General features: G+C 70.8%; 50 protein-coding genes (2 of these 50 running past the window's edge). 13 read left to right on the top strand and 37 right to left on the bottom strand.

The annotated features are described in order from the left end of the window. On the top strand, positions 1 to 687 hold the 3' portion of the coding sequence (locus ACFVXC_RS16145; protein ID WP_389905750.1) for a geranylgeranyl reductase family protein. The gene continues 540 nt to the left of window position 1, outside the view; the window shows 687 of its 1,227 coding nt (coding positions 541-1,227); the start codon falls outside the window, past its left edge; it ends in the stop codon at positions 685 to 687. Positions 688 to 750: 63 nt separating this feature from the next. Here ACFVXC_RS16145 and ACFVXC_RS16150 read toward each other — a convergent pair whose 3' ends face one another. Next, positions 751 to 1,224 (bottom strand): nitroreductase family deazaflavin-dependent oxidoreductase, encoded by a 474-nt coding sequence (locus tag ACFVXC_RS16150; RefSeq protein ID WP_389905752.1) that lies wholly within the window; start codon positions 1,222 to 1,224, stop codon positions 751 to 753. A 212-nt stretch (positions 1,225 to 1,436) separates the two neighbouring features. Here ACFVXC_RS16150 and ACFVXC_RS16155 point away from each other — a divergent pair, with 212 nt between their 5' ends. After that, positions 1,437 to 2,138, top strand: coding sequence for a TetR/AcrR family transcriptional regulator (locus tag ACFVXC_RS16155; protein WP_389905754.1), 702 nt, complete (start codon positions 1,437 to 1,439; stop codon positions 2,136 to 2,138). Positions 2,139 to 2,147: 9 nt separating this feature from the next. On the opposite strand, the gene ACFVXC_RS16160 is transcribed toward ACFVXC_RS16155, so the two are convergent. Further along, complete coding sequence (locus ACFVXC_RS16160; protein WP_389905756.1) at positions 2,148 to 2,540, bottom strand: BTAD domain-containing putative transcriptional regulator; 393 nt, start codon at positions 2,538 to 2,540, stop codon at positions 2,148 to 2,150. A gap of 106 nt (positions 2,541 to 2,646) precedes the next feature. Between ACFVXC_RS16160 and ACFVXC_RS16165 the strand changes: the two genes are divergently transcribed. The 3 genes from ACFVXC_RS16165 (at position 2,647) to ACFVXC_RS16175 (ending at position 5,104) form a co-directional block, all read left to right on the top strand. Next, the gene (locus ACFVXC_RS16165; RefSeq protein ID WP_389905758.1) at positions 2,647 to 3,903 is read left to right on the top strand and encodes a sensor histidine kinase; all 1,257 of its coding nucleotides are present in this window, start codon (positions 2,647 to 2,649) and stop codon (positions 3,901 to 3,903) included. Continuing rightward, positions 3,900 to 4,565, top strand: coding sequence for a response regulator (locus tag ACFVXC_RS16170; protein WP_389905760.1), 666 nt, complete (start codon positions 3,900 to 3,902; stop codon positions 4,563 to 4,565). The genes ACFVXC_RS16165 and ACFVXC_RS16170 overlap by 4 nt, the downstream gene beginning before the upstream one ends. 134 nt (positions 4,566 to 4,699) lie before the next feature. Next, positions 4,700 to 5,104, top strand: coding sequence for a MarR family winged helix-turn-helix transcriptional regulator (locus ACFVXC_RS16175; protein ID WP_389905762.1), 405 nt, complete (start codon positions 4,700 to 4,702; stop codon positions 5,102 to 5,104). Between the two features lie 9 nt (positions 5,105 to 5,113). Here ACFVXC_RS16175 and ACFVXC_RS16180 read toward each other — a convergent pair whose 3' ends face one another. Then, positions 5,114 to 5,842, bottom strand: coding sequence for a maleylpyruvate isomerase family mycothiol-dependent enzyme (locus tag ACFVXC_RS16180; protein ID WP_389905764.1), 729 nt, complete (start codon positions 5,840 to 5,842; stop codon positions 5,114 to 5,116). A gap of 265 nt (positions 5,843 to 6,107) precedes the next feature. On the opposite strand from ACFVXC_RS16180, the gene ACFVXC_RS16185 reads away from it, so the two are divergent. Then, positions 6,108 to 6,770: a phosphatase PAP2 family protein gene (locus tag ACFVXC_RS16185; protein WP_389905765.1), complete on the top strand. Its 663-nt coding sequence runs from the start codon at positions 6,108 to 6,110 to the stop codon at positions 6,768 to 6,770. Between the two features lie 27 nt (positions 6,771 to 6,797). Here ACFVXC_RS16185 and ACFVXC_RS16190 read toward each other — a convergent pair whose 3' ends face one another. The 22 genes from ACFVXC_RS16190 to ACFVXC_RS16295 all read right to left on the bottom strand — a co-directional run bounded on the left by ACFVXC_RS16190 (position 6,798) and on the right by ACFVXC_RS16295 (position 36,732). Beyond that, the gene (locus ACFVXC_RS16190; protein WP_389905766.1) at positions 6,798 to 8,141 is read right to left on the bottom strand and encodes a glutamate-1-semialdehyde 2,1-aminomutase; all 1,344 of its coding nucleotides are present in this window, start codon (positions 8,139 to 8,141) and stop codon (positions 6,798 to 6,800) included. A 7-nt stretch (positions 8,142 to 8,148) separates the two neighbouring features. Continuing rightward, complete coding sequence (gene rfbC / locus ACFVXC_RS16195) at positions 8,149 to 8,700, bottom strand: dTDP-4-dehydrorhamnose 3,5-epimerase (RefSeq protein ID WP_389905767.1); 552 nt, start codon at positions 8,698 to 8,700, stop codon at positions 8,149 to 8,151. Further along, a complete protein-coding gene (locus tag ACFVXC_RS16200; protein ID WP_389905769.1) occupies positions 8,697 to 9,953 on the bottom strand; it encodes a polysaccharide pyruvyl transferase family protein in 1,257 nt (418 codons plus the stop codon). Before ACFVXC_RS16200 ends, rfbC begins: the two co-directional genes overlap by 4 nt. Next, a complete protein-coding gene (locus ACFVXC_RS16205) occupies positions 9,950 to 10,924 on the bottom strand; it encodes a glycosyltransferase family 2 protein (RefSeq protein ID WP_389905770.1) in 975 nt (324 codons plus the stop codon). The genes ACFVXC_RS16200 and ACFVXC_RS16205 overlap by 4 nt, the downstream gene beginning before the upstream one ends. Next, on the bottom strand, positions 10,921 to 12,204 hold the full coding sequence (locus ACFVXC_RS16210) for a hypothetical protein (protein WP_389905771.1): 1,284 nt from the start codon (positions 12,202 to 12,204) through the stop codon (positions 10,921 to 10,923). Before ACFVXC_RS16210 ends, ACFVXC_RS16205 begins: the two co-directional genes overlap by 4 nt. Beyond that, positions 12,201 to 13,484: a DUF4910 domain-containing protein gene (locus ACFVXC_RS16215; RefSeq protein ID WP_389905772.1), complete on the bottom strand. Its 1,284-nt coding sequence runs from the start codon at positions 13,482 to 13,484 to the stop codon at positions 12,201 to 12,203. The genes ACFVXC_RS16210 and ACFVXC_RS16215 overlap by 4 nt, the downstream gene beginning before the upstream one ends. Then, positions 13,472 to 14,497, bottom strand: a complete 1,026-nt coding sequence (locus tag ACFVXC_RS16220; protein ID WP_389905774.1) for an NAD-dependent epimerase/dehydratase family protein — start codon at positions 14,495 to 14,497, stop codon at positions 13,472 to 13,474. The genes ACFVXC_RS16215 and ACFVXC_RS16220 overlap by 13 nt, the downstream gene beginning before the upstream one ends. A 3-nt stretch (positions 14,498 to 14,500) precedes the next feature. Further along, positions 14,501 to 15,163, bottom strand: a complete 663-nt coding sequence (locus ACFVXC_RS16225) for a PIG-L deacetylase family protein (RefSeq protein WP_389905775.1) — start codon at positions 15,161 to 15,163, stop codon at positions 14,501 to 14,503. Beyond that, complete coding sequence (locus tag ACFVXC_RS16230; protein ID WP_389905776.1) at positions 15,160 to 15,954, bottom strand: sugar phosphate nucleotidyltransferase; 795 nt, start codon at positions 15,952 to 15,954, stop codon at positions 15,160 to 15,162. Before ACFVXC_RS16230 ends, ACFVXC_RS16225 begins: the two co-directional genes overlap by 4 nt. Next, the gene (locus tag ACFVXC_RS16235) at positions 15,951 to 17,201 is read right to left on the bottom strand and encodes a class I SAM-dependent methyltransferase (RefSeq protein ID WP_389905777.1); all 1,251 of its coding nucleotides are present in this window, start codon (positions 17,199 to 17,201) and stop codon (positions 15,951 to 15,953) included. The genes ACFVXC_RS16230 and ACFVXC_RS16235 overlap by 4 nt, the downstream gene beginning before the upstream one ends. Next, the gene (locus tag ACFVXC_RS16240; protein ID WP_389905779.1) at positions 17,198 to 18,475 is read right to left on the bottom strand and encodes a glycosyltransferase; all 1,278 of its coding nucleotides are present in this window, start codon (positions 18,473 to 18,475) and stop codon (positions 17,198 to 17,200) included. Before ACFVXC_RS16240 ends, ACFVXC_RS16235 begins: the two co-directional genes overlap by 4 nt. 8 nt (positions 18,476 to 18,483) lie before the next feature. Further along, a complete protein-coding gene (locus ACFVXC_RS16245) occupies positions 18,484 to 19,791 on the bottom strand; it encodes an O-antigen ligase family protein (protein ID WP_389905781.1) in 1,308 nt (435 codons plus the stop codon). A 1-nt stretch (position 19,792) separates the two neighbouring features. Beyond that, the gene (locus ACFVXC_RS16250; protein ID WP_389905783.1) at positions 19,793 to 21,316 is read right to left on the bottom strand and encodes a right-handed parallel beta-helix repeat-containing protein; all 1,524 of its coding nucleotides are present in this window, start codon (positions 21,314 to 21,316) and stop codon (positions 19,793 to 19,795) included. An 11-nt stretch (positions 21,317 to 21,327) separates the two neighbouring features. Then, positions 21,328 to 23,298 (bottom strand): alginate lyase family protein, encoded by a 1,971-nt coding sequence (locus tag ACFVXC_RS16255; protein WP_389905785.1) that lies wholly within the window; start codon positions 23,296 to 23,298, stop codon positions 21,328 to 21,330. Then, complete coding sequence (locus tag ACFVXC_RS16260; protein WP_389905787.1) at positions 23,298 to 25,508, bottom strand: bi-domain-containing oxidoreductase; 2,211 nt, start codon at positions 25,506 to 25,508, stop codon at positions 23,298 to 23,300. Before ACFVXC_RS16260 ends, ACFVXC_RS16255 begins: the two co-directional genes overlap by 1 nt. Before the next feature lie 52 nt (positions 25,509 to 25,560). Further along, positions 25,561 to 27,489 carry an asparagine synthase (glutamine-hydrolyzing) gene (gene asnB, locus ACFVXC_RS16265; protein WP_389905789.1) on the bottom strand — a complete coding sequence of 643 codons (1,929 nt, stop codon included), beginning with the start codon at positions 27,487 to 27,489 and terminating at the stop codon, positions 25,561 to 25,563. 3 nt (positions 27,490 to 27,492) lie between these two features. Then, entirely contained in the window at positions 27,493 to 29,019 is a 1,527-nt protein-coding gene (locus tag ACFVXC_RS16270) for a Wzz/FepE/Etk N-terminal domain-containing protein (RefSeq protein ID WP_389905791.1), read from the bottom strand. Then, positions 29,016 to 30,410, bottom strand: coding sequence for a polysaccharide biosynthesis protein (locus ACFVXC_RS16275; RefSeq protein ID WP_389905793.1), 1,395 nt, complete (start codon positions 30,408 to 30,410; stop codon positions 29,016 to 29,018). Before ACFVXC_RS16275 ends, ACFVXC_RS16270 begins: the two co-directional genes overlap by 4 nt. After that, a complete protein-coding gene (locus ACFVXC_RS16280) occupies positions 30,407 to 31,672 on the bottom strand; it encodes a glycosyltransferase family 4 protein (RefSeq protein ID WP_389905795.1) in 1,266 nt (421 codons plus the stop codon). The genes ACFVXC_RS16275 and ACFVXC_RS16280 overlap by 4 nt, the downstream gene beginning before the upstream one ends. Next, positions 31,662 to 32,978, bottom strand: a complete 1,317-nt coding sequence (locus tag ACFVXC_RS16285) for a nucleotide sugar dehydrogenase (protein ID WP_389905797.1) — start codon at positions 32,976 to 32,978, stop codon at positions 31,662 to 31,664. The genes ACFVXC_RS16280 and ACFVXC_RS16285 overlap by 11 nt, the downstream gene beginning before the upstream one ends. Positions 32,979 to 33,052: 74 nt before the next feature. Continuing rightward, positions 33,053 to 34,525: a sugar transferase gene (locus ACFVXC_RS16290; RefSeq protein WP_389905799.1), complete on the bottom strand. Its 1,473-nt coding sequence runs from the start codon at positions 34,523 to 34,525 to the stop codon at positions 33,053 to 33,055. A 677-nt stretch (positions 34,526 to 35,202) separates the two neighbouring features. After that, a complete protein-coding gene (locus ACFVXC_RS16295; protein WP_389905800.1) occupies positions 35,203 to 36,732 on the bottom strand; it encodes a CoA transferase in 1,530 nt (509 codons plus the stop codon). An 806-nt stretch (positions 36,733 to 37,538) separates the two neighbouring features. On the opposite strand from ACFVXC_RS16295, the gene ACFVXC_RS16300 reads away from it, so the two are divergent. Continuing rightward, complete coding sequence (locus ACFVXC_RS16300; RefSeq protein ID WP_389905802.1) at positions 37,539 to 38,603, top strand: LLM class flavin-dependent oxidoreductase; 1,065 nt, start codon at positions 37,539 to 37,541, stop codon at positions 38,601 to 38,603. Between the two features lie 51 nt (positions 38,604 to 38,654). Here ACFVXC_RS16300 and ACFVXC_RS16305 read toward each other — a convergent pair whose 3' ends face one another. After that, positions 38,655 to 39,845, bottom strand: a complete 1,191-nt coding sequence (locus ACFVXC_RS16305) for an MFS transporter (protein ID WP_389905803.1) — start codon at positions 39,843 to 39,845, stop codon at positions 38,655 to 38,657. A 176-nt stretch (positions 39,846 to 40,021) separates the two neighbouring features. Between ACFVXC_RS16305 and ACFVXC_RS16310 the strand changes: the two genes are divergently transcribed. Continuing rightward, positions 40,022 to 41,254 carry an ROK family protein gene (locus tag ACFVXC_RS16310; RefSeq protein WP_389905805.1) on the top strand — a complete coding sequence of 411 codons (1,233 nt, stop codon included), beginning with the start codon at positions 40,022 to 40,024 and terminating at the stop codon, positions 41,252 to 41,254. On the opposite strand, the gene ACFVXC_RS16315 is transcribed toward ACFVXC_RS16310, so the two are convergent. The 6 genes from ACFVXC_RS16315 to ACFVXC_RS16340 all read right to left on the bottom strand — a co-directional run bounded on the left by ACFVXC_RS16315 (position 41,251) and on the right by ACFVXC_RS16340 (position 46,239). Beyond that, entirely contained in the window at positions 41,251 to 42,504 is a 1,254-nt protein-coding gene (locus ACFVXC_RS16315) for an MFS transporter (protein ID WP_389905806.1), read from the bottom strand. The genes ACFVXC_RS16310 and ACFVXC_RS16315 overlap by 4 nt on opposite strands. A gap of 280 nt (positions 42,505 to 42,784) precedes the next feature. Continuing rightward, entirely contained in the window at positions 42,785 to 43,381 is a 597-nt protein-coding gene (locus tag ACFVXC_RS16320) for a TetR/AcrR family transcriptional regulator (protein ID WP_389905808.1), read from the bottom strand. A 248-nt stretch (positions 43,382 to 43,629) separates the two neighbouring features. After that, positions 43,630 to 44,586: a phosphotriesterase gene (locus ACFVXC_RS16325; RefSeq protein ID WP_389905809.1), complete on the bottom strand. Its 957-nt coding sequence runs from the start codon at positions 44,584 to 44,586 to the stop codon at positions 43,630 to 43,632. Then, a complete protein-coding gene (locus ACFVXC_RS16330; RefSeq protein WP_389905811.1) occupies positions 44,583 to 45,185 on the bottom strand; it encodes a DUF4865 family protein in 603 nt (200 codons plus the stop codon). The genes ACFVXC_RS16325 and ACFVXC_RS16330 overlap by 4 nt, the downstream gene beginning before the upstream one ends. 19 nt (positions 45,186 to 45,204) lie before the next feature. After that, entirely contained in the window at positions 45,205 to 45,603 is a 399-nt protein-coding gene (locus ACFVXC_RS16335) for a cupin domain-containing protein (RefSeq protein WP_389905813.1), read from the bottom strand. Between the two features lie 63 nt (positions 45,604 to 45,666). After that, on the bottom strand, positions 45,667 to 46,239 hold the full coding sequence (locus tag ACFVXC_RS16340; protein WP_389905814.1) for a TetR/AcrR family transcriptional regulator: 573 nt from the start codon (positions 46,237 to 46,239) through the stop codon (positions 45,667 to 45,669). Between the two features lie 275 nt (positions 46,240 to 46,514). Between ACFVXC_RS16340 and ACFVXC_RS16345 the strand changes: the two genes are divergently transcribed. The 3 genes from ACFVXC_RS16345 to ACFVXC_RS16355 are packed head-to-tail and all read left to right on the top strand — an operon-like array spanning position 46,515 to position 50,208. Beyond that, the gene (locus tag ACFVXC_RS16345) at positions 46,515 to 46,832 is read left to right on the top strand and encodes an SHOCT domain-containing protein (protein WP_389905816.1); all 318 of its coding nucleotides are present in this window, start codon (positions 46,515 to 46,517) and stop codon (positions 46,830 to 46,832) included. After that, a complete protein-coding gene (locus ACFVXC_RS16350) occupies positions 46,829 to 47,641 on the top strand; it encodes an ABC transporter ATP-binding protein (RefSeq protein ID WP_389905817.1) in 813 nt (270 codons plus the stop codon). The genes ACFVXC_RS16345 and ACFVXC_RS16350 overlap by 4 nt, the downstream gene beginning before the upstream one ends. A gap of 5 nt (positions 47,642 to 47,646) precedes the next feature. Continuing rightward, positions 47,647 to 50,208, top strand: a complete 2,562-nt coding sequence (locus ACFVXC_RS16355; protein WP_389905954.1) for an ABC transporter permease — start codon at positions 47,647 to 47,649, stop codon at positions 50,206 to 50,208. 38 nt (positions 50,209 to 50,246) lie between these two features. Here ACFVXC_RS16355 and ACFVXC_RS16360 read toward each other — a convergent pair whose 3' ends face one another. After that, positions 50,247 to 50,783, bottom strand: a complete 537-nt coding sequence (locus tag ACFVXC_RS16360; RefSeq protein WP_389905819.1) for an ATP-binding protein — start codon at positions 50,781 to 50,783, stop codon at positions 50,247 to 50,249. Positions 50,784 to 50,985: 202 nt separating this feature from the next. Then, positions 50,986 to 51,315 (bottom strand): hypothetical protein, encoded by a 330-nt coding sequence (locus ACFVXC_RS16365; protein ID WP_389905821.1) that lies wholly within the window; start codon positions 51,313 to 51,315, stop codon positions 50,986 to 50,988. 330 nt (positions 51,316 to 51,645) lie between these two features. On the opposite strand from ACFVXC_RS16365, the gene ACFVXC_RS16370 reads away from it, so the two are divergent. Then, positions 51,646 to 52,740, top strand: a complete 1,095-nt coding sequence (locus ACFVXC_RS16370; RefSeq protein WP_389905956.1) for a PLP-dependent cysteine synthase family protein — start codon at positions 51,646 to 51,648, stop codon at positions 52,738 to 52,740. A gap of 48 nt (positions 52,741 to 52,788) precedes the next feature. On the opposite strand, the gene ACFVXC_RS16375 is transcribed toward ACFVXC_RS16370, so the two are convergent. Both ACFVXC_RS16375 and ACFVXC_RS16380 read right to left on the bottom strand, forming a co-directional pair. Continuing rightward, complete coding sequence (locus tag ACFVXC_RS16375; RefSeq protein ID WP_389905823.1) at positions 52,789 to 53,268, bottom strand: SRPBCC family protein; 480 nt, start codon at positions 53,266 to 53,268, stop codon at positions 52,789 to 52,791. 64 nt (positions 53,269 to 53,332) lie between these two features. After that, positions 53,333 to 54,226 (bottom strand): DeoR/GlpR family DNA-binding transcription regulator, encoded by an 894-nt coding sequence (locus ACFVXC_RS16380; protein WP_389905825.1) that lies wholly within the window; start codon positions 54,224 to 54,226, stop codon positions 53,333 to 53,335. Between the two features lie 227 nt (positions 54,227 to 54,453). Between ACFVXC_RS16380 and ACFVXC_RS16385 the strand changes: the two genes are divergently transcribed. Beyond that, complete coding sequence (locus ACFVXC_RS16385; RefSeq protein ID WP_389905827.1) at positions 54,454 to 56,808, top strand: hypothetical protein; 2,355 nt, start codon at positions 54,454 to 54,456, stop codon at positions 56,806 to 56,808. A 3-nt stretch (positions 56,809 to 56,811) separates the two neighbouring features. On the opposite strand, the gene ACFVXC_RS16390 is transcribed toward ACFVXC_RS16385, so the two are convergent. Further along, positions 56,812 to 57,325 carry the end of a right-handed parallel beta-helix repeat-containing protein gene (locus tag ACFVXC_RS16390; RefSeq protein ID WP_389905829.1) on the bottom strand. Its footprint extends 1,904 nt past the window's final position, so the window shows 514 of its 2,418 coding nt (coding positions 1,905-2,418); its start codon lies off the right edge, out of view — the gene reads right to left on this strand; it ends in the stop codon at positions 56,812 to 56,814.

Raw genomic sequence — 57,325 nt, forward strand, 5'->3', positions numbered from 1 at the left:
GTCGGTGTGAAGCTCGACCAGGTGGATCTCGGTCTGGAGGCCGAGATCCCGGTGCCGCAGAGCGTCGCCGAGGACTGGGCGGGCCGGGTGCTCATCGACTGGGGGCCGATGCCCGGCAGTTACGGATGGGTGTTCCCCAAGGGCGACACCCTCACGGTCGGGGTCATCTCCGCGCGCGGCGAAGGCTCGGCCACCAAGCGGTACTTGGAGGACTTCATCGCCCGCCTCGGGCTCGCGGGCTTCGAGCCGAGCATCTCGTCCGGCCATCTGACGCGCTGCCGCAGCGACGACTCGCCGCTCTCGCGCGGCCGGGTCGTGGTGTGCGGTGACGCGGCGGGTCTCCTTGAACCGTGGACCCGCGAAGGCATCTCCTTCGCGCTGCGCTCGGGTCGGCTCGCGGGGGAGTGGGCGGTGCGGATCGGCGAGGCGCACGACGCGGTCGACGCCCGCCGCCAGGCCCTGAACTACGCCTTCGCCATCAAGGCGGGACTCGGCGTCGAGATGAGCGTCGGGCGGCGCATGCTCACGGCCTTCGAGCGCCGTCCGGGCATGCTGCACGCGGCGATCACCGGGTTCAGGCCCGCGTGGAACGCGTTCGCGAGGATCACTCGTGGCTCGACGACGCTCGGCGAGCTGGTGCGCAACCACCCGCTGGCGGGACGGGCGCTGAACTCGATCGACCGGTAGGTCCGATGGCGGTCAGATGGTGATCCGACCGCGGGCGGCCGACCGCCTCGCTTCGTGGCGTCCTCACTTCGTGATGGTGACGCGGAAGACGGGGTGGTCGCCCGCGGCGGCCTCGATCTCCGCGTCCGTGGACTTGGCGGTGACACCCCTGAAGTACTGGTTGACCTCCCAGCCCCACTTCTTCAGATAGCCGCGCAACACCGGCAGCTTCTCGGCGTCCGGGACCTCCTCGACCGTGAACGCGTGGACCTTCCGCCCGACGCGCAGCTCGCCACCGCCCGCCACGCGCATGTTGCGCACCCACTGCGAGTGCCCACGCGCCGAGATCAGGTACCGGCCGCCTTGGTACGTGAACGGGTTGACCGGGACGCGCTGCATCTGGCCGCTCTTGCGTCCGCGTACGGAGAGCTCGGCCGACCCCATCAGGCTGATGCCGCGCCGAGCCAGCCAGGCGACCAGGCTGTTGAACCGCACGTTGAGAGGGCTGCCCTTGAGGTAGTACGGGGTGGGGCCTGGGGTGGGGGAGGACGCAGACATGGTGACCGCCAAAGTCGGGAGAGTTTCCGAGAGCACTGCTCTCGCTTAAGAGCAGTGTGCACGAGAGCGGCGCCCTATTGCAAGAGCAGTGCTCTCGAAAGAGGTCAGTGCTCTCTATTTGATGCGCCACTCCCTCCTCGGTGCGCCGCTCTCCTGTCAGTGCACCGCTCTCGTTTCAGCGCACTGCTCCCAGCTCATGGCAGACTGCCTGCATGAGCAGCGCTACCAGCGGGGCCAGGGCCCGCGCCCGAGTCGAAGTCACCGCCGCAATCAAGGACGAGGCCCGCAAGCAGCTGGCGGCCGACGGCGCCGCCAAGCTCTCCCTGCGCGCCGTGGCCCGCGAGCTCGGCATGGTGTCCTCCGCCCTCTACCGCTACTTCCCCAGCCGCGACGAACTCCTGACCGCGCTCATCATCGACGCCTACGACTCCCTCGGCGCCGCTGCCGAGGACGCGCACGCCGAGGTCGCGTCGTCCGCCGACCCCGTGCGGCGCTGGACGGTCGCGTGCGAGGCCGTACGGTCCTGGGCGCTCGCGCATCCCCACGAGTACGCCCTCATCTACGGCTCACCCGTCCCGGGCTACAGCGCGCCCGACTCCACGGTCGAATCCGCGGAGCGCGTCGGGCGGCTGCTCGTCGGGATCGTGCGCGACGCCCATCGGGGGCGTGGTGTCGCCGTGCAGTCGCTGCCGGGCGGGCTGCGTACCGAGGCCGAGCGGATCGCCGCGGATCTCGCGCCCGATCTGCCGCCGGCGGTGAGCATGGCGATGGTCGCGGCGTGGGCCCAGTTGTTCGGGCTCGTGGGCTTCGAGGTGTTCGGGCAGTTCAACCGTGTCGTCGAGGACCGTTCGGCGTTCTTCTCGTACGCGGCCACGCAACTGGCCCACGGGGTCGGGCTGTTGGAGCAGAAGTAGCCCGCACGCTCACGCCGCCGACATGGGGGCGGGTGTCCGCGCCGTCGTGAGGAGTTCCGGGTCGTGGCGCGGTATCCGCCCGTGCAGGGACCGCAGCGCGGGGCCCGGATCCGCGCCCATGGCGTCGGCGATGCGGTGCCGCGCTTCCTCGAAGGCCAGCAGCGCGTCCGAGGAACGGCCGGTGCGGTACAGGGCGTTCATCAGTAGCTCGACCGGGCGCTCGCGCAGGGGGTGCGCGGCGACGATCCGGATGAGTTCGTGGACGTACTCGAAGGAGCGCCCGAGTTCGATCTCTCCGGAGATCCTGGCCTCCAGTACGGTGAGCCGCTTCTCGCGCCACCGGAGCCGCTCCGCCGCCAGGTAAGGGGCGTTGAGGCCCTCCGCGAATTCGCCGCGCCACAACGCCTACGGAGCACGGCGATACCCCCGAGGTACTCCAGCGGGAGTACGCGTGATCGCCACGTCCGGCTGACGCCCGGCGCCCACCGCGCGGTCTAGCGTTGCCGCCATGGACGAGCAGCGCGAACACGGGCGAGGCGGTCCGTCCCTGCCCTGGGGCGGACCGCCGTTGTGGCGGCACGGGCCGCCCTGGTGGAACCGGCGGGACGACGTGGGGGACGTACGGAGGCTGCCCTGGCTGACGACCCTTGCGATCACCGTGTTCGTGCAGATCGGCTCGGGGTACGCCGCCCACAGCCAGCTCGACCGGGTGGACCTGGACGTCCCGGCCCGGCTGCTGCTCCTCGCGGGCACGGCCTCGCTCCTGCTGCGCCACCGCTTCCCGCTCGCGGTCGCGTACTTCACGGCCGGGACCGCGCTGGTCTACCTCGGCGCCGGGTACGCGTACGGCCCGGTCCTGCTCACCGTCGCCGTCGGCTGCTTCGCCGCGGTCGTCGCGGGGTACAGGCGCGCCGCGTGGGGCGCCGTCGCGATGCTGTGGGCGGGGCATCTGCTGGTCGCGCACTGGCTCTACCGGTGGCTGCCGCCGGACGGCGACGCGCCGAGGACCTGGGGCGAGGAGATCATCGTCGCCGTCTGGGTCGTCGCCATCATCGCCGTGTCCGAACTGGCCCGCGTGAAGCGTGAGCAGTGGCTGAAGGAGAGCGCGGAGCGCGCGCAGGCCGCCAAGCGGCGGGCCGACGAGGAGCGCCTGCGCATGGCGCGCGAGCTGCACGACGTCCTCGCGCACAGCATCTCCGTGATCAACGTCCAGGCGGGCGTCGGTCTCGCGCTGCTCGACTCCGACCCCGAGCAGGCCCGTACGGCACTGACCACCATCAAGGCCGCGAGCAAGGAGGCGCTGGGGGAGGTCCGCCAGGTCCTGGACACCCTCCGTACGCCCGGTGACGCGCCACGCGCCCCCGCTCCCGGGCTCGACCGGCTGCCCGAGCTCGTGCAGCAGGCCGCCGCCGCGGGACTCACCGTCGACGTCGACACCCGGGGGAGGTGCGGGAAGCCGGCGCCCGGCGTGGACCTCGCCGCCTTCCGCATCCTCCAGGAGGCCCTGACCAACGTCGTACGGCACTCCGGATCGCGCCACGCGCGCGTGCTCGTGCGGTACGAGGGCGCGGAGCTCACTCTGCGCGTGGACGACGACGGCCCCGCCACCGGCGCGGACGCGGGCGGCAGCGGCAATGGTCTCGCCGGGATGCGCGAGCGCGCCGCCGCCCTGAATGGCACGATCGAGGCGGGCTCGCGCCCGGACGGGGGATTCAGGGTCACCGCGGTACTGCCCACCCGCATGGCACTTCAGGAGGACCAGTGATCCGCGTACTGCTCGCCGACGACCAGTCGTTGGTGAGGGCCGGTTTCAAGGCGCTGCTCGGCGCCCAGCGGGACATCGAGGTCGCGGGGGAGGCGGCGGACGGCGAGGAGGCGGTGCGCCTGGTGCGTGAACTGCGCCCCGACGTCGTCCTGATGGACATCCGTATGCCGCTGCTGGACGGGCTCGCGGCGACCCGCAGGATCACCGACGAGCCGGACCTCGGTGACGTCAAGGTGGTCATGCTGACCACCTTCGAGCTGGACGAGTACGTCTTCGAGGCGATCCGTTCCGGGGCGTCGGGCTTCCTCGTCAAGGACACCGAGCCCGAGGAGCTGCTGCGCGCCGTCCGCGCGGTCGTCGACGGCGACGCACTGCTCTCGCCGGGCGTGACGCGCCGCCTCATCGCCGAGTTCGCGGCCCGCTCCAAGGAGCCCGCGGACGCCGAGACGCTGGGCGAACTGACCGAACGGGAGCGGGAGGTGATGGCGCTCGTCGGCATCGGCCTGTCGAACGAGGAGATCGCCCGCCGCCTGTTCGTCAGCCCGCTGACCGCGAAGACGCACGTCAGCCGGACCATGGTGAAGCTGGGCGCCCGCGACCGAGCCCAACTGGTCGTCCTGGCCTATGAGTCGGGCTTGGTGCGCCCCGGCTGGCTGGGCTGACGAGCCGACCGGCGGCGCACTTCACCCAGCTCCGATCGGTCAAGGTCGGCGCATAGTGTATGCATATGCAGTTAATGCAAATGCATTTAATGTCGACGCAATGAACACGGCGTTCTCTGCTACCGTGCGATGTCATGGCGGCGAAGAAGGCCGAGCAAGGGCTCGTGGACCAATGGCGCGACATCCTCGCGGTGCACGCGCGCACCCTGTGTGAACTCGACAACGCCCTGCGTGAACACGGGCTCGGGGCGAGCGACTTCGAAGTCCTCGACGTACTGTCCGAGGGCGCCGCGGCCGACGGCGACTGCGGCTACCGCGTGCAGGACATCGCGGGCCGGATTCACCTGAGCCAGAGCGCGCTGTCCCGTCTCATCGGCCGCCTGGAGAAGGACGGTCTCGTGGAGCGCGCCATGTGCAACGAGGACCGGCGCGGGGTGCGGGTCGTGCTCACCGACAAGGGACGCCGACTGCACGCGCAGGTGCGGCCGCTCCAGCGCGCGGTCCTTGAGCGGATGCTCGTGGGGACCGCCTCCGCATAGCTGAACGACTCACACGCCCGACGTCTGGCTCCACAGCGCGCTCAGCGTGGTGTCGCCGGTGACATGCGGGAACGGCCCGCGGTTCCACAACGCGAGGTAGAGGTGTTCCGCGGGCCCCGACAGCTCGCAGTCGGCCCGCCCGTCGTCGCCCCGCTCCGTGGCGGCCGGCTCCCGCGAGAGGCGTACGGTCCACACGGCGTCAGCGTCGGTCGCCCGTACGCGCAGGACGCGGGGCTCCTGCGTACGCACCCTGCTGCGCGAGCGCGCGTGAAACCCCCGCAGCAGCTCGTCGATCCCGTCCGCCGCGAACTCCGTACCGATCGGGGAGGGCGCACCCGCGCGCGCGGACTCGGCGTCCACGCGGTGGATCGCCGTCTCGTTCGCCTGTCGCCGCGCCCAGAACGCGAGCGGGGACGGCGCGGGCAGGAACGCGAAACACCGCACGTCGGGCGCGGCGGTACGCAGCGTGGTGACCAGGTCGCCGTGCGCCTGCCGGTACCAGTCGATCAGCGCGGCGCCGTCCAGGTCCGGCGCGTCCCCCATGGGCCGCCGCGAGGTGTGCCCCTCGGCGACGAACGCCGCCGCCCACCGGTGCACCGCCCCCGTGTGCCGCAGCAGATCGCGGACAATCCAGTCGGGGCAGGTGGCCACCTTGGCGCCAGGACCGGCCATTTCGGCGGCACGGGCAAGCAACTGGCCTTCGGCGTCCAGGATTTCGATGTGCTCGGCAATCTCCATGCGGGGATTGTGCCGGACGGAGTGCGCTCGCATGCGCGTGGGCCTTGGTCACGCGCGTGCGTACACGCGGATGACGGCCGTGTCCTCGCCCTCGTCCTCCGACCACCCGCATCGCGCACCTCGTTCAAGCCGACCGGTTAGGGTGGCGGCGGGTGATAGGGCGTCAACGAATCTGACGGGAGGGGTAGGTGCATCGCATCTGCCGGATCGTCCGCGACGGAGTGCGGCAGTTGGCGCACGAGCTCATCGGCCCGGGCGGTGGCGTGTGACCGGTCGGCCGGAGCCCCCGGTGCTGCCCCCGGTGCTGCGCGCGCCGCTCGCGCTGATCGCGGCCCTCGCCACACTGACGGTCGTCGTGCTCGGCGTCCTGTACGCCGGTCACAGTCAGTCCGGCAGGGTGGACAGGTGGGTCGTCCAGCCGACGGCGGACAGCGTGCGGCCGCCGTGGCGGCGCGTGGCTCTCGCCACGGACTTCCTGGGGGAGCCCGCCGGATCGGCGATTCTGATCGTGGTCGCCGTGACGGTCTGCCTGTCGCTTCGGCGACCTCGCGCGGCGGTGCTCGTCGTTGCCGGGGTCGGCGTCACCGTGGTGACGGGAACGCTCCTCAAGTCCCTGGTGGGACGCACCATCCACGGCGCCGACAATCTGTCCTACCCGAGCGGGCACACCGCCTTCTTCACCGCGCTCGCCCTCGCGGTGGCCCTGCTCGCGACCGGCGGGCTAGGCCTCACCAGGGCGGCCGGTACGTCACTCGTGCTCGGCGCGGCGCTGGTCGCCGGCGCCGCCATGGGCTGGTCGCAGGTCGCCCTGAGCGCGCACTACCCGACCGACGTCCTCGGCGGGTGGTGCACCGCCCTTGTGGTGGTCCCGGCCACCGCGTGGCTGATCGACCGGGTGGCTGATGTCGGCCGACGGGAGCGCCGCTGACGCGACGTCACATCACCTCACGTCACGTCATGCCAAGCGGCGGAACACGGGCTTCACCGGCCGTCCGGCAAGCCAGGGGGTGGGGTCGGCGGCGTCAAGTGCCTTCCGGTACACCGCACATGCCTGGGACACCACGTCGACGGTGCGGTCGATGTCGGTGTCGTCGAGCGCGCTGCTCACCACGAACGACGGAGCGAGCACCCCGCCGGTCATGAGCTGGCGCAGGAACAGTGTGCGGTACCGCTGTGACGGCTGCCCGTTCTCGTCGAGGGTGGCGAAGACCAGGTTGCTGGCCCGGCCCCGGACGACGATGTGATCGCCGACGCCCATACCGGCCGCGGCCGCGCGGACACCGGCGGCCAGCCGCTCGCCCAGGGCGTGCAGCCGTGCGGTGATGCCCTCTTCCACATAGGTGGTCTGCACGGCCATGGCGGCTGCCAGGGAGTGTGTTTCCGCACCGTGTGTGGTGGACAGCAGGAACACCCGGTCGCCGGAGTGCCGAAGACCGCCCCACTCCATCAGGTCGCGGCGCCCGGCAAGCGCGGAGACGGCGAAGCCGTTGCCCAGCGCCTTGCCGAACGTGGAGAGGTCGGGGACGACGCCGTACAGGCCCTGGGCGCCCGCCTCGGACCAGCGCAGGCCGGTGATCATCTCATCGAAGATCAGTACGCAGCCGTGCCGGTCGGCAAGATCGCGCAGGCCGCTGAGGTAGCCGGGCGGCGGCTCGGCGTGACCGGCGGGTTCGAGGATCAGGCAGGCGACCTCGCCCTCGTACCGCGTGAGCAGCTCCTCCGTGGCAGCCAGATCCCCGTACGGGAACGCCACGGTGAGCTCGGTGGTCGCCGTCGGAATACCGGCGGACATCGGCGTGGTGCCGATGAACCAGTCGTCGACGGAGAAGAAGGGATGGTCGCCGCAGATGGCCACCCGCGCACGCCCGGTGACGGCGCGGGCGAGTCGTACCGCGGCGGTGGTGACGTCGGAGCCGTTCTTCGCGAACTTCACCATCTCGGCGGTCGGCACCGTCGCCAGGAAGCGTTCGGCGGCCTGGACCTCCACGATGGACGGCCGCACGAAGTTGCTGCCGCGGTCGAGTTCCCGCCGCACCGCCTCGATCACGCGTGGGTGGGCGTGGCCGAGGCTCACCGACCGCAGCCCTGACCCGTACTCGATGTAGCGGTTGTCGTCGATGTCCCACACGTGGGCACCGCGGCCGTGGCTGATGACCGGGGCCAGGTTCTCGGGGTACTGGTCGTCGCCCTTGGCGTACGTGTGCGCGCCCCCGGGGATCATGGCGTGCAGCCGCTCGTTCGCCTTCCGCGACCGGGGCAGGAGGAACTCTTCGGTCTCTTCGGTCTCTTCGGTGTCCACGCTGGCTTCAGCTCTCTTTCTGCTTCAGGACCTCGGCGAGGCTCGGCGCCTTCCGGTCCCGCTCGGACATCGACACGACCGGCAGCGGCCAGGCGATGGCGAGCTCCGGGTCGTCGAAGGCGATCGTCACGTCCTCGGCCGGATCGTGCGGCCGGTCGATCCGGTACGAGGTGTCGGCGGTCTCGGTCATCGCCTGGAAGCCGTGCGCGCACCCCGCCGGGATGTACAGGGTCACCTGCGTCTCGCCGGACAGCTCGAAGGAGGCCACGTTGCGGTAGGTCGGCGAGTTGGGCCGCAGGTCCACGACGACGTCGAAGACCTTCCCGTACGAGCACCGCACCAGCTTGGCCTCACCGGCTCCGGAGCGCAGGTGCAGGCCGCGCAGCACGCCCCGGACGGAGCGGGACAGGCTGTCCTGGATGAAGGCGTCCGGGTCGAGGCCCACCGAGCGGATCACGTCGGCGTCGAAGGTGCGGCAGAAGAAGCCGCGTTCGTCGGCGTACGGCGTCGGTTCGAACAGGTACGCCCCGTCGATCGCCGGGACTTCGGTCGCTTTCATCGTGTCTCCCGCAGGGCGTCGGCGTGGGTGGGGTCGCTCGCGGGGACCGCCGGGAACAGAGCCGCGGTCAAGGCGGTGAACTGGTGCTCAAGACGCCGGACGGCGTCCAGGTTCCGCTCGGCGAGGGTCCGCCGTAACTCCGCCGATCGCTCCTCCAGTTCCCGGAACTGCTCCAGCAGCCGGTCGGCGTCGACCTCGCGAGCCGGGTGGCGGAACGCGGCAAGACCCATCTGAGTCATGAGCGCGTCGCTCTTCGCCGCGTAGCTGAGTGCGAGCGTCGGCGTGCCGACCTTCAGCGCGCAGATCAGGTTGTGGTAGCGGGTCGCCACCACGGTGTCGGCAGCCGCCGTCTCCTTCATCAGGTCGGCGAGCGAGGCCGCCTCGGCAGCGGTGACCAGCGGCGAGTCCACCGCGTCGAGGATCGCGGCGACCACCGGCGCATCGCAGTCGTCGCCGGTGAGCAGCCGGACCGGCCTGCCGTCCTCGACGAGCGCGCGGACGAAGCGGGTCGTCCCGTCGAGGTAGCTCCGGTGGATCTCCTCGGCCCGGCCGCGGTCGTCGTTGTTGCCGTGGAAGTCCATGACGCCGACGCAGACCGGGCCCGGCGGACCCGAGGGCGTGCTCGCCGCAGGAGGCGGCAGCGTCGGCAGGGCGAAGGCGAGGTCCGGGTAGACCTCGTCGCGCGTGGTGTCCACGCCCATCGCCCGCATCGCGTCGCGGGACAGGGTGTCCCGGTACGACCGGTAGGTGGCAAGCCGCGCCGACCAGCGCACCAGGGCCCGGGTCGGCCGGTCGCCGATCGCGGCGGCGCCGACGCCGACGAGCGCCACCCGGGTGCCGACCAGGCGCCCTGACGCGCAGAGCAGGAACAGCGAGTAGGGGAAGCCCCACGGCCGCAGCGGCAGCGTGGCCTCGAGGACGCCCATGCCCGGCACGATCACCACGTCGTGCCGGCGCACCCAGGCAGCGGTGCGGAAGACGTCGACGAGTTTGCCCAGACCCTTCGCCGCGACCGCGCCCGCCCGCGACGCGGTCCGGTACTCCCCGCGATACCAGTGCAGCCGCGTCGCGGGGATCCGGTACCGGGTCGCGACGGCCTCGGGCCCGCCGCACAGCGCGTCCACGACCGCCTCCGGGTGCTCGGCGCGGAGGTAGCCGAGCACGGCTTCGAGCGACCCGTCATTGCCGAGGTTGCCGGAGCCGAGCAGGCCGAACACGCCGACGCGCACCGGGGTTTCGTCCGCGGACTTCATGCCTCCCTCCCTTCACGGCCTTCACGGCCCAACCGACCTTCACGTCCGGCGACGAGGGCATCGACGGAGAAGGTGAGCTGGGCCGGGTCGACCGGGGCGCGGTCCTCGACCCGCTCTCCGGCGCCCGGCCGGACCCGGCTGGTCATCCACGCGGCCAGATGGCGATAGCACGCGCGCCGGTCGGCCGCGGACAACGGCGCCCGCCGGATCGCCGAGACGAAGCCCAGGACGTACTCGGCGAGCAGCCGGGGCGTCGGGTGCAGCGGGCCCGCCCGGCGCGGGTCCAGGTTGACGCACCGGGAACGCTTGGAGGGGTTCGCCCGCTCGGCACGGGTGGGGTGGTCGCGGCGGAAGTACAGCAGCTCCGGCACCTGGTGGAAGGGACCGTGCAGACCGATCTCGGCGACGAACGTGCGATCCGCGTGGTGATAGCTGTCGTGCGGCTTCACCCGGCGCAGCACGTCGGCCCGCATCACCCCGTAGAAGTCGTCGCCGCCGGGCTCGAACAGCATGCTGCGGAAGCGCTTCGGCGTGCGTGGTGAGTCGGTGGCGAGCGTGTACTCGTAAGGGACCGTCACCTTGCCTTCGCCGTCGATGACCGCCTGGTCGGCGTGCGCGAGGATCACCTCCGGACGCTCGTCCAGGGCCTCCACGCAGCGTCGCAGCAGGTCCCGGGCGTACAGGTCGTCGTGCGATGCCCACTTGAACAGTTCGCCGCGGCACTCGGTGAACACGTAGTTGTGGTTCGGGGCGGCGCCGATGTTCCGGGGCAGCCGGATGTACCGGATACGTGAGTCCCGCGCGGCGTACTTGCGGCAGATCTCCTGGGTCCCGTCGGTCGAGGCGTTGTCGGAGATGACCAGCTCGAAGTCCTCGTACGTCTGGCCGAGCAGGGCGTCGAGCGCCTCGGTGAGGTACTCCTCGCCGTTGTAGACGGGCAGGCCGATGCTCAGCCGGGGTTGGGCGGTCATTGCGTCCTCACTTCGGGGATGGGGTGGTGGTGGCGCTCGCGCAGGGCGGACCGCAACTGCTGCCACCACACGGCCGAGCTGCAGACGGTCGCGACGGCGACGCCCCAGGCCGAGCCGGTCGTGCCGGCCACGGCCGCACCGCCGAGCCCGCCGCTGACATAGCAGGCGGAGGCGAACAGCTGACAGCGCAGGCTGCGCCGGGCCGCGGCGAGCGCGCGCAACCCGGCCGCCGCGCCGGTGCCGATACCGGCGCCCACGACGCCGAGCGTGGCGGGCAGGATGAGCTCCGAGGCCGAAGGCCAGACGTCGCCGAGCACGAACTCACCGGCCTGGTCCGGCACGAGAAGCAGCGCCGCGCCCCAGACCAGCGCGGCGGCGGCCTGTCCGCCGCCAAGGACGAGGCAGAACGTGCCGAGGCGGTGCGGGGCCTGCCGCAGCACCCGTGCCGCCTCCGCGACGGTGACCAGCGAAAGCCCCATCAGTACGGCGAGGAACGGGCCGAGCAGGAGCTCGGCACCCCGGACCGCGCCCACCGCACCGACCCCGACGATCGCGCCGAGCCCGTACGCCCGCAGCTGGCTCGCGCCACTGTTGCTGACGTTCTCGACCAGGTAGCGGTAGCCCAGGTCGCGCTGCTCGCGAAGCCACGTGCGCGCCCCGGCCAGCTGGGGCCGGATACCGGACTGGAAGCAGCCGTACACCGCGGCCACCGCGGCGGACGCGCCCCAGGCGAGCACGAACGCGGCCACGCTGCCCACGCGGGCCGCCACCACCATGGCGGGGACGAGCGCGACGCCCCACACGAGGTCGTTGACGAACGCCTTCTTGCCGGTGCCCGCGGCGAAGAACGCGAACCGCCAGGCGTCCTGCAGCAGCAGCGCGGGCAGGACGACGCCGAGGCAGGCGAACGCGGGTCCCACGCGGCCGCCGAGGCCGAGCCCGACCAGCAGACACAGTGCGCCGAGCGCGGCACCCACGCCGAGCGCGGCACCCGACGACCGGGCCACCGCCGTGCGCCAGGGCGCGGTCGGTACGCCGCTGAAGCGCACCACGAGCGGGTCGGTGGCGAGGCCGCGGGAGACGTTGAGCACCACGCCGTAGGTCACCCAGGCCAGGCTGAACACACCGAACGCGGTCACCCCGAGGGAGCGTGCCACGTAGATGCCCACCGCGAAGTTGGTCATGCTGGAGGCCGCCTGGTCGGCGAGGCCCCAGGAAAGGCGGCCGACCATGGCCCGCTTGGCGGTCCGCTTCTCCCCCTCGGCGGCCATCGGCGTCATGCCTTGATCAGCCCGGCACCCTGCAGGGCGCCGGCCGCGACAGCGACGGTGTCGAAGGGCAGCCCGGACCGCTCGGCGACGTCGAGCAGACTGTGCTTGCCGTCGGAGAGGTTGAGCACCCAGAGCATGGCCATCTGGGCCTGCTTCGCGTCGCTGCGTCCGCCGACCGCGTCGTACAACCCGCGTCGCCCCAACTGTGGTTCGCCGTAGGGGCTGAGGTTGAGATAGCTCCGGTTGCGGTCGAGGACGTCGAATGCCTCGCGGCAGACGGCGAGCGTGTCCGCCATCGCCTCCGGGGAGACGAAGTCCGGGTTGTCCGCCGAGGTGTGGTACTCCGGATAGTCGGCGTACGGGGTCCGGCTGAGCGAGCCCACACCGAGATCGAACCCGGGCGAGCAGAACTGCCGCTCGTCGTAGCCGTACGGAGTGAACTCCTTCACGCGGTGCGGGCGTTCGGACGCGGTGAGCACATGCCGCAGCACCCGGTCGATCTCCGCGTCGCCGCGCCTGCTCTGTTTGTACGTCAGCTGGCCCGAGTCGCCCGCGCAGGCAAGGACCACGCCGTGCTTGACCTGATCCACCCGCTCCCTGTTGCGCGCCAGCCAGGTGATCGCCCCGATGGTGCCGGGCGCGAAGATGAACCGGTAGGTGTAGTACGGCGTCCTCTCGGCCAGCTCCCGGGCCAGGAACGTCGCCACCGCGATGCCGGCCAGGTTGTCGTTGGCCAGCGACGGGTGACAGACGTGGCAGGAGACGATCACCTCGTCGGGGACCTGCCCGGGGACCACATGCTCGGCGTAGGTGAGGTGGCCGTCGGCGAGTGTGGAGTCGATACGCACCTCGTACTCGCCGTCCGGCAGCCCGTCCAAGGTCTCCTGGGCCAGGCAGAACCCCCAGTCCGGCTTGTAGTAACTGGTGCGGTACGGCACCCAACTCGGGTGCTCCGGCAGGGTGTACAGGTGATCGCGCAGCTCGGCGAGCGGCATGGTCCGCGACACCGGCACGCTGTAGCCGAGCACGTGCAGGCTGGACGCGGCGAAGTCCACGACACGGTTGCCGTCGGCGTCGGCGACGTACGCGTCGCGGATGTTCCACTCCTGCGGCACCGTCCAGTCGAGCACCTGCGTCCCGGTCGGCACCTCGTGCACCCGCAGCGGAACGTACTCGTCGACGATTCCCAGGGTGGCCCGCACACCGTCCCCCGTGATGCTCCGGCACAGCGGGTAAAGACGCGCCACCAGCGCGTGCATCTCCTCGCCCGCCGCGGTCATCGGCGCCACCGCAGGGTGTCGTCGACGGCGCCGGCGTCGGACGCCGAGCGCAGCACGGCGAGCCGGGTGAAGCGTCGCTCGAAGTCCTCCCGGGTCAGCCCGTGTTTCCGGTAGGCGTCGGCGAGTTCGAGCGCGCCCTGCTTGACCGTCCACTCGCAGTCGAAGCCGGGGATCGCGGCGCGGAACCGGGCGAAGTCCACCCGGTAGGACCGAGGGTCGGCACCGTTCTCCCCGGTGATCCGCACCTTCGCGCCGGACACCGCCTCGGCGACCTGATCGGCGATCTCGGCGACCGTGACGTTGTTGATCTCGCTGCCGATGTTGAACGCCCGGTCGTGCACGGCTTCGCGCGGCGCGGTCAGCGCGGCGGTGAAGGCCCGTGCGATGTCGGCGGCGTGCACCAGCGGGCGCCAGGGGGTGCCGTCGGAGAGCACCAACACCTCGCCGGACAGGAGCGCGTGGCCCACCAGGTTGTTCAGGACGATGTCGGCGCGCAGCCGGGGTGAGTAGCCGAAGGCGGTGGCGTTGCGCATGAACACCGGGCTGAAGTCGTCGTCCGCGAGCGCGTGCAGGTCGTCCTCGACCCGCACCTTGGACTCCGCGTAGGGGGTCACCGGGCGCAGCGGGGCGTCCTCGGTCACCAGGTCGTCACCGCCGGCGGCGCCGTAGACCGAGCAGGTCGACGCGTACAGGAAGCGCCGCACTCCCGCGTCGTGGGCGAGGCGGGCGAGTCGTACGGACGCGTGGTGGTTGATGTCGTAGGTGAGGTCCGGCGCGAGCGATCCCAGCGGGTCGTTGGAGAGCGCGGCCAGGTGGATCACGGCGTCCACCCCGGCCACGTGTTCGGCCGTGACGTCGCGAAGGTCCACCCGATGTCCGGACGGATCCGCGGGCTGCGGGCCCAGGACGCAGTCCGCGAACAGACCGGCGTCGAGACCGACGACTTCGTGCCCGGCGGCGGCGAGGACCGGGGCCATCACGGTGCCCAGATACCCCTGGTGTCCGGTGAGCAGTACGCGCAAGGTTCATTCCCCCAGGTTGGAAGTGTCGAGGTTGAGCGTGAGCTTGGTGACGGCGAACGCCTCGGCGTAGCGCGCGTGGCATTCGATACCGCGGATGCGTGCGAGACCGAGGAAGGCCTCCCGGTCGTACCAGGGCCGGTGCCGCTGCGAGGGGTAGTGCTCCTGCAACAGCCGCACCTTCTGTTCGGCGATCTGAGGCGACAGCGGCTGGTACGACGTCGGACGGCCGAGATCGCCGTCCCACTTGACGATCTCGTAGCCGAGCACGAGGTGGTCGCGGAACGCGGTGGGGATCAGCCGCGCCAGGCCGCGGTGGTCCTGGTGCGCGTCATCGGTGCGCGGAGCGAGCACGAGATCCGGGTCGCTCCGCGCGCGCAGCTCCTCGACCGCGGCCTTGGCCTCCTCCCACTGCGCGGGCAGTCGGCCGTCCGCCAGCTTGAGGACGGTCAGGCGCAGATCGGCGCCGGGGCAGAAGGCGGCGAGCGCGGCCTGCTCCTCCTGCTCCCGGTCGCTGCCGCCGCCGGAGAGCACGAGGGCGTCGACGCGGATGCCCGGGTGCGCCAGGCACATCGTCAGGAGGGTGCCGCCCGCACCGATGGCGATGTCGTCGCAGTGGGCGCCCACCGCGACGATCCGTCTCAGGGGTCCGGCCCCGAGCCGGATCACTGCCGCACGCCCACGGTGTCGCGCTCCCACACGGCCCACGGGCGGTCGCCCCGGGTGTAGGCGTCGTCGAGCGCGGCCCGCTCCTTCACGGTGTCGGTCGGCTTCCAGAATCCGCGGTGCTGGTGCGCCACAAGGCGTCCCTGCTTGGCCAGTTGGCCGCATCCGTCGGCGACCAGATCCCCGTTCTCCGGTATGTGGTCGAAGACCTCCTGGCGGAGCACGAAGTAGCCGCCGTTCTCCCACATCGGCAGTTCGCTCACCGGGGTGATGCCCTCCACCAGGCCGTCCTCGCCCAACTCCACGCAGTGGAACGAGGACTGCGGCGGCACCACCATCATCGACGCACCGGCGTCACGCCGGGCGAACCGGTCGATCATCTGGGGCAGCGGGGCGTCGGTGAGCACGTCGGCGTAGTTGGCGAGGAACATCTCGTCGCCGTCCAGGTGGTGGCGCACCCGGCGCAGCCGCTCCCCGATCGGTGACTCGATGCCGGTCTGCGCGAACGTGATCGTCCAGTCCGAGATGTCGGTGGAGAGCAGCTCGGGCCGCCCGCCCCGCAGCACGAAGTCGTTGGACGTCGTCTCCTCGTAGTTGAGGAAGAAGTCCTTGATGTGATGGGCGCCGTATCCGAGGCACAGGATGAACTCCGTGTGCCCGAAGTGCGCGTAGTAGCGCATGACATGCCAGATCAGCGGACGCGGGCCGACCATCGCCATCGGCTTGGGCACGTCGTCGGCGGCACCGCTGCGCATCCGCATCCCGTAACCGCCGCAGAACAGTACGACCTTCATGCTGTGCCCTCTCCAGACGTGGCCTCGACAATGCTCAGTTCCGGGATGGGAAAGACGAGACGGCCGCCCCAGTCGTGCACGAAGGACAGCTGCTCGACCAGTTCGGCCCGCAGGTTCCACGGCAGGACGAGGACGTAGTCCGGCCGGTCGGCGGCTATCTGCTCGGGCGGCAGGATCGGGATGCGGGTGCCCGGGGTGAACCTGCCGTGCTTGTAGGGGTTGCGGTCGACCGTATACGGGAGCAGGTCGGGCCGGATGCCGCAGTGGTTGAGCAGGGTGTTGCCCTTGCCCGGGGCGCCGTAGCCGACGACCGTCTCGCCGCGCTCGGCCGCCTCGATGAGGAACTTGAGGAGATCCCGGCGCACCTTGGCCACCCGGGCGGAGAACTCGGTGTACCCGGACAGCTCCTGAAGCCCGGCGGCCTTCTCCCGGTCGAGTACCTCGGCCACCTCCCTGGACGGCTCGCCGGCCACCTCGGCGGGCCGGGCCCACAGCCGGATGGAGCCGCCGTGCGTGGGCAGCAACTCGACGTCCACGAGGGCGAGTCCGCCGCTCGCGAGCGCTCGGGCCGCGGACGCGACCGTGTAGTACTGGAAGTGCTCGTGGTAGATCGTGTCGTACTGGTTCTCCTCGATCAGGGTCAGCAGGTGCTGCACCTCGATGGAGACCCAGCCGTCGTCGGCGACCAGGGCGCGAAGACCCTGGGTGAACCCGACCACGTCGGGGATGTGCGCGTACACGTTGTTGGCCACGACCAGGTCGGCCGGGCCGTGCTCGGCGCGGACGGCCGAGCCGGTGTCGGGGGACAGGAACTCCGTGAGTGTCGGCACACCCGCGTCCCGCGCCGCCGCGCCGACGTTCACCGACGGCTCGACGCCGAGGCAGCGGATCCCCCGGTCCACCACGTGCCGCAGCAGGTACCCGTCGTTGCTCGCGACCTCCACCACGAAGGCGTCGGGGCCCAGGCCCACCCGCTGTACGGCGTCGGCGACGAAGGTGCGCGCGTGCTCCACCCAGGACGTCGAGAAGGAGGAGAAGTACGCGTACTCGCTGAACGTCTCCTCCGGCGTGATCAGCGGAGGGATCTGCGCGAGCCAGCATTCGGTGCAGACCCGAAGGTGCAGCGGGTACGCCGGTTCAGCCTTGTCCAGTTGGTCCGCGGCGAGGAAACTCTCGCACGGCGGGGTCGCCCCCAGATCGACGACGCTCCCCATCGCCGCCGAGCCGCAGAGTCGGCATCGTGTCATCTACTTCCCCCATTTCCGCTCGCGCGGGTGCCCCGCCGCGAGTCAGTGCTTTCTTCCCCTACCGGCGGCGGGTTCTGCCCGCCGCCGTACCGCACCGCGATCGCGGTGCGGTACCCCTCCACCAGGCGCTCAAGACCGACGGCCGGGCTGAAGTCCCGTTCGTAACGGCGCCGGGCCGCCTGGCCCATCTCCTGGTTGCGGGCCGGTTCGGCCGTGATCCGGCGCACGCAGGACGCGAGCGATCCGGCATCGCCGGGCTGGTGCAGCAGCCCGGCCACCCCGTCCTCGATGAGTTCGACGAAGGAGCCGTGCCCGGCCGCGACAGCCGGGACCCCCGCCGCCATCGCCTCCGCGACCACCAGGCCGAACGTCTCGAGGGCCGTCGAGGGGGCCACCACGGTGACCGCCCGCGCGATGGCCTGCCGACATTGGGCCGGGTCGAGCAGGCCGACGTAGCGCACGTCGTCCCGGCCCGCCGCCCAGGCGGTCACCTCGTCCGCCAGTGGCCCCGCGCCCGCGATCACGAGCGGCACGCCCACACCGCCGTCCGCGGCGAGCGCGTCCCACGCGGTCATCAGCAGCCGCACGCCCTTGATCTCCGCGAGTCGGCCGAGGAAGAGCACATGCTCACCCGCGTCCGACCGGCGGGCGTCCGGGTCGGGCACGAAGTTGTGCTTGACCGTGAGGCGCTCGGGTGGCATTCCGGACCGTACAAGGACGTCGCGCTGCGCCGCGGAGATGCAGAAGAAGCGCTCCACGCCGGACCACCACCGCCGCCGGTTGACCGACAGGCTGACCGCGAGCGGCACCGTCGCGAGGCGGGAGTCGCGGTAGCAGCCGTGCCGGACGGCGGGCAGCGCCGTCGCCGACCCGACGCACTCGGTGCACGGCCGACCGTCCCGGTGCAGCGTGCCGGGTACGCAGACCTGGGTGTAGTTGTGCAGCGTGGCGACGGCGGGCACGCCGGCGTCGGCGCAGGCCGCGAGCACCGCGGGCGACAGGAGCGGGAAGACGTTGTGTACGTGCACCACATCAGGGCGTGAGGTACGCAGCCGGGTGGCGAGCTCCGAGCGGACCGCAGGATTCCACGGCACGAGCAGCGGCACCGCGGCCTTGGACGGGAGGGACCGGGCGGCGATGTCGTCGCTGCGCCGCTCGAACACCTCGACCCGGTGGCCGGCCGCGCGCAGCAGCCCCACCTCCTGGTCGACGACGACGTTCTCCCCACTCGGCTGCGCCGAGGAGTAGCGGTTGTGCACCACAAGGATGTGCATGGTTCAGATCACTTCCGGTCCTGGGCCCAGCGCGGGACACGTCGTCGAGGAATGGTGGGCTTCGGCTTCGGGAGGTTCGTGGCCGCGGCGGGGACCGCCAGGAGCGAGGCGGCCAGGGCGAGGTGCAGCAGATACGGCGAGGCGTCGCCGAGGCCGGCCTCGGTGTACGACGACATCGCGACGTAACTGATCAGGAAGATCGCGCAGGCCCTCGGCAGCGACGGTGGCCGTAGCAGCGCGACGCCGCCGAGCACGATGATGATCAAGGCCACGAGGGCGACGCCGATCAGGCCCTGCTCGTTGTAGACGGCCAGCCAGCTGTTGTCGATCGGAAGACCGCCGAACGACTTGTCGCCCAGGCCCCAGCCGAACATCTGCTCCGCGGTAGTCCGGGGCGCCGCGAGGAGGGCGTCCCAGACCTTGGCCCGGCCGGTGAGACTGCTGAAGTTCTCCTGGCTCTGCCCGCGCAGGAACCACGCCTGCAGCGCGGAGGCGAACCCCACCGCGGCCACCACGACGATCAGCACCGTCCAGGTGAAGAACCGGCGGGCGGCGGCGCTGGTCAGGATGAGCGAGCCGATCGCCAACGTCAACCCGACGATCAGGCCGAGGGTGGCCGTCCGGGTGTGGGTCATCGCGAGCAGGACGAGTGACGGCACGATGACGAGGGCCGCGCTTGACCTGTCGATCCGGCGGCCCAGTACGAGCAGCACGGTGAGGCCGATGATCACCGCGGCGTACTGTCCGATCTGCGGCGGGGTGAGCGGCCACAACGCGCCGACGAGACGCCCGCCGTACAGCTCGGGCAGGGCCGCGCCCGGCGAGATGAGCAGGCCGGCGGCCACCGACACGAGCACCGCGAAGTACATCCGGATGTGGCTCTGGACGAACGTCAGGCTGCCGTCCCACCACCGGCTGAGCAGCCACAGCGTGCCGACGAAGAGAGCGAGGCGGGTGCAGCGGAACAGCGCGCCGAACCCGACGTCCAGGTGCGCACTGGAGACCACGCTCGGCACGAGGAGCAGGGTGAGCATGAGCACGAAGGCGCTGGCACGGATGCGCAGCCGGAGATTGATGGCGAGCGCCAGCGCGAACGCGGCGACCAGCGCGCCCATGGTGACCAGCTGGATGAGGGAGCGGGGCAGCGGGACGATGGTCTTCGCCCCGGCGGAGCCGAGCGTGTTGAGGCCCAGCAAGGCCCAGACGATCCCGACGCTTCTGGGCGTGCCGGCCGGGCGCAGTCCGGTGCCGGGCCGCGTGCGCGCCGTGTCCGGTCCGCCGGGCGGCGGCCCACCGCTCCTCAGGGCCCCGCCCATCTCAACCACCTGCCCGTGGTGAGAAGGTGCTGTCCGCGTCCTGCTCGTACGGCGCGCGCTGCCACTGCCCGGAGTCGAGCACCCGGCTCGGGTCGTGGGCGACGAACTTCCACGCACCGAGATAGACGTTGTCGTGCCAGCGGTTGTGCTGCTTGAAGGTGATCGCCTCAGCCACGCCTTCGCCCTTGTACGGCGACCAGTCCGGATAGGTGCCGTAGTTGGCGAGGACCGCCATGCGGTCGCACCGCTCCGTGCACTTGACGACGGACTTGTCCAGGACGAAGCGGTTGTCGTGGATGTCCACCCGCTGGGTCTTCCACCGGCAGTCGGCCTTGAGCGGAGCCTTGGCGATCGTCGGCTTCGCGCAGCGGTCCTTGTCCTTCACCAGCAACGTGCAGTCACCGGACGAGGTGTTGGCCGGGCTGTGGCAGAACCGGTCGGCGTTCTCCCACAGGGTGATGCCGTTCCAGTTGTTCTCCAGCACGTTCCGGTATATCTCGATCTTGTCCGTGCGGGCTTCGACCCGTGGTTCGCCGCCGGCCTCGGACACGTAGACGGCCGCGTACGGGAAGTCGTCGTCGCGGTCGGCGGACCTGCGGCCCTGGACCCAGTTGTTCCGCCGGATCGTGTTGTCGCGGATGACCGCGTTGTAGCTGATCTCGTAGATCAGCGCGGCGCCGTCGTTGGCCTCGATCACGTTCTTCTCGATGCGGAAGTCGTTGTTGTTGGTGTCCGCCCACAACCCGGTTCCGCGGTTGTCGTGCACCCAGTTGCCGCGTATCTCTGCGCCGTCGACGGCCCAGAACTTGATGCCCCCGGTGCAGCCGCAGCCCGGCTTGCGCCGCTCCCAGTCGCCGGTGTTGTTGCCCACGATCTCGTTGTCCTCGACCACGAGGCCGCGAATGGAGTTACCGGCCTTGTACGCGTTCATTCCGTACTGTCCGTTGTCGCGCAGGCAGTTCGCGCGGACCCGCTGGTGGGCGCCGGCCATCAGTCCCGCGCCGGAGTTCCGCTGGATCGTCGCGTGCTCGATCACCCACCCGTCGGCCGACTCGTGGTTGACCACGCCCTCGTCCGGCGGAGACACGAACCGCTGCACGGTCAGATAGCTGATGGTGACGTCGGGGGCCTTACCGCTGAACGCGTACGCGTTCTTCTTCCGGCCGTCGAGCACCGCGCCCGGCGCGCCGATGTAGCGGTTCCCCTTCTTGGGGATCACCTGGGCATAGCGGTCCGGGTCGAGCCTGTGCTTGCCTCCTCGCAGCCAGAACGTGGTGTTCGGAGGGCTGCTCTTGGTCTTCGCGGCCAGGTCACCGACCTTCGCGGGATCGACCTTCACCGCGCCCGCCGGTGCCTTCGCGGGACCGGCCGCGGGGTTGGCGCAGACCCGGGCCACGGATCGGGCCGCGGACTTGGACGGCGCGACGGTCGGCTCGGCCCGGTCGCTCGACGCGCTGTCACAGCCGGTCGCCAACAGGGCGAGCGCCACTACGGGCAACGCCCGGTTCCGCCACTTGATCCCCACGCGTCCCCTCCCTAGCCCTGGAACCTGAGTACCGTCGTGAACTCCTCGGCGCCGTCGGCGAAACCGGTGCCGACCAGCGTGGTGGCGGGCTCCTTGCGTCCGAAGCCGGGGGAGTACCAGCCGAGCGGCGGGTCGCTCTCGCCGCGATGCGCCCGCCAGTTCAGCTGTCCGGGCAGGTAGAGCACCGCAGAGCGCTCCTCGCCGTCCCGGGTCCAGGTGAGCCGGGCCCGGTCTCTCTCCAGGTCCGCGGTGATGGCCGGGCCGAGGTGGAACGCCAGGCGCGCGGCCCGGCCGGGGCCGCGTATCTCGTCCACCACCCGCAACTCCTGCGCCGCGGCGTCCAGTTCCACCCGGCGGCGGTGCACGGAGTGCTGGTAACCGTCGTGCTCGCCGCACCAGCGGGCCACGCCCTCGTCGGATGCGTCCGCGACCAGGACCCGGCTGCGGGCATGACGGGTCCACAGGAACGGGCCGCCGGAGACGGACTGGTCACCGTCGTCCAGTTGCAGGGTGTTGTGGCCGAGGGTCGAGCGGAAGTACTGCCGCCACTCGGGCTGCCCGTGGTAGCAGAACGTCCCCGGGTCGGCCAGCACATCGACCCCGTCGTGCCGGACCTCCACGGACAGCGCGTCCGCGTGGGCATGCGCGGCGATGGACAGGAAACCGTGCGGACCACCGTCGCAGCGGCACCAGATCTCCCCCGGACCGCGCAGGATGGTCAAGCCCGCGTCGGCGAATTGGGAGGGCCGGCTCGCCGGGCGGGTCACGGCCGGCGCGGCTCCCTTGTCCGGGTACGGGCGGATGAGCGCGGCAAGCAGCGGGGTGCGCACGTCGGCGCCGGTCACCGCAGGCCACCAGGTGAGCCGGCCGAACACGGCGTTCCCGGTGGCAAGGAGCGAGGCCCAGCGGTCGGTGCCCGCGCCGTCCACGATCAGACCGTGCCCGTCGTCCGCGTCCCCTTGGCGCGGCGGCCGCAGACGGCCGTCCACGACGGCCGCGAGCGCGTCGGTCATCCGCAGCAGCACCAGATGGACGGACGCGGGGACCGGTACGCCGGCGGTGTCCGCCTCGGCCACCGCGGCCAGGCCGAGTTCGAGGACGAGTCCGTGATACTCGGTGGCCAGCTCGCGGTTGAGGCCGGAGGGGAAGGTGTTGCTCCGCAGGTGCCGCTCCAGGGAGCGCAGCGCACCGGCCCGCCAGCGCGCCGAGGAGGGGAACCACCCGAAGGCGCAGGCCGCCGCCAACTGACCGGCGGCTTCGGCGATGACGTGGTTGTTCGCCGAAGACCCCCGGCTGGGGAACGCGGCAAGCCAGCGCTGGTGGTGCCAGATCTGGTTCAGAGCCACCGGGTTGTCCTCGAAGAGACCGGCCGCGCCCGGCCAGCCGTCGAGCAGCCGGCGGATCCACACCCAGGACAGGAGCCGGATGCCCAGCTCGATGCCGCTGATCCAGTGCACGCCGCGCAGCGGTGGGTTGGCCGCCCACCACGACCGCAGATGCGCGGCCACTCGCTCGGCGTACCGCTCGTCCCCGGTGATCGCGTAAGCGGCGGCGAGCACGGTGAGGTACTGGTGCCGGGACGGCTCCCAGATCTGCTTGATGTCCCCGACCGCGTCCTCGTTGCGGTAGGGCACGTCGAAGGCGTAGCCCCACGGCGCACGGCGCCCGGTCTTCGGGTCGTACCACCAGTCAGGGTCGGCCAGGTCGTCGCGGGCCACCCCGAAGTACTCGGCGTGGCCGTCCATCAGCCGGTCCGCCTCGGCGATGAGGCGTTTCGCGGCGTCCGGTGGCACCGCGGCGAACGTCCCGGCGGGCAGTACCGCGGTGAACCGGGCGCCGGTCACGCTCGGGCAGTCGGGCGGCGCCGACCGCCGCCAGCGCCGCCTGCGCACCGCGTCGCCCACCCGGCCGCCGACCTCCCGCGGTTCCATCCGGGAAAGGCGTCGCAGGTACCACCCCGGACTCCCCGAGTTCACCGTCATCACGCCCCCGCCAACGTCACCGGCGCGCCGCCGGCCAGACCGGTCCGCACGGCGAGGGTGGCCGCCGTGGTGGCGACGAGGGACTCCAGCGGCACCGGCATCGGCCCGCCGGTCCGTACGGCCCTGATGAACGCGGCGAGCTCGGCGTTCTGGCCCTTGTCCCGGGCCTTCGGCAGCCGCGAACTCACCCACCGCTTCTGGCCGTACACCGACGAGCGGACGAAGTCGTCGAGCCGCAGCACCTTGCCGTCCGCGACGAGGTCAAGCGTCTCCTTGGGGAATCCGGGCGCGCCGGTGGTGACGTAGCTGATGGTGGCGGTGGACCCGTCCGGGTAGCGCAGCATGACCTGGAGGTCCTCGTTGCCGGACGTGGCGACCGCGTACACCGAGACCGGGTCGGCGTCGAGCAGCCAGCTCGCCGTGTCGATGAAGTGCCCGCCCTCGCCGGCGAACCGCGAGCCCTCGGTGCCTTGCTGGAGGTACCAGCTGCCGTGCCCGAGCTGGCCCGCGTTGATCAGATAGCGGAGGTTCGCCGGGCCGGTCCGGGCGCCGAACCGCGCCTTGGCCTCCCGCAGCAGCGGCGCGAACCGGCGGTTGAAGCCCACCTGCAGCCGGTCGTTGCCGGACTCCTCCACCGCCGCGAGCACCCCGGCGAGATCGTCCTCGGTGAGGGCCAGGGGCTTCTCCACGAACACCGACTTGCCGGCGAGCAGCGCCTTTCGGGTCAGTTCGGCGTGCGAGCTGTGCCGGGTGACCACGAACACCGCGTCGATGGACGCGTCGCCGAGCACGGCGTCGAGATCGGTGGTCGCCTCGGCGAAGCCGAACTTCCGCTGTGCGTTGGCCGCGGACAGTGCCGTCGTGGTGACGACGGCAGAGAGCTCGACGCCGTCGCGCTGTGCCAGGTGCGGAAGCAGCATCGACGTCGCGTAGTTCCCCGCGCCGACGAACGCGAGGCGCACCGGCGCCTTGGCGGACCGGGCGGGGGCGGACCGGGCCGCAGTGGACACTCGATCGCCGCGTCGCACCGCGGGCACGGCCACCGTCGGGGCGACCGCTTCCCCTGCTTCCCCCGCTTCCGCCGCGTGTTCGGGGTAGCGGAACAGTACGGCCACGGCCTTCAAGTCGCCGTCCTTCAGACGCTGGTACGTCTCGACGGCGTCATCGAAGTCGGCGACGTGGGAGACCAGGGGCTCCACGTCGACGAGGCCGCGGGCCGCGAGATCGAGGAAGCACGCCAGGTTGCGGCGCTCGGTCCAGCGCACGTAGCCGATCGGGTAGTCCCGCCCCTCGAGCTCGTACTCCGGGTCGTAGCGCCCGGGGCCGTAACTGCGGGAGAAGCGGACGTCGAGCTCCTTCTCGTAGTACGCGTTCCACGGCAGGTCCAGACGGCACTTGCCGATGTCGACGACCCGGCCGCGGTCCCGGCTCAGCCGGGCGGCCAGCTCGACGGGCTGATTGCTGCCGCCGCCCGCGGCCAGGTACACCTGGTCCACACCGTGACCGCCGGTGAGCTCGGCGACGTAGCTCTCCACGGCCGCGGAAGCGGGATCGCCGCAGGCCGCGGCGCCCAGCCGCTCGGCGAGCTCGCAGCGCGAGGGGTCGGGGTCGACCCCGACGACGCGCACCCCCGAGGCGGTGAGGAGCTGCACCACCAGCTGCCCGATCAGCCCGAGGCCGATGACGAGCGCCACCTCTCCGAGCTGTGGCTCGCCCTGGCGGACGCCCTGCATCGCGATCGACCCGACGGTGCCGAAGGCCGCGTGCCGCGGCGCGAGGCCGTCCGGCACCGGGGCGTAGAGGTTCTTCGGCACCCAGTTCAACTCGGCGTGCAACGCGTGCTCATTGCCGGCGCAGGCCACCAGGTCGCCGACCTTCACGTCGTCGATCCCGGTGCCGACCTGCTCGACCACCCCGCACAGCGAGTAGCCGAGCGGCGTGTAGGAGTCCAGCTTGCCCATCACCTTGCGGTAGGTGGCGGGCACCCCGTTGGTGGCCACGCTCTGCATGACCTTGGCCACCTGGTCCGGCCGGGAGCGGGCCTTGCCCACCATCGACATGCCGGCCTCGGAGACCTTCATGAGCTCGGTTCCGGTGGATATCAGCGAGTAGGCGCTGCGGACCAGGACGCCGTTCGGCTTGCACCCCGGCGCCGGTACGTCGAGCAGCGCCAGTTCGCCGCTCTTGTAGTTCTGCACAACCTGTTTCACCGGAGCTCCTCTTGTTTCCACGCCGTCCACGCCGTTCACGCCATCCACGTCGTCAAGCCGCTTGGCTCTGGCCGGAGCCAGAAGTCGCGCCGCGATACCAGTACTCAAGGGTCAGCACATGCCACAGATGCTTGGAGAAGTCCCGCTGTCCGGCTGCGTCCTCGGCGACCATGCGCGCAAGCGCGTCGCGGCGCAGGATCCCGGAATTGACGAGCACGCCGTCGTTCACCACCTCGCGCACCAGGGGTGCCAGATCCCGGCTCATCCAGGCGCGCAGCGGGGCGCTGAACAGACCCTTGGGCCGGTACACGATCTCCCGGGGCAGGATCGAGGTGGCCGCCTCCTTGAGCACGGCCTTGCCCTGCCGTCCGACGATCTTGCGATCGCCGGGCACGGCGAACGCCGCCTTGACCACCTCGACGTCCACGTACGGCACCCGCACCTCGGTCGAAGCGGCCATGCTGGAGCGGTCCGTGTAGGCGAGGTTGAGGCCCGGCAGGAACATCCGGGCGTCGCCGAGGCACATGCGGTTGACGAAGTCGTCGAGGTCGTTGTCCTGGTAGATGTCCGCATGCTCGGTCAGTACGTCGTCGACCGTCCCGGCCAGGTCCGGATTGACAAGGGCGAGCAGTTCGTCCTGGTCGTACATGGTGTAGCTGCGCCGGAACGCGGTCTCCTCCGGCAGGCCCGCGAAGGAGAGGAACCGCTTCGCGAAGCGCACCGACCGGTATCCCCGGCGGGCCGTGGCGACCGGCAGCCGGTCGACGGCCGATGACAGACCACGCCGCAGGGGCCCGGGGACGCGCTGGTAGCGCAGCGCGAGCACGTTGGCCAGGTGCTTGCGGTACCCGGCGAACAGCTCGTCGGCGCCCATCCCCGAGAGCATCACCTTGACCCCGGCGTCCCGGGCGGCCGAGCAGATCAGGAAGGTGTTGATCGCGGCGGGGTCGCCGATCGGTTCGTCCAGGCTGTACGTCATCTGGGGCAGCAGGTCGAGCACGTTCGGAGCGATCTCGATCTCACGCAGGTCGACGCCGAACTGCTCGGCCACCTGCCGGGCATAGCGCAGATCGTCCGGCATCGCCTCGAACTTGGCGTCCTCGGCGCGGAATCCGATCGTGTAGGCGGCGATTCCGGGTCGGTGGCGGGCCGCGAGCGCGGTCAGGTAGCTGGAGTCGAGGCCGCCGGAGAGGAAGGTCGCCACGGGTACGTCGGAGAGCAGGTGACGCCGGTTCGACTCCTCGACGATGGCCGCCAGATCCGGCTGCTCGCCGCTGCGGGCGCGCTCCCGGCCCTCGGCGGCGACGTCCCTGAGGTTCCAGTACTTGCCGCGCTCCACCCGGCCGTCGGGCCTGCACCGCAGCCAGCTCCCCGGCGGCAGCTTCTCCGCTTCGCGGAACGCGCAGCGCGAGTCCGGCACCCAGTAGTACAGCAGCGAGGCCACCAGAGCCGCGTGGTCCACCTCGAGGGACCCGCCGGTCACGGCGGCGAGCGCTTTGAGCTCGGAGGCGAACATCAGGCCCGTGCCGCGCCGGAGCAGGAACAGCGGCTTGATGCCGAGCTGGTCGCGGGCGAGCACCAGGTCACCGGTTCGCTCGTCGAAGATCCCGAACGCGAACATGCCGCGCAGCCGGGGCAGGCAGTCGGTGCCCCAGCGCCGCCAGGCCTCGAGGAGCACCTCGGTGTCGGAGGTACCGCGGAAGCGCACCCCGGAGGCCTCCAGCTCGGCACGCAGCTCGGGCGCGTTGTACAGCTCACCGTTGTACGTGAGGGCGAGGCCGCCCGAGACCATCGGCTGGGCGCCGGTCTCGGACAGGTCGATGATCGCCAACCTGCGGTGCCCGAGGTGTACTTCGCCCTCCCCGGTGGGGTGGCTGTAGCGTCCGGCCCCGTCCGGACCGCGGTGCGCGAGGGTTTCGGTGAGCCGGTCGGTCACGACCTTCCCGTCCGGCCATCGGTAAGTGCCTGCGATGCCACACATGTTCTACCGCGCTTCCTGGTCGCTGTCCGGGACTCGTACTGGCCACGACGGCGGCTCCGTCAGCAGCCGGCCCGTCCCGTCCTGCCGGGCAAGGCGTTCGTTGTGGCCGCGCAGCGCGGTGTGCAGCCCGTCCCACAGGGTGCCGTCGGTCCTGTCCCGCGGATCGGGGTCGATGAGCACCACACCGATCACCGGAACGAGCAGGTCTGCGAGTTGCCGCGCCACGGTGTGCAGCCATGCGCTGCTGCCGTGTCCGGCCCGCACGACGAGCACGGTCTGGGTACCGAGGTCCTGGAGGCCGGTCCACGCCGTGCCGGGCGCGACCGAGCCGACGCCGAGCCTGCGCACCTGACGCGGCACGGTCGCGGCACGGTCGACGCTGACCACGTCAGGGCCTCCCGCCTTCCGGCCGCGGTTGGCGCGCTCCAGGGCCGGCAGACCATCGACGACGACCACGGGACCCTCCTCCGCCAGCGCCCTGGCGAGGTCCAGGGCGATCACGCTCGTGCCGCGCGCACAGCCCAGTTCGAGGAGCGACACCGATTCCGCGGAGCCGCGCACGGTATGCACCAGGGTCGCGATGAGCCGTTCGCGTTCCGTCCGGGTCCGCCGGGGATGCCACAGCCCCGCCGACCGGTGGGGTGCGCGGCGCAGCTCCGCGATGACCGAGGCGCCCAGGTTCACTGCGATCTCCCGGCGCAGCACGGGGCGGTCCCTGACCACCGAGCCGACCGCGGCCACCGCGAGCCCGATGACGAGCCCGAGGACGGACCCGATCGCGGCGTTCGTGAGCGCGGCCATGGGCAGGGAGTGCTCCACCGCGCGCGGGGCGTCCACGATCTGCGTGCCGGCGATGATCCGGGGCGCACCCATGCTCGCCTCCTCGGCGCGCTGGTCGAAATCGGCGATCCGCGAGGTGAGTTCCGCCCGGCGGGCGAAGAGCGACTCGATGTCCGCCGATCCCTGCGGGTCGCTCTCCGGCTTTCTCCCGCCGATCGACTCGTTGACCCGGGCGAGGTCGCCCCGCATGCGGTCACGCTGGTCGCGCAGGGCCTTGGCCTCCGCCTTCGCGGCGTCCTGCATCCGCCGCACATGATCCGCGATGAACGCGTCCGCGAGCGCCTTGACCCGGGCCACCGCTTCCTCGTCGCTGTCACCCGTCGCATCGATCTGCAACAGGTTGTTGGTCAAGCCGGTCGCCCGGTAGTCCCGAATGAAGTCTTGCGGCAGTTCCGGGGAGTTGAGGGACTTCAAGGCCTTGTCCGCGATCCGCGTGGTCCGCAGCAGCTCCACATCGGTGCGGATCAGCGTTCCGGTGTCGTTCGGCTGGTCCTCCTGATGCGCGACAAGAACCTTGGCCACCGCGCTCGGCGGCGCGGGACGCAGGACCGCCACCACCGCGCCGGCCAGCAGCCCCAGCAGCGCCAGGGAGCACCAGAAGCGGCGGCGCCTGCGGATCGCCACCACAAGTGCCTGAAGGTCGAGGAGCGGAGAGGTTGTTGACGACTCCGCAGTCGTGCTCGTCGTCACACCGAATCTCCTGTCGCGTGGCCGTGCACCGCGAGCGCCGGAGCGGCGCCGTCCGCAGCACGGCCGGTCGGCTGCGCCGGACGGGCCCGGACGGCGCCGGCGACGACGATGCCGACGACCTCATGCCTGCCGTCCGCACACGCCTCGGCGATACCGGCGAGCTCTCCCGCGGTCCAGCTGCCCGCGCTGAGTACGACCAGGGCACCGGACTCGGTGTCGCGGTCCGGCACCACCGGCTGGGACACCGGGACTTCCACCACCCGCAGCACGGGATACCCCCTGCTCGAAGAGCCGGGGGAGTGATCGCTCGTCGCCTCGGCCACGAGCTGCCCGGCGGCCCGGCGGGCGACCTCGTCGCCGCCCGGTACGACAACCAGCAGCTGCCGGGCGGCCGGCAGCTGGGTCCGGAGCCGAGCGCACACCCGCCGGTAGCGGATCCGCCTCCCGGCCTCGTCGCCGGACGCCTGCGGGGTCGCTATGTCCCACCGGGTGTCGAGGCCGAGGAAATGGCGTATCCGAGCCCGCGGGCCACTGTCATTCGGCCGGTGCGCACGCCGTTCATCGAGCACGTCGACGGTGCCGATGAGCGCCGAGCCCAGCGCCGCGGCGATCTCCGGTTCGGTGCGCAGTCTGCGATTCGCCCGTGCGGCGGCGAGATGTCCGATGACCGCGAACAGGAAGAACAGCAGCGCCCCACCGGCGATGAGCTGCATTCGCGTCGGCGGCGCCTCGGCGGTGGGCAGGGCCGCGGGACCCATGACGACCATGCCGCCCTTGTCGCTCCCCGGGTCGGCCTGCTCCAGCTTCTGCATGGCCTCCTCCAGGGAGGTGCGCAACTTCTCGAGCGAGGTACGGGCCTCCACGCTCTCCACGGACTGACCCGGATCGGCCGCGTTGGCCAGGTCGGTGATGCGGCGGTTGGTCTCCGCCACCTTCTTCCGCAGCGCCTCGGGCTTCGTAGTCGCTTCGGGGGCGGCGCTGCCACTCGCGATCCGCGTGGAGAACGCGACGAATTCCTTGGCCATGCGGTCGGAGAGCTGCTGAGCGCGCTTCGGGGTTTCGGCCGTGCCCGAGATGTTGATGATGTTTCCCTCGGTGGCCTTGGCGCTCACTTGGCTCCGCAACTCGCTGCCGCCGCCCGACCAGTTGAGCGTGCCAGCCGTGCGGTCGACCACCTCCGAACTGGTCGCGATCTGCGCCTGAGTCAGCAGCTCGCGCTCCTCCCACTGCCCCGGCAGAAGTACCGATGCCGACGCCGTGTAGCGCGCAGGAAACAGCACCGAGGCGCCGTAGCCGACGAGCGCGCCCAGCACCACGAGGGTGGCGAGAAGCCGCCAGCGCCGATGGAGAATACGCCCGATCGTGGCCAGGCGTATCGGGTCCTCGCTCAACGGCGCGGCCTCTTCCCCGTCCGGACCGGGCCACCCGCCGACACCGCGGTGCGCTCACCGCAGGCGACGGCGTACGCGGCGAGCAGCGACGCCTGCGAGTTCTGCCAGGAGAGCTGACCGCCGATCCGCTCCTGGCCGATCTTGCCCATCCGGGCCCGCTTCTCCGGATCGTCCATGAGCAGCGCGATGAGCTCGGCGAACGCGGCCTCGTCGTTGGCGGGCGCGTACACCGCGGCGTCACCGGCGGAGACTCGCGCCTCCCGGAGGTCGAACGAGACGATCGGCCGGCCCATCGCCATGTACTCAAGGACCTTGTTCATGGTCGACACGTCGTTGAGCGGGTTACGCGGGTCGGGGGAGAGGCATACGTCCGCGGTGGACAGGTAGCGCACCAGGTCGGCGTCCGGAATGCGCCCGGTGAACTGCACCTGCTCGCAGAGCCCGAGCCGCTTGGACAGCTCCACCATCGCGTCGAAGGCGTCGCCTGAGCCGACGAACACCGCGTGCCAGTCGGTCCGCCCGAGCTCGTCGCGCAGTTTCGCCAGGGCCCGCAAGGCGTAGTCGACACCGTCCTGGGGCCCCATCACGCCGAGGTAGCACAGCAGATGAGGCTTGCCGCGCTTCAACTCCGGTTCGGGCGGCACGGGTTGGAACCGATCGATCTGGGGCGCGCTGCGCACCACGAAGACGTCCTGGGGCCGCCGGCCGCCACGGCGTACCGCGACGTCCCGGTAGCTCTCGTTCGTGGCGAGCACGATGTCGGCGGCCCGGTAGGTCATCCGCTCAAGCGCGCACACCGCGCGGTAGAGCAGGTCTTCGCCGCGGTCGAACCGGGAGAGGTACAGCTCGGGCACCAGGTCGTGCTGGTCGAAGATGAACCGCGCACCGCGCCGCTTCAGCCACAGCGCCGGCAGGAACAGCAGGTCGGGCGGGTTGCAGGCGTGGACCACGTCGACCGGGCCGACCTTCCGGGCCAGGCGGACCGTGTGCCACAACGCCGATCCGTACTCCCGCAGATAGCCGGCGGGTCCTCCGGTGGCCGCGCGCAACGGGTAGCGGTGGATGGCCACCCCGTCGATCTCCGCCTCCGCCTCCGTGTCCCGCTTACTGCCTTGGGGGCAGATGACGTGCACGTTCCAGCCCGCGTCGCGCAGAGTCGTGCACTCCTGCCACACCCGCCGGTCGAACGGCACCGACAGGTTCTCCACCAGGATCAGCGCGCGCCGGTTCGACCGGTCGCCGCCTGTTGCGTTACCAAGCAAGGCCCACGTACCCCGGTTCGGTCCGGCGCGTCTCGGCGTCGGGAAGATGGATGAGGTCGACGATCACCGGTGTTTCGCCATGGGGCAGTGCCGAAAGGACGGCCGGCTCCTTGGTCCCGACCAGGCACACCTCGGAGTGCTGGAGCACCTCGTCGACGGAGTCGGCGAGCAGCTGCGCGAGGTGCGGAAGCCGGGTCTCGATGTACTCGCGGTTCGCGCCGAGCAGCCGGGAGAGGTTCACGTTGGGGTCGTAGATCCGCAGGTCGTACCCCTTGCCGAAGAGCCTCTCCGCGAGCTCTACGAGCGGGCTTTCCCGCAGGTCGTCGGTGCCGGGTTTGAAGGAGAGACCGAACATGCCCACCCGGCGCTTGCCGGTGCGCTCCACCAGCTCCACCGCGCGCTGCAGATGGTCGGCGTTGGAGGGCAGTACGTGGGAGAGGATGGGCACCGAGATGTCGGCCCGCTGCGCCGCGTGGACCAGGCTGCGCAGGTCCTTGGGCAGGCAGGAGCCGCCGAAGGCGAAGCCGGGCCGCAGGTACGCGGCGCTGATGTTCAGTTTGCGGTCGGCCAGGAAGACGTCCATCACCTGGTGCGAGTCCACCCCGAGCGCCTGGCACACCGCGCCCAGTTCGTTCGCGAAGCCGATCTTGAGGCCGTGGAACGCGTTGTCCGCGTACTTGATCGCCTCGGCCGTCGGGATCGGCACCCGGAACACCTCGCCGGGCAAGCTGTCGTACAGCGCCGCCACCGCGTCGCCGCTCGCCGGGTCGATCTCGCCGACGACGGTCTTGGGCGGGTCGAAGAAGTCCCGCACGCTCGTGCCCTCGCGCAGGAACTCCGGATTGACCGCGACCCCGAAGTCCACCCCGGCCGTGCCGCCGACGTGCTTCTCCAGGATCGGCACAAGCAGGTTCAGGCAGGTGCCCGGCAGCATCGTGCTGCGGAACACGACGGTCTGCCGCCCGCCCCGCTCGGCCAGCGCGTCGCCTATCTCCTCGGTGACGCGCTCCAAGTACGTGGTGCACAGGCTGCCGTTGGGCTCCGACGGTGTGCCGACGCAGATCAGCGACACCTCACTTTCCATGATCGCCTCGTGGACGTCGCCGGTGGCGCGTAACGCCCCGGTCCGCACGACCTCGGCGATGAGCTCGCCTATCCGCTCCTCGACCACCGGGGCCTTGCCGTCGTTGACCAGGTCGACCTTCACCTGGTTGACGTCCACCCCGATGACCTCGTGACCCATGCTGGCCAGGCACGCGGCCGATACACAGCCCACGTAGCCGAGCCCGAAAACGCTGACTCTCATGCCCCGTCCCTCCCCCCCGGGCAGGCCCTTGCGGCCTGCCTTCGCCGCTTCGGCCGGACGCCGAACTCCGTGCATCAGTAGGCCCCCTGGCCGTAGAGCACCGCACGCAGCGTCTTCCACAAGATCACTGTGTCCAGGGCGAGCGACCAGTCCTCCACGTACCGCAGGTCGAGGCGGATCGCCTCTTCCCACGGCAGGTCGCTGCGTCCGCTGATCTGCCACAGGCCGGTGAGCCCGGGCTTGACGAGGAGACGCCGCCGGATGTCCGGGTCGTAGGCGGCCGACTCCTCCGGCAACGGGGGCCGCGGACCGACGAGCGACATCGATCCGATGAGTACGTTGAAAAGCTGCGGGAGCTCGTCGATCGAGTACCGGCGCAGTACCGCTCCCACCCGGGTCACCCGCGGATCCCGGCGGAGCTTGAACAGCAGCCCCGCACCCTCGTTGCGGTCGGCCAGCGCGGCGCGTGCCCCGTCGGCCCCGGCGGCCATGGTGCGGAACTTGAAGATGGTGAACTCGTGGCCGTCCTTGCCGACTCTGCGCTGGCGGTACAACGCCCCACCCCGGCTCTCCGCCAGGACGAGCAGTGCGACGAGCACCATCAGCGGCGCGAAGAGCACCAGCAGGATCACCGCGCCGAGACGGTCGACGACCCCTTTGATCGCCCGGCGGCCCCCGGTGAAGGTCGGCATGCTGACCCGCAGGAGCGGGATCCCGAGCACCGCGTCGACGTGCAGCCGCGGTCCCGCGACCTCCATGAGGACGGGGGCCACGATCATCTCCGCGTCGCTGCCTTCGAGGTTCCAGGCAAGGCGCTGCAGCCGGTCCGGTGACCAGTGCGGGTCCGGTGTGAGCGCGACGACACGGTAGCCGTCGCGGCGTACGTGGCCCGCGACGTCCGTCAGCCGGCCGACGACCGGCACGCCGTCCAGTTGGTCACCGTCGAGCCCGAGTCCGTCCGTCGTGCACACGGCATCCACTTGCCAGCCGAGGTGCGGGAACTTACGGGTCCTGGAGATCAGGTCGTGCACGGTGTCCAGGCTCCCGGCGGCCAGCACCGGTCGCAGGCACCGGCCTTCCTTCCGCTGTTTGTGCAGCCAAAGACGGAGCAGATACCGCGCGGTCATGGTGACGATCGCGATCGCGGGGATCGCGACGAAGATCCAAAGCTTGATGTTGCGCGAGGTGAGAGCGATCCCGCCGAGCGCCAGTACGACGACCGCCGTGAACAGTGAGCGTCCGAGTCTGCGGAACTCCTCGGCGCCCTGGCCGAGCACGGGCGGTGCCCACGCCCGGCTTACCGCGAGCGCTCCGAGCACGAGAAACTCGGTGCCGAACGCGAGAATCGTCCACTTCTCGTGCCAGTTGGCCGCGTCCCGGGCCCCGAAGAAGTTGCCGATCGCCATCACCACAAAGGCGGTGGTCACGGTATCGCTGGTGATCACGGCGCGGCGATACCGCTGTTCCCAGTTGGTCGCGGGCTGGCCGATTGTCCCCTTCGTCAAAGGTGCTGACGGAAATGGGCTCGCTAACTCCCCCTGCTGCACAGAACCCCCCCAGGTCGCCAGTGGTTCGACGTGTTCGCCGAACACTGTTTCGCGGGAGACCCCCGCCCCCCGCACTGCACTGTTCCCCCACGGGAGGCCCCCGCCTCCGCGCATGACATGCCGGCTACTTCAGCGTTACTCGAACAACCCGCCCTGGCGGCAGCGGACTCGCATGTCCTGCCAGGCCCCCGAGGTGCGCGAGAACCCGTCGAGACCCTCGGGTGTTCCCCAGTACCCAAGGCCCCCGTTCGGGCTTCAAGGATTGATCCCCCCACGTCTGGTGCCGGGGACACGATTACTGGCTTTCCCGACACCGGACCTATAGATCATCATTCGTCGCTTCATGTCCGAACTGCTGAAGCACGGTCAATTTAGACCATCGAGATCAGTGTGTAGAGGGTCTGTGTGGAATTTGTGCTGAACTGTTGAGACTGGGTCGATCGACCGATGGCGGCCCACGGGTGCCTCGGCGCGGAAAGCGTGCCTTGTGAGCTGTGATGATGAGACTTCGCCGGGCTGTCGGCACCGGAAATTCCAAAGTGTCCAGGCGCTGATAACTAGGCCGGAAACAGGCCATGCCGACCCGTCCGGCAACCCGGACTCCTGCCGCTGTGGTACAGGGAGCCTGTGAGCAGGGGTAGTTGGTCCGAACGGATGTCCGCGTACTCGGCTGTCGGTCAGCTGTGCCGGGGAAGCCAGACGGGAGCGCCGCTGCCGCGGGGGACCAGGATGTCGCGGAAGCGGCCGGGGGTCCTGGACATGATCACCTGGTCGGTCACTCCCTGGTAGTGGCCGCAAGGGGTGTCGGCGGTGAAGGTGTCCGGGTCGAGGTAGGTGTGCGGGGAGCCGGGGTCGGGGGCGAGGGCGGTATTCCGGGCGTAGGCGCGGTCGAAGACGCCGAGGCTCAGGATCCAGGCGGCGATGCGGGTGAGGCTGAGGGTGACGCGGTAGCTGCCGCCGTCGGTGGCGCGGCGCATCAGGGCGGCGAGCGCGCCGGTGGTGGCCAGCCAGGACAGGACGTAGTCGTTGACGACACTGATGTACGGCAGGCCCGGCGTGCTGGTCGGCCCGGCCGTGACGCCGTCCTCGCCCTCCATCAGCATGATGCCGCTGAGCGCCCCGGCGGTCTGGTCGAAGCCGACGCGGTGCGCCCACGGGCCGCTCTCACCGGCGAGGGAGAGGCTGACGTGGATGATGCCGGGGCGGATCGCCGCGGCCTGTTCGGCACTCAGGCCGATCTTCTCCAGGTAGCCGGGGCGGCGGTTGGCGTAGAAGAGGTCGGCGTCACGCAGCAGTTGGTGGATCCGTGCCTGCCCTTGGGGGCCGTACGGGTCGATGGTGGTGGAGCGGACGCCGACGTTGGCGCTGTTGTACGTGGAGTCGTGCTCCAGCTCGCCCGGCCGCCAGATGTTCAGCACGTCCGCACCGTGCTGGGCGAGATCGCGGCCGACGCCGGCGCCCGCGATGATGTGGCCCATGCCCAGGGCGCGTACGCCCGAGAGCGGCTGGTCGGCGGCGCAGGTGAGGGGTTCGGGCTCGCTGTCGCCGATCTTCTCGATCTTGATGAGCGGTTCGCCGGCGATGTGCTCGTACGCCGGTTCCCTGAGGAATTCCTCGGTGGTGCGCAGCATGGGCATCACCACGCCGATCTCGTCGCCGGCCTGCTCCAGGTCGGCGGCGTCCCACTTGGCGACCGCGTCCGCTACGGCCTGCTTCTCGGGCCAGGTGCGCAGGAGCTTGTAGACGGCGTTCTTGATCTTCGGGTAGGGGTTGAGCGGCATGACCCAGCGGCCGTCGCGTGTCTGGTAGAAGTCGAAGCCGAGCGGGTTCGCCGGATCCGATGGGGTGCCGCCCGGGAAACCGTTGAGCAGTTCCCACTTCTTGTCGTAGAAGGGGCAGAGCCGGTGCGGGGCCTTGCGCAGGTCCATGGCGATGTCCTGGCCTTCGCCGCCGCGTTGCCGCCAGAGTGCCGCCAGGGCGACGGACTTGGCGGTCATGCCCAGGGCGGGGACGGCGCCGAGCCGCATGATGCTCGGGACGATCGGGTCGCTGCCGATGAAGGTGATCCCTCCGCCGCCGTCCTGGGGGTGGAGGCCGACCGAGGCGAGCACGTCGCGCAGGGCCTGGTGGATGTCGAAGCCCTCGTCGTGGGAGAGCGGGTGGGCGATGGCCTGCTGGATGCGGGCGGTGAGTTCTTCGGCGCTCATGGATGCTGCCGCCTTTGCGTGGTGAGGATGCCGGGGGGAGCTGGACCCGGGCAGCGGTCGCGCGGCGCGTCCCGGGACGTCGGCTCAGGCGTCGGCGGTCTCACCGGGGGCCCGCAGGGGAGCGAGCTGCTGGCGGCGGGGGCGCGACCGTACTAGTTGTATTGTGCAACGCAAGCGTAATCCCGGGCTGCCGGTGACGCAAAATGCGACTCGCGATGCGTGTGTGATGTGTGTGGCGGGTGATGACGGCTGGCTGGGCGGCGTCGGCTTGCCGGACGACTCGGATGACCTGGGTGGCCCGGATGACCTGGGTGGCCCGGATGACCCGGGTGGCCCGGATGACCCGGGTGACCCGGACGACGAGGACCGGTGGTGGCCCGCCGACAACGGGATCGTGTGGCGCCGCCGGAGGTCGTAACGTGCGCATGGCAGGCCCATGACGGCGTCGTTGCGACATGGTGGCGCTCAACACGTGTGTCTTGAACGGAGTTTGGCGCCGGGATAGCTTCGGTGGCATGTGGATCTGCGGGCGGTTTCGGAAGCGACGGGCCATCGATCTGATGCGCGTCGCCACCGCGGTGTGTAGCTGACCACTCCTCGGCCTCTGCGCCGAGCCGGGCCGCTCTCAAGGCCCTGCCGCACCGCACCGCACTGCGGTGCACTGCACTGCACTGCACTGCACCGCACCGCGCAGCTGCATACGGCGCTCAGATCGTCCGAGCAGTACTTACTGGGCACCGCCGTCGCACCGACCGGCATCCGCCGCGCCGGTCCGGTCACCGTCCGCACAGCGATCGGAAGCTTTGATGAGCCCGGAATTCCTCTGGTACATCCCGAACACCGTCCAGGCCGGTCACCGCGGTGACGACACGACATCCGGCTGGGGGTCCATCGAGTACTCGACCGAACTCGCCCGGACGGCGGAGGACCATGGCTGGGGCGGCGCGCTGATCGGCACCGGTTGGGGGCGCCCGGACACCTTCACCGTCGCCACCGCCCTGGCCGCGCGCACCACGACGTTCAAGCCCCTGATCGCCGTCCGCCCCGGTTACTGGCAGCCCGCTCACTTCGCCGGCGCGGCCGCCACGCTCGACCAGCTCAGCCGTGGCCGCGTCCTGGTCAACATCGTCAGCGGCGTGGACAGCCCGGCCGCCTACGGTGACACCAATGTCGATCCCACCGCGCGCTATGCCCGCACCCAGGAGTTCCTGCACCTTGTGCGGCGCCTGTGGACCGAGGAGAACGTCACGTTCCAGGGCGAGCACTTCCACGTCACCGGCTCGACGGTCAGCCCGCGCCCCTACGCCAGCGGCGAGCGGGCGCACCCGACGCTCTACTTCGGCGGCGCGTCCGAGGCGGCCGAACGCGTCTCGGCGGCGGAGGCCGACGTCCAGCTCTTCTGGGGCGAGCCGCTTGAGGGAATCGCCGAGCGCATCGCACGCCTGAAGGCGCTGAGCGAGCAATCGGGGCGCCGTCATGAGCCGTTGGAGTACGGGCTGCGGATCACCACCGTGGTGCGCGACACCACCGAGGAGGCGTGGCGCGCGGCGCAGGAGAAGGTCGCCAAGATGGCGGCCGACTCCGGCGAGATCGGCACATGGATGGGTAACCGCAGGACAGCGGTCGGCCAACGGCGGCTCCTGGACCTGGCCGAGCGCGGGGAGGTCCTCGACACCTGCCTCTACACCGCACCGGGCAGGTTCGGTGGTGGGGGAGCGGGGACCACGTGGCTCGTCGGTTCGCCAGACGACGTGGCTGCGGCGCTCGACGCCTACCGGGCGCTCGGCGTCACGCACTTCGTGCTGTCCGACACGCCGTACAAGGAGGAGACCCGCCGGATCGGCGACCAACTGTTGCCCAGGCTGCGATAACACCACATCGCGCGGACGAGAACGACCATTCTTGTCAAACGCCCATTCTTGTCATCGGCGAGTGGTGAGTCCGATCAGCGCGGCGAGGCCTGCCAGGACGGCGACGCTGGTGAGGGCGATGGGGAGGGTGAACCAGTCGGCCATGAAGCCGATGGCGGGCGGTCCGAGGAGCATGCCGCCGTAGCCGAGGGTGGAGGCGGTGGCGACGCCGCTGGGCCCGGCGAGTGCGCCGGCGCGTTCGACGGCGACGGGGAAGATGTTGGCGAGTCCGAGTCCGGTGACGGCGAAGCCGATGAGGGCGAGCCAGACGGTGGGGGCGAGTGCGCCGAGGAGCATGCCGGCGGCGGCGGTGGTGCCGCCGACGACGAGGATGGGGGTCTGGCCGAGCCGTTCGAGCAGGGTGGTTCCGCTGAGCCGGCCGATGGTCATGGCGAGCGCGAAGCAGGAGTAGCCGGCGGCGGCGATGCCGGGGGTGGCGGCCAGGTCCTGCTCGAGGTGGAGGGCGCCCCAGTCGGCGAGTGCGCCTTCGCCGAAGGCGGTGCAGAGGGCGATGAGGCCGAAGACGATCACTATGCGGCGGGTATGGGTGTCCAGGCGCCGCGGGGTGCCGTCCGCGCCGTCGGTGTCACTCGGTCGCGCGGGCGGTTCGAGGCGCAGGAGTACGCGTCCCGTGACGGCGGTGACGAGCAGGCCGATCGCGGTGAGGCCGAGCAGGTGGCGGGTGGGGGACAGGGAGCCCGCGATGAGTCCGCCGAGCCCGGCGCCGGCCATGCCGCCGAGGCTGAACGCGGCGTGGAAGCTCGGCATGATCGGGCGCCGCAGGGCGGCCACGAGGTCGACGGCGGCGCTGTTCATCGCCACGTTGATCCCGCCGTAGGCGGCCCCGAACACCAGGAGTACGAGCCCGAGCGCGAGTGCCGAATGCGTCAGTGGCGGCAGCGCGATGCTCAGCGCAAGCAGCACCCCGCAGGCCACGGTCACCGGATGACTGCCGAAGCGGCGGCAGAGCCGACCGGTGAGCGTCATCGTGATCACGGCACCGGCGGAGACGCCGAGCAGCGCGAGGCCGAGATCGCTCGCTGACGCACCGGTCTGTTCCTTGATGGCGGGGATACGGACGACCCATCCGGCGAAGACGAAGCCGTCGAGCGCGAAGAAGACGGTGAGCGCGACACGGAGCCGGACAAGGCTCGGGGGAGTGGCCCGCGACGCTGCGGACGTGGTTTTGTTTAGTAGCGGCACAAAATCAGAGTAGAGGTGCGCACCCGTGGCGTACAAGACAGTTCCTGTGAGGCGGCGGTCACCGGTGGGCGGAAGGTTCACGTGGGACGGCAGGGGAAGGGCAGTGAAAGAGCGGTGCACCAGCAGATGACGACTGAACGGCGAGGCGGCGTACGGATCATGGGAGACTCGCCCTCATGAACGGCAAGGCTGCCCCCCGCACCGAGGGGGATCTGTCCACGCGCGCGCGCCTGGAGCGCGGGCGCGGCGCGCTCGGTCCCGCCCTTGAGCTCATCCACACCGGGCGTGCCCCGACCCGTGCCGTGCTCACCGCCGAACTCGGCGTCACCCGCGCCACGGCGGGCGCCGTCGCCGCCGAGCTGGAGGCGCTCGGCCTGATCCGGATCGACGCGAGGCCGAGCGCGCCCGCGGGCTCCCAGGGCCGCCCCTCGCACGGCCTCTCCATCGCGGACGACGGTCCTGTGACGCTTGCCGCGCAGGTGCACTCCGACGGTTTCCGGGCCGCGCTCGTCGGGCTCGGCGGCCGGATCGTCGCCACCGCGCCCGGCTGCGAGACGATCGACGCCGACCCGGCGCAGGTGCTCGGCTCGGTCATCGACGCGGGCGCGCAACTGCTGCGGGAGACGGGCAGAAGGTGCGTGGGCGCAGGTCTCGCGGTGCCGTCGGCCGTCGCCGAACCGGACGGCACCGCGCTCAATCCGCTGCACCTGGCGTGGCCCGCGGGCTCGCAGGTGCGCCAGATCTTCGCCGACTGCGTACGGGACGCGGGCATCACGGGACCGGCGTTCGCCGCCAACGACGTCAACCTCGCGGCCCTTGCCGAGCACCGGCACGGCGCGGGGCGCGGGGCCCGCGATCTGCTGTGCGTCGCGACCGGACACCGGGGAGTGGGCGGCGCGCTCGTCCTCGACGGGCGCCTGCACACGGGCAGTTCGGGCCTCGCGCTCGAGGTCGGCCACCTCACCGTCAATCCGGAGGGCCGCCCCTGCCACTGCGGGAGCCGGGGCTGTCTGGACGTCGAGACGGACCCGCTGGCCTTCCTTACGGCGGCCGGTCGCGAACCGGGCCCCGAGGGCCTGCTGCAGCAGGCCCGCGAACTGCTCAGCGACGGGGGAGGGGACCCCGCGGTCCGCTCGGCCGCGGAGGAACTGATCGACCGCCTCGGCCTGGGACTCGCCGGCCTGGTGAACATCCTCAACCCGGACCGCATCATCCTCGGCGGCCTGCACCGTGCCCTCCTGGAGGCGGACCCCGAGCGGCTGCGTGCCGTCGTCGCCGACCGGAGCCTTTGGGGGCGCAGCGGCGGCGTACCGATCCTGGCGTGCACGCTGGACCACAACAGCCTGGTGGGAGCCGCCGAGCTGGCCTGGCAGCCGGTGCTCGACGACCCCCTCGGGGCGCTGGGCTAGACGGGGGTGGACTCCTTCGCGGCTGCGGCTGCGGCGGAAGCCGATGCGGATGCGGATGGGGACGCCGGGCTCTGAGGATCAACGTCACTCGTGGCGCGGGTGGTTCGGTCGCCGCGCAGCCGCTTGAGGTCGGGCAGCAGCGTGACGAGGCCGAGTGCGGCGAGGGCGGCGCCGATCCAGAGCGGCGCCCGAAGCCCGAATGTATCGATGGCGGGTCCGCCGACGGACGTCGCGATGATGATGCCGAGGGTGATGAACGAGGAGTGGACGGTGTTGACCAGCGGCCGGGCGTTGCCCGTGCGCTGGACACGGGTCACCATGGCCGGGTTCATGGTGACCCCGACCAGGCCGATCCCCATCATCAACGCCACGGCGGCGAAGCTCAGTTGGGCGAGAACGGCGAATCCCGCGAGGAACGCCAGATTGAGCAGCAGGCCGATGAGCAGCACCGGGACAGCGTGCTTGTCGGCGAACCGGCCGACGACGGTGTTGCCGACCACGGTGGCCGCTCCGTACGCGATCAGCAGCAGGGGGACGGTGCCGGTGGAGAAGCCGGTGACCTCGGTGAGGATCGGGTTGAGGTAGCTGAAGGCGGAGAAAGTGGCGCCGATGACGAAAGTGCTCGTGGTGAGGGTCAGCCACAGCCGGGGGCTGCGGAAGGCGCCCAGCTCCTGGCGGAGATCGCCACCGTCGTCGTCGGCGCTCTCCACGCGCGGCACCCCGATGAGGGTGGCGATCGCGGCGAGGACGGTCAGGCCGGTGATGGCCCAGAACGCGGCCCGCCAGCCCAGGTGTTCACCGACGATGGTGGAGAGCGGCAGACCTAGGAGCGTGCCCAGCATCAGCCCGTTGAGGGCCACCGCGATGGCCCTGCCCCGTACTTCGGGACGGGTCAGCCGTGCGCACAGGGAGATGGCGACGCCGAAGAAGGCCTGCGAAGCGATACCGGTGATGACGCGGGCCACCAGCATGGTGCGGTAGTCCGGGGCGAGGGCGGCGAGGATGTTGCCGATCAGGAAGATGCCGAACAGGACCATCAGAGCGGACTTCTGACGCATCCTCAGCAATGCGATGGCGAGGAAGGGCCCGCCGAAGGCCATCGCTGCGGCGAAGGCGGTGATCAGGTAGCCGATCTCGGGGATCGTGGCGTCGAGTCCGTCTGCCATCTGCGGCATCAGACCGGCGACCACGAACTCGCTGGTCACCATGGCGAAGATGCCGAGGGCCAGGAGATGGACGGCGCGGGGCATGGGAGCTCCTTTAGGGGTGGGCGGCTGGGGGATGCGCTATGAGCCGGTTATGGCTCTGGTTATGAACTGAGCAGTACAAAATGAGGGCGTGCGGAGGCCGACAGGCCTGATGGGGAGGGGGTGCGATGCATGCACTGCGCGGTGCAGTGCGGTGCGGCGTGGTGCGGTGTGATGCGGCGTGATGCGGTGCCGTGCGGGAAGAGGCTGGGTTGGCCGGTGATCGGCCGGCGCGAATCAGCGCATCGGAAAGTCGGCGGTTCAGCCGTTCGGCGCGGGCGGTTCAGCGGTTCAGCGCGTCCAGGGCGGTCTCGGCGATGGCTGTCAGCGTGGCTCGATCGGCACCGCCCTGCGCCGAGATCCGCATGCCACCGATGATGGCGTTCAGGAAGCGGGCCAGGTCGGTCGCGTCCCGAGTGGAGGTGATGTCGCCACCGCTCTGTCCCGCGCGGATGACGGCACTGATCGCGGCCAGCCGCACCGCGAGGTCGCGCGCGAGCATTTCGGCGGCCTCGGGGTCGCGTCCGGCCAGTTCCACGGTCGTGTTGACGGTCAGGCAGCCGATGCTGTGCCCGTCCTCGCGGCACTCGAACTCGGAGTCGACGACTCGGGTGAACAGGGCGCGAATACGCTCCATCGGGGGGCGCTCGGTGTCCTCCAGGATTTCGACCTGGATGGACGTCATGGAGTCCATGTAGCGGGCCAGGGCTCGTTGGAACAGCTCGTGCTTGCTGCTGAAGGTGTTGTAGATGCTGCTGCGGCCCAGGCCGGTGGCGTCGCACAGATCCTGGGTCGAGGTGGCTTCGTAGCCATTCGACCAGAAGGCGCGCATCGCCGCGTCCAGGGCCCGCTCCTCGTCGAAGGTTCTCGGTCGGGCCATGCCGGTACGTTACCGGTTTTGGAACGAGCAGTGCAATACGAAGTTCAGAGTTACCCCTCAAGGCGGTCTATCAGTAACGTCGACCCTTGACCCTTGACCCTTGAGGCCGGACCGGCGGAACGGATTCCAGGCAGCGGGAGGCACGCTTCCGGGCCGGACCCGTCTGAGCGGCCACCGGCCCGTTCGGCTACGGCGGTGAGGGAGTCGATCGAACAACCGACCGGCCCCGTAGCCGATCGACCCCCTCCCTACGCCCACAGCGCCGCGAACGCCCGCCCCGGATTCACCGTCAGCATCCGCTCCACCACGTCCTTGCCCGCGGCGAGTTCGAGCCGTGGCCGAACTCTGCGCAACAGGTGCACAAGCCCGGGGCCGCCGTTCACCGCGCGCGCCCCGGCCGTTGTCGTGTCGCCGCCCAGGAGCAGTTGGTCGGCGAAGCCCGCCTCCGCCAGGGCCCGTACCGCTTCCGGCATGCGCCAGTCCGTGGCGTGATGCGCGCGGGAAGGGCCGTCGAAGGCGACGTAGGCACCGGCTTCGGCGACCTGGTGGTGGATCGCGAGGTCGGGGGATCGGTTCAGGTGGCCGATGATCAGGCGGTCGGGCGGTACGTCCAACTCGCCGCACAGCAAGTCGAGTACGTCGAGTGCTCCGGTGCCGAGTTCCAGGTGGACGGCGATGGGCGCGCCCGTCGCGTGGTGGGCCTCGGCTGCCGCGTCCATCGTCCAGCGGGCGTGCGTGTCCAGGCCGTGGAAGCCGCCCGCGACTTTGATCAGCCCGGCCCGAACGCCCGTGTCGGCGATGCCCTCGGTCAACTCCCTGACGAAGAGGCCCGCGAGTCCGTCGGCGCGGAGGCGGTTCAACAGCTCCGGTGCGTAGTTGGCTGATTGATGGAGGCCTGTCGCGGCGACGATCCGCACGCCTGACGTCCTTGACAGCTCGGGCAGTTCCCCCGCGCGGCGCCCCATTCCGTGCGGTGTCCACTGGATCAGGCTCTCGCCGCCGGCCGACCGGAAGGCCGAGAGCTCCCGCGCCGCAGAGGTGGCCGAATCCATCTCCTGACCCGGGAGTTGAGGGCTCGTCAGGAAGAGGTGATCATGGGCGTCACAGGTTCCGAGTTCCCCGGGAGCGATGTCCCCGAGGACGGTGCGGACTGTCTGCGTCGTATGGGCCGCGCTGTCGCTGCGGGAGGTGTCCGCTGTACTCACCACTGCCGACCCTCGGGGAGCAGCGCCCGCTCCGGAGCGGATACATGCAGCACCTGGAACACGTCTCCCTGCCCCTTGGGTGATGCGTGGTCCCAGACTGAGAACAGCAGCGCCTCCCACGTACGCGGGTCGATGGCGGCCGCTGCGTAGATCGCGCCTTGCCGATGTATCAACTGGGCTGCCTCATCGGCCAGTTCCTCTGCCAGGTCGCCCACGTGCGTGTGGGCGGGAACGCGTATGCGGTGTCGTATCGCGGCCTTCGCGGTCTTCGTCGCCCTCGCGGGCGCGCCCGCTCCAGCCCCGTTCGCGTACGCCAGACCCGTCCAGTGCCGCACCTCGGGGCGCCCGAAGTCGTCGACGATCCCCTGGAATCCGGGGCCCCAGAGGAAGGAGTTCATTCCCTCGGGGGTGTTCCAGAGGTAGAAGGGCGCGTACTGGTTCACGGGGGATTCGTCGACGCCGCGCTCACGGATCAGATATGCCTTGGCGCCGAGACCCGGACAGTCGTCCAGCAGATGGCCTCTGGTCGCCACCCGGTTGCGGATGATCCCCATGTCGTAATCGGACGGAAGCGTGATCTCGTACTGCATCGCGTGCATGGTGGTTCGCTCCTCGAGCTCAAGCCGCCGGGTACTCGTCCGCGCTCACGTGCGCGTCCCAGTGCGTGGTCGTTCCGTCGTCAGTTGCCTCGACGACCGCCAGATGCGTCATGAAAGTGCGGGGTCCCGCGCCGTGCCAGTGCCATTCGTCCGGCTCGATCCAGACGGTGTCGCCCGCGCGGATTCTCTCCGCCCCGCCGCCCTCGCGCTGCACGAGCCCCTCGCCCTCAAGGACGTGCAGGACCTGCCCGTGCGGGTGGCGATGCCAGGCGGTGTGCGCTCCAGGGGCGAAGTGGACGTTGAACATCCGCAGCCGGGAGGGCGATGGCGGCGCGGCGATCTCGTCCAGCCACACGGTTCCGGTGAAGTTCTCGGCGGGGCCTGCCTGGGTGTCGGGCCGGTTGCGCGTGATGTGCACTGCTCTTCAAGTCCTTTGCGGAGGCGAGGAAGAGGGAAGGGGGTCTCTCGCGCGCGAAGCCTTTTACGCGGGAGGGGTGGTGGCGGCGAACAGGAGCGCGAGCAACCCTTGTACGCCCGTGTCGAAAGCCGCCGGTGACCCCGAGGCCCGGGCCAGTACATAACCGCCCTGGACCGTCGCGACGACCGTCGCCGCGATCGCCCGAGCGTCGAGCGAGAGCGCGAACTCGCCCCGCTCCCTGCCCTCTTCGACGATCCCGGCGATCCGGCCCCGCAGCCAGTCGAGCGTCTCGGTGACGGGCGCGCGCAGCTCGTCGCTCGCGATGACGTCCGGGTCCATCGTCAGCCGGCCGACCGGGCAGCCGCGCAGTACGTCGCGTTCACGCAGCAGGTACGCCTCGATGCGTTCGTACGCCGATCCGGTGCCGCCGAGAACGCCCTCGGCCGTGGCGCGCAACTCGTCCGCCGTGCGTCGGATCGCGGCGAGCGCGAGGTCGGGCTTCCCGTTGAAGTGGTGATACATGCTGCCCTGCCCGGCACCCGCGTGCTGCTGGATCGCCTTGGGGCTCGTGCCGACGTAACCGCGCTCCCACAGCAGTTCGCGGGTGGACTCGATCAGACGTTCCGGGGTGCTCATGAACACACTGTACATACTAGTAGGTACAGAGGTCCAGGGAAGGGAACGGTGGCTGCCGGTGCACCGGCGCCAGGACCGGCCCCGACCGACCCCGCCGGGAGCAGGCCCACAGCCCCCACGTACTCCCGGCGTGGTACTCACACCGCCGCTGGCCGTACGACGACCGGGACCCCCTTGGAGCGCGAGTCTCAATACATCGATCGATACAGCGCTCAAGGCGTCGCTCAAGGCGTCGCCCAAGACGCCGCAGAAATCGCCCCGAGGAGATGGACACCATGAACACCCTGGCTCACTTCGACGGCGGGCCCGGCCCGTGGATCCTGTTCTTCCCGCTCATCTGGGCCGCCGTCGTGATCGGCGGCATCACGCTCCTGCGCCGCACCGTGTGGCGGGGCCGCCGCACACCGTGGCAACGGGACAGCGCCGAGCGGAACGAGCGGAACGAACGGAACGTACGCATCGACCAGAATTCCCCCATCGCCGTGCTCGGCCGTCGCTTCGCCTCCGGCGAGATCGACGAGGACGAGTACTGGCGGCGCCTCTCCGTCCTGAACGAGGAGTTCGGACGCACATCCAAGGGCGGTGCGGCATGACTGTCGCGACCGGACGTGGACACCACGGCGCGACCACCCTCGACGCCGCCCGCGTCACCGAAGCCGTGAAGGTCTACGGTCAGGGTGACACCGCCGTAACGGCCCTGGACGGGGTGAGCGTCGGCTTTCCCGCCGGGCGCTTCACCGCGATCATGGGACCGTCGGGCTCGGGCAAGTCCACCCTGATGCACTGCGCCGCCGGCCTCGACACCCTCACCTCGGGATCCGCCCATATCGGCGTCACCGAGTTGGGCACGCTCGACGACCGCCGCCTCACGCTGCTGCGCCGAGACCGTATCGGCTTCGTCTTCCAGGCCTTCAACCTGGTGCCGACGCTGACCGTGGCCGAGAACATCACGCTTCCGATGGACCTCGCCGGGAAGCGCGGTGACGCGACGTCGGCCGAGTGGACCGATGCCCTCATCGACGTGGTCGGACTGCGCGACCGCCTCCACCACCGGCCCGCCGAACTCTCCGGCGGACAGCAGCAACGCGTCGCCGTGGCAAGGGCGTTCGCGGGCCGCCCCGACGTCGTCTTCGCCGACGAACCGACCGGCAACCTCGACTCGCGCTCCGGCGAGGAGGTCCTGCGCCTCCTCGGCCGAGCGGTGCGGCAGATGGGCCGTACGGTCGTCATGGTCACCCATGACCCGGTGGCCGCCGCCCACGCCGACGAGGTCGTCTTCCTGGCCGACGGCCGCCTGGTGGACCGGATGGCGGACCCGACCGCGGACAAGGTCCTCGACCGGCTCAAGGCCTTCGACACGAAGGCCCCGACCACACTCGGTACCGGGGGAGCGCCGTCATGAGTTCCCTGAGCGCGTCCACCCGCATCAGCCTCTCCTCGCTGCGCGGCCACAAGCGGCGATTCGCCGGTACGTTCCTCGCGGTCATGCTCGGTGTCGCCTTCCTGGCGGGCACGCTCGTCATGGGCGACACCCTGCGCGGCAGCTTCGACACGATGTTCGGCAACGCGACGAGCGGCACCGACGCCGTCGTCCGCAGCGCCGACACCATCACCACCCCCGACGACAGCCAGGGCACCCGGCAGCCCGTCAGTACCTCGCTCGTGGAGAAGATAGAGCGGACCGACGGCGTCGCCGCCGCCGCGCCCGCCATCCAGGGCGCGGGCCAGCTCCTCGGCAAGGACAAGAAGCCCATCGGCGGCGAAGGCCCGCCCACCCTCGCCGGCAACTGGATCGACGACAGCGAGCTGAACGCCTACCAGCTGGCCGAAGGCCGCGCCCCCGCCGAGCCCGGCGAGGTCGTCGTCAACCGAGGCGCCGCCGAAGCCGGTGACCTGAAGATCGGTGACACGACCACGCTGCGCACCCCCGACCCCGTCAAGGTGACGATCGTGGGCCTCGCCACCTTCGGCGGCGAGGACGGCATGGCGCAGACCACCTTCACCGGCATGACACTGGCCGACGCCGAGAAGTACCTGACGCCGAAGCCCGGCGAGGCCACGTCCATCCAGGTGCGGGCCGGGCCCGGTGTGAGCGAGCAGCGACTCGTCGACACGCTGAGTCCCGTACTCCCCAAGGGAGTTGAGGCGATCACCGGCGAGGCGTCGGCGGCGGAGAACACCGACAACATCTCCGGCCGGTTCCTGACGCTCTTCACCAGCTTCCTGCTCGTCTTCTCCGGCGTCGCTCTCCTCGTCGCCACCTTCAGCATCCACAACACCTTCGCGATCGTCGTCGCCCAGCGCACCCGCGAGAACGCCCTGCTGCGCGCACTCGGCGCCTCGCGGCGGCAAGTCACCGCCGCCACCCTGGTCGAGGCAGGCGTGGTCGCCGTGGTGGCGTCCGCCGCGGGCCTCGCGGGCGGCGTCGGGATCGCGGCCGGGCTGCAGGCTCTCTTCCCCGCCATCGGATTCCCCTTCCCCGAGGGCGACTTGGTGGTCAGCGCCCTGTCGATGCTGCTGCCCCTGGCCGTCGGCATCGTGGTCTGCCTGGGCTCCGCACTGCTGCCCGCCGTCCGCGCCGGGCGCACCGCACCCCTGGCCGCCCTGCGTGAGACAGCGGTCGACCACTCCGGGGCATCGCGCACCCGGGCCATGGTGGGCACGGCCCTCGCGCTCGCGGCCGTGGGCCTCTCGCTCACCGGCGTCCTCGTCAGCCCGTCCATGTGGCTTGCCGGTGCCGGGGCGGTCCTCGCGCTCGCCGGGTTCGTCGTGCTCGGACCCGTCGCGTCCTCGCGGGCGGTACGCATTCTCGGCGGGCCCCTCGACCGGCTGCGCGGCGTCTCGGGCGGACTCGCCCGGCGCAACGCCCTGCGCAGCCCCAAGCGGACCGCCGCCACCGCGAGCGCCCTGATGATCGGTGTCGCCGTCGTCTCGCTCTTCACGGTCTTCGGCGCCTCACTGAAGGCGACCATGGACCAGACGGTGAACCGCTCCTTCGCCGGCGACCTGGCCGTCAGTACCCCGGGCTTCGGCGCGGGCGGCAGCGGACTCAGCCCCAAGCTGGCCCCCGCGCTCGCCGAGCGGCCCGAAGTCGCCACCGCGGTCGGCCTCGGTAACGGCGCGGCAGAGGTCGACGGGAAAGGGCGGGCCCTGACCGTCACGGACCCGGGGCCCTTCGCCAAGTCCTTCGACCTCGGCAAGGTCGACGGATCGCTCGACGGTCTCGGCGCCGACGGCATCGCGATCACGCGCGAGGAGGCCGGCAAGCAGGGCCTCAAGGTCGGCTCCAAGGCCGAACTCGCCTTCGCCGACGGCAAGAGGACCACCTTCACGGTCCGCGCGCTGTACGGCAGGTCGGAACTCGCAGGGGACTACGTCATCAGCCGCGAGGCCTGGGCGCCGCACCGCATGCAGGACGCGGACAGCCTCGTATCCGTCACGTTCAAGGACGGCGTGAGTGCGGACGACGGCAAGGCCGCGGTCTCCGAAGTCGCGCAGGAATACGGCAGTCCCGATGTGCAGACCCGTGAGCAGTACGCGCGGTCCGCCGCGGGTGGGATAGACATGATGCTGACGCTGGTCTACGCCCTGCTCGCGCTCGCCGTTCTGATCGCCCTGCTGGGCATCGCCAACACGCTGACCCTCGCGATCCACGAACGGACCCGTGAGCTGGGCCTGTTGCGGGCCGTCGGGCAGACCAGGGCGCAGCTGCGGGCCATGGTCCGCTGGGAGTCGGTGCTTGTCGCGGCCTTCGGCACGGCCGGTGGCCTCGCGCTCGGCGGCTTCCTCGGCTGGGTGCTCGTCAAGGCTGCGGACGGCGCGACGAGCAGTGCCTTCGCGTTCGCGGTGCCGCCCGTACAACTGGCGGTGGTCGTCCTGGTGGGCCTGGCGGCGGGAGCCCTCGCGGGTCTGCGTCCGGCACGGCGGGCCGCACGCCTGGACGTGCTGCGTGCCATCGCCACCGAGTGACGTAGGACGCCCGCCCGGCGGGGCCTGTCACCGCCCGGTCAGCCGACAACGGCCGACCGGGCGGGAGCATGTCCGGGCGCGTGCCCGTCGGCGAGGGACTGCCCGGCGCCGAGTTCCGCGAAAGGGCCCTGCGTGGCCGCGCCGTACGCCGCGAACGTGGACGGCAGTGCGACGGCAGGCGTAGGGGCCGGAAGGGTGAACCAGACGACTTTGCCCGTGTCGCCGTGGGGGCGTACTCCCCAGCTCTCGCTGACCGCGGCGACCATGGCGAGCCCGCGGCCACAGGTCGCGAACGGTTCCGCGTCGTGCACATCGGGAAGGCGGGGGTCGTGGTCGTGCACGGAGACCGTGAGACGGTCGAGCAGCAGCTCGATCTCCACGGTGCACACCTTGTCCGGCTGTGCGTGCCGGTGCACGTTGGTCAGGAGCTCGGTCACGCCGAGCGCGGCCTGGTCTATCAAGGGATCGAGATGCCAGTAGCGCAACTGCGCCGATACGATTCTGCGGACCTGTCCGATCCGCGCCGGCAGCGCCTGAAGCTCTACCGTGCAATACCTGCTTGGCTGGCTGATCACGGGTGCGACTCCCCGAATTGCGGTCCGGAAGAAGGCGACGATCGGATCCAGCAGCGGCCGCGGGGTCTGCCGACTGCTGTCAGTAGCCGGCGGGCTGGTTCGCAGCGTCATCGCCGGTGAACCCAGAGTGATGTGAGACCAGAATGACTCAGGGGGTGCGGGCATGCAACTCGCGCCGCACCTGCCGGGAGCGCGTGGGCTCTCAGGCGCGCGCCCTGTGGCCTCCGGCCCTGCTCACCGCGTCGATGAACTTGCGTACGGTGGGCGGCCCGGACTTGCCCGGGGCCGGGTCATGATCGGCGAGGGTGAGCCGGTAGCGCGTGCCGTTCAGTTCGGCGAGGGCCCGGTCGTCGGCGGCGAACCACGGTTTACCGGCCCGCACCGTCTGGACCGGGGCGCTGTCGATCTCCCGGCCGTAACTGGTCAGGAGCTCGAACCTGCCGTCGGTGATGCGGATTTGACCTGCCCGGGTGAGGGAGCGTAGCCGTCGTCCGATCTGCACGCCCGTGGCCGTGAAATCCGGCTCCTCCATGACGTTCCGCCCCCTTGAGCGATTCGAGTGGTCGTTCGGTACGAGACCGCCGTCCCGTGCGGTGCAGTCTGCACGCACCTGGCGGCTAGCACCAGTGCGTATGAAGACGTGGTCACCAATGGACGCCGTCCGCTGTCCAGTGTGCCGTGCCTCTGTTTCAGCCGACTGAGCCAGGTGTGCCTTTGAGGTGCTCAAAGGTGTGTTTATGCAGGTGAGAAGCGTGCGGAAGGTGTTTATCATCGAGGCGTCGGGCCCGCTCGGAGCGCGGCCAGGTTGACGCCAAGGAGCCGCGCGGTGAGCACCACACAGCAGGAACAAGCCGATGAGCCGATGACCACGCTCGACGTGGACCGCAGCGACTCGGAGTACCGGGTCTGGCTCAAAGAAGCCGTCCGCAAGGTCCAGGCCGACGCCAACCGTTCCGCCGACACGCATCTGCTGCGCTTCCCGCTGCCGGAACAGTGGGGCATCGACCTGTATCTCAAGGACGAGTCCACCCACCCGACCGGCAGCCTCAAGCACCGGCTGGCCCGTTCGCTCTTCCTCTACGGACTCTGCAACGGCTGGATCCGGCCGGGGCGGCCGGTCATCGAGGCCTCCAGCGGCTCGACAGCCGTCTCCGAGGCGTACTTCGCCAAGCTGATCGGGGTGCCCTTCATCGCGGTGATGCCCCGTACGACCAGTGCCGAGAAATGCCGGCTGATCGAATTCCACGGCGGCCGATGTCACTTCGTGGACGACTCGCGCATGATGTACGCCGAATCGGCCGCCCTCGCCGTCGAGACCGGCGGCCACTACATGGACCAGTTCACCTACGCGGAACGGGCCACCGACTGGCGCGGCAACAACAACATCGCCGAATCGATCTACCAGCAGATGAGGTTGGAGCGCTATCCGGAACCCGCGTGGATCGTCGCCACGGCGGGCACGGGCGGCACGTCGGCGACCATCGCCCGCTACGTCCACTACATGCAGTACGACACCCGGCTCTGCGTCGCCGACCCGGAGAACTCCTGCTTCTTCGACGGCTGGACCCGCCATGACCCGGACGCCACCAGCGACTGCGGCTCCCGCATCGAAGGCATCGGCAGGCCCCGGATGGAGCCGAGCTTCGTGCCCGGCGCGATCGACCGCATGATGAAGGTGCCGGACGCGGCGAGCGTCGCCGCCGTACGCGCCCTGGAGCAGGCGATCGGCCGCAAGGCGGGCGGCTCCACCGGAACCGGACTGTGGAGTTCTTTGAAGATCGTCGCCGAAATGGTGGCCGCGGGCCGCACGGGCAGCGTCGTCACGCTCCTCTGTGACCCGGGTGACCGTTATCTGGACAAGTACTACTCGGACGCGTGGCTGGCCGAACAGGGTCTGGACATCAGGGGTTACGCGGCTTCGATCGAGACCCTCCTCGCGACGGGCACCTGGACCTAGAACCCCGCAAGTTCCCTGTGGGACGCGGGGTGGGACTCGGGGTGGGACTCAGGCGTTGGCCGCGGCGAGGCGTCGGTCGAGGGCCGTGACGGCATCGCGGAAGGCCCGTCCCAGGCCCGCCCTGCCGAGCTTCAGGGCGAAGCGGAAGGGCGCGGCGCCGTCCGCGGCGAAGGTCCACTGCACTCGGGTGCCCGTCCCGGCCGGGGTGAGCCGCCACTCTTCGAGCAGGGCGCGCAGGCCCGGGGCGTTCGACTCGTCGACGCGGTAGGCGTACCGCTGTGCCGGGTCGGCCGCCACGACCGTCTCCCAGAAGCGTGTGCCGCCCTTGAGTCTGACCTCGCGGCCCTTGCCGTCGTCCGTGGGTCGGCACAGGGTGACCGCCGTGAACCACTCGGGCCAGTCGGCGATGTCGTCGGCGAGGGCGCGGTACACGGCCTCCGGGGACGCACTCACCTCGCGGGCGAAGACCAGACGCAACGGAGCGGATTCGGCGAACTCAAGTCCCACGGACCTCAGTCGGCGTGCCATCTAACTCAGCCCCCAAGCGGAATCGGGTGGTTGACCGGCCACCGTCACCATAGCTGGCGGACCGTCAGATGTCTGCGGTGCTCCCGGCGTTCTCCGCCTGACCGACGCTCTCGCCGTGTTCGTCCCGCTCGCCCGGCCCCGGCTCCTCGGACTCGCCGGTGACCACCAGGCGCCGCAGGTGCTCGGAGATCTCACCCCGCGCCTCCGCGGGCAGTCCGGCGTCGGTCACGAGCGTGTCGACCTGCTCCAGAGTGGCGAACGAACTGAGGCCCACCGTCCCCCACTTGGTGTGGTCGGCGACCACGATGACCCGCCGCGCCGAGTGCACGAGACGCCGGTTGGTCTCCGCCTCCGCGAGGTTCGGCGTGGACAGGCCCGCCTCCGCCGATATGCCGTGCACACCCAGGAAGAGCACGTCGAAGTGCAGCGCGTCGATCGCCTGGTCGGCGACCGGGCCGACCAGGGAGTCCGACGGGGTGCGCACGCCGCCCGTGAGCACCACGGTGGCCGCGCCCTGACGCCGGCCCGAGGTGCGCTGCGCGGAGTGGAAGACGTCAGCGACCCGCACCGAGTTCGTCACCACCGTCAGGTCCGGCACATCCAGAAGATGATGGGCCAGCGCATACGTCGTCGTGCCGCCGGAGAGCGCGATCGCCGTGCCGGGCGCCACCAGGGAGGCCGCGGTGCGCGCGATGTCCTCCTTGGCGTTCAGCTCAAGACCCGACTTGGCCTCGAACCCCGGCTCGTGCGTGCTCGCCTCGACCACCGGGACGGCGCCGCCGTGCACCTTCTCCACGACGCCCTGGCGCGCGAGGGCGTCGAGATCGCGGCGGACCGTCATGTCCGACACACCCAGCTTGCGGGTCAGTTCGTTGACGCGGACCCCACCTCGACGGCGTACCTCATCGAGGATCAGGGCGCGGCGCTGCTCCGCGAGGAGGTTCTGATTCTCACTCACGTCCGTCACGGCCCTTCTGCCTCGTCACACCCGTCGCACCCGTCAAATGCGCTGCCTCATCTTCGCACGCGCCCCCGACAGGCGGCCCACCGCCCGAGAGCGTGCGTTCACTCGGAACGGGGAGATTACGTGATGAGGGGTGTGGAGGGGGCCATGTGCGGAGAGCCTTCTTCCCTGACCAAGCGCATATTCGGGGGAGCACGGCGCACATCGGGGGAAGCGGAACAGTGGCAGCTGACAACAGAGAAGAGACGGCTCTCGAACTCCTCGTCCACGGAGTCGGGGGCACCACACCCGAGAGAATGCTGGGCGACCCGAGCACCGTCCGGGTCTCCGGCGACGACACGGCAGCCGTTTTCCGCCGTACCGAGGACGCCGACGCGGAGAAGCGTCCGGACGACTACCGGGGCAAGCCGATCCCCGAGGCGTACGTCTGGTGCAATCTGACCTCAGGGAACGGCTCGCGGGCCCTGTGGCTCCTGCTCCTTCCGTTCATGGTGGTCAACCTCGCCCACTGGATGCGTCCCACATCGCGGCACATGAAGAAGACCGTCCGTACGTACGGCCTCCTGGTGCGCCTCATCGGACTCACCCTCACCGTGCTGCTCGTCGCCGCCGCCTGCGAGGTCGCCATCGACCTGACGGCCTGGCAGTGCGCGGGCACCCCCAAGTGCGCCGCCGAGCGCTCCTGGCTGGGCTTCCTCGCGCCCGACGCCTCCGGGCACGGCGGCTGGTGGAGCCAGCCGGGGCGCCGCCTCGCACTCGCCGCGCTGGTGCCCGCCGCGCTCACCGGACTGCTCTGGTACCTCTCGCAGCGCACCTGGAGCGCGTACGAATCCCAGACACCGCTGCCCCACCAGGCCGACCCTGAGGAGGACGCCGGACGGACCGGCGCGCTCGGCAGGCCCGGATTCTGGTACGGGCGCCGTCTTGTGGCCCGCCTTCGGGCCGCGCACACGGCCGCCGGATTCCTGACGGTGGCCGCGGCGGTCGGCACATCGGCCGCGCGCCACGACCGCGGCTCCGGCGGGTCCGCGCTGCTCGACGCCCTGGGCTGGATCCTCGACGTGACGCTCGTCCTGGCCGGGGTCGTCGTCGTCCTGGTGGTCTGGCGCAGGGGCCGCAGCGAGAACAGACTCGACCAGCACCTCGACGAGAAGCTGATCCGCCGACTGCCCCTGGGCGCGCTCACCCTGCTCGTCCTGACCCTCCTGTACGCCGGATGGTCACGCCCCGACTGGACCTCGGAGGGCAGGCTGCCGGGCAACGCGACCTTCGGCGGCATCACCCTGGTCCAAGGCCTCCTGGTCATCGCCCTCGCCGTGGTCGCCCGCGCGCTCTACCGCACGGCCCCCGACCCCCGCACCGCGATGCGGGGCTTCGCCGGACCCGCCGTCGCCATGCTGTCCTGCGCGCTCGGCGGCGTGATGTCGGGAGGCGGCGCCCAGCGCGTCGCCGACTGGCTCGACGGCGCCGGGGCGCCCGGCTCCGGCGGCACCATAGACGGCCCGCCCGTGCTCCTGACCTGGCAGGCGTCCGTGATCCCGCCCCTCCTCGTGGTCGTCGCGGCACTCTGCGGCTGGCTCGGCGTCCGCACCTGGCAGCGGGCCCGCCGCGACCGGCCGAACGTGCCGCGCGATTACCCGGGCGAGCCCGAGGACGCGGCCCGCAGCCGCCGCATCGCGGGCACGCGCGCGCGTGCCGCCCTCACCGACCGGGCCCCGCTGCTCGTGGGCATCACCTCAGGGGTCACGCTGCTGCTCGGTGCCGGGGCGCTCGTCGGCGCCTGGGTGAGCGAGGAAGTGCCCAGCGAAGCCGCGCAGGGCCTGCCGCTCTTCTTCGAAGGAGCCGCCGAGACCTCGCAGGCGCTGGGCTCCTGGCTGATCGGCTTCGGCTTCATACTGTTCGTGACCTGGGGCCGCCGCGCCTATCGGGACCCCTCCGCACGCCGCACCATCGGCATCCTGTGGGACGTCGGCACGTTCTGGCCCCGCGCCGCCCACCCCTTCGCCCCGCCCTGCTACGCCGAGCGCGCGGTCCCCGACCTCACCTGGCGCATGCACACCTGGACCCGCGCGACGCGCGCCACGGGCGGCAGGCTCGTCATCTCAGGACACTCCCAGGGCAGCGTCCTGGCCGCCGCTGCCGCCTGGCAGCTGTGGCCCTCCGTCCGCAAGAGGGTCGCCCTCCTCACGTACGGATCCCCCCTGGAGCGCCTCTACGGCCGCTGGTTCCCGGCACACTTCGGCCCGGCCGCCCTCAGCTCGCTGCACCGCGAGGTCGACTGCTGGCGCAACCTCCACCGCACCACCGACCCGATCGGCGGTCCCGTCCGGGTGGAGCCCGACGGCGACGGACCACGGGTCGACCACGACGCACTCAAGGACCCCTTGGTCTACGGCCGCACGCAGGCGCACCCGCTGCCCGCACCGATCCTGGGCCACTCGGACTACCAGGCCGACCCGGCCTTCGCCGAGGAGCGCGCCCGGCTGCTCGCCAGGCTCAAGCCCGCCGTGCCCGCCCCGCGCCCACAGACCGCCGAACCCGCCGAGACCGCCTTTGCCCCGGAGAGTCCGCCGTGACGGTCACGGCAGCTCGGGCAGATCCTCCGGATACAGCAGGGTGAGGTCGTCCGTGCTGGGCTCTTCGAAGTGGGCGACGCGCCCCGCGTGCCGCTCCACCATCGCCTCGAACGTCTGGCGCGCGGTGCGGCCGTTGCCGAACGCGGGACCCTTGGGAAGCGCCGTGAAGTACTTCAGGAGGGCCTCGCCCGTCCCCGTGTCGAGGCGGTACTCGTGCTCCTCTGCCTGCTGCTCGACGATCCGGAGCAGTTCCTCGGGGGCATAGTCCCCGAAGGTGATGGTCCGTGAGAAGCGCGACGCCACACCGGGGTTCACGGAAAGGAACCGCGCCATCTCCGCCGTGTATCCCGCGACGATCACCACCACCGCCTCGCGGTGGTCCTCCATCAGCTTCACCAGCGTGTCGATGGCCTCCCGGCCGAAGTCACGCCCGGAGTCCTCGGGCGAGAGCGCGTACGCCTCGTCGATGAACAGCACACCGCCGCGCGCCCGGTCGAACGCCTCCTGCGTGCGGATC

This window comes from Streptomyces sp. NPDC058257, assembly GCF_042881845.1.
In the GTDB taxonomy this organism is placed as follows: Bacteria; Actinomycetota; Actinomycetes; order Streptomycetales; family Streptomycetaceae; genus Streptomyces.

Bases quoted from the DNA above. Each gene is read 5' to 3' on its own strand.
- ACFVXC_RS16320 (WP_389905808.1), bottom strand. From the start codon at position 43,381: ATGGCCCGACCGAGAACCTTCGACGAGGAGCGGGCCCTGGACGCGGCG.
- ACFVXC_RS16365 (WP_389905821.1), bottom strand. From the start codon at position 51,315: ATGGAGGAGCCGGATTTCACGGCCACGGGCGTGCAGATCGGACGACGG.
- rfbC (WP_389905767.1), bottom strand. From the start codon at position 8,700: ATGAAAGCGACCGAAGTCCCGGCGATCGACGGGGCGTACCTGTTCGAA.
- ACFVXC_RS16345 (WP_389905816.1), top strand. From the start codon at position 46,515: ATGAACACCCTGGCTCACTTCGACGGCGGGCCCGGCCCGTGGATCCTG.
- ACFVXC_RS16340 (WP_389905814.1), bottom strand. From the start codon at position 46,239: ATGAGCACCCCGGAACGTCTGATCGAGTCCACCCGCGAACTGCTGTGG.
- asnB (WP_389905789.1), bottom strand. From the start codon at position 27,489: ATGTGTGGCATCGCAGGCACTTACCGATGGCCGGACGGGAAGGTCGTG.
- ACFVXC_RS16255 (WP_389905785.1), bottom strand. From the start codon at position 23,298: ATGACGGTGAACTCGGGGAGTCCGGGGTGGTACCTGCGACGCCTTTCC.
- ACFVXC_RS16315 (WP_389905806.1), bottom strand. From the start codon at position 42,504: ATGCCCCGCGCCGTCCATCTCCTGGCCCTCGGCATCTTCGCCATGGTG.
- ACFVXC_RS16300 (WP_389905802.1), top strand. From the start codon at position 37,539: ATGAGCCCGGAATTCCTCTGGTACATCCCGAACACCGTCCAGGCCGGT.
- ACFVXC_RS16150 (WP_389905752.1), bottom strand. From the start codon at position 1,224: ATGTCTGCGTCCTCCCCCACCCCAGGCCCCACCCCGTACTACCTCAAG.
- ACFVXC_RS16245 (WP_389905781.1), bottom strand. From the start codon at position 19,791: ATGGGCGGGGCCCTGAGGAGCGGTGGGCCGCCGCCCGGCGGACCGGAC.
- ACFVXC_RS16210 (WP_389905771.1), bottom strand. From the start codon at position 12,204: ATGACGCCGATGGCCGCCGAGGGGGAGAAGCGGACCGCCAAGCGGGCC.
- ACFVXC_RS16230 (WP_389905776.1), bottom strand. From the start codon at position 15,954: ATGAAGGTCGTACTGTTCTGCGGCGGTTACGGGATGCGGATGCGCAGC.
- ACFVXC_RS16180 (WP_389905764.1), bottom strand. From the start codon at position 5,842: ATGGAGATTGCCGAGCACATCGAAATCCTGGACGCCGAAGGCCAGTTG.
- ACFVXC_RS16295 (WP_389905800.1), bottom strand. From the start codon at position 36,732: ATGAGCGCCGAAGAACTCACCGCCCGCATCCAGCAGGCCATCGCCCAC.
- ACFVXC_RS16310 (WP_389905805.1), top strand. From the start codon at position 40,022: ATGAACGGCAAGGCTGCCCCCCGCACCGAGGGGGATCTGTCCACGCGC.
- ACFVXC_RS16175 (WP_389905762.1), top strand. From the start codon at position 4,700: ATGGCGGCGAAGAAGGCCGAGCAAGGGCTCGTGGACCAATGGCGCGAC.
- ACFVXC_RS16165 (WP_389905758.1), top strand. From the start codon at position 2,647: ATGGACGAGCAGCGCGAACACGGGCGAGGCGGTCCGTCCCTGCCCTGG.
- ACFVXC_RS16200 (WP_389905769.1), bottom strand. From the start codon at position 9,953: ATGAAGTCCGCGGACGAAACCCCGGTGCGCGTCGGCGTGTTCGGCCTG.
- ACFVXC_RS16240 (WP_389905779.1), bottom strand. From the start codon at position 18,475: ATGCACATCCTTGTGGTGCACAACCGCTACTCCTCGGCGCAGCCGAGT.
- ACFVXC_RS16155 (WP_389905754.1), top strand. From the start codon at position 1,437: ATGAGCAGCGCTACCAGCGGGGCCAGGGCCCGCGCCCGAGTCGAAGTC.
- ACFVXC_RS16205 (WP_389905770.1), bottom strand. From the start codon at position 10,924: ATGACCGCCCAACCCCGGCTGAGCATCGGCCTGCCCGTCTACAACGGC.
- ACFVXC_RS16370 (WP_389905956.1), top strand. From the start codon at position 51,646: ATGACCACGCTCGACGTGGACCGCAGCGACTCGGAGTACCGGGTCTGG.
- ACFVXC_RS16375 (WP_389905823.1), bottom strand. From the start codon at position 53,268: ATGGCACGCCGACTGAGGTCCGTGGGACTTGAGTTCGCCGAATCCGCT.
- ACFVXC_RS16285 (WP_389905797.1), bottom strand. From the start codon at position 32,978: ATGAGAGTCAGCGTTTTCGGGCTCGGCTACGTGGGCTGTGTATCGGCC.
- ACFVXC_RS16350 (WP_389905817.1), top strand. From the start codon at position 46,829: ATGACTGTCGCGACCGGACGTGGACACCACGGCGCGACCACCCTCGAC.
- ACFVXC_RS16235 (WP_389905777.1), bottom strand. From the start codon at position 17,201: ATGACACGATGCCGACTCTGCGGCTCGGCGGCGATGGGGAGCGTCGTC.
- ACFVXC_RS16330 (WP_389905811.1), bottom strand. From the start codon at position 45,185: ATGCACGCGATGCAGTACGAGATCACGCTTCCGTCCGATTACGACATG.